Annotated in this window: 59 protein-coding genes and 4 tRNA genes (1 of these 63 only partly in view); 53 read left to right on the top strand and 10 right to left on the bottom strand. The window is 60.6% G+C overall.

The genetic code is table 11. The annotated features are described in order from the left end of the window. Window positions 1-328 precede the first annotated feature (328 nt). The 47 genes from QD172_RS15835 (at window position 329) to rplQ (ending at window position 36,211) form a co-directional block, all read left to right on the top strand. A complete protein-coding gene (locus tag QD172_RS15835) occupies window positions 329-3,271 on the top strand; it encodes a DUF2339 domain-containing protein (RefSeq protein WP_279856262.1) in 2,943 nt (980 codons plus the stop codon). A gap of 91 nt (window positions 3,272-3,362) precedes the next feature. Further along, window positions 3,363-4,343, top strand: a complete 981-nt coding sequence (locus tag QD172_RS15840) for a biotin--[acetyl-CoA-carboxylase] ligase (protein ID WP_077373336.1) — start codon at window positions 3,363-3,365, stop codon at window positions 4,341-4,343. After that, window positions 4,340-5,179 carry a type III pantothenate kinase gene (locus tag QD172_RS15845; protein ID WP_077373339.1) on the top strand — a complete coding sequence of 280 codons (840 nt, stop codon included), beginning with the start codon at window positions 4,340-4,342 and terminating at the stop codon, window positions 5,177-5,179. The genes QD172_RS15840 and QD172_RS15845 overlap by 4 nt, the downstream gene beginning before the upstream one ends. 111 nt (window positions 5,180-5,290) lie before the next feature. Further along, window positions 5,291-5,374: transfer RNA gene (locus tag QD172_RS15850), tRNA-Tyr, on the top strand. A gap of 46 nt (window positions 5,375-5,420) precedes the next feature. Then, window positions 5,421-5,494, top strand: a tRNA-Gly gene (locus QD172_RS15855). A 35-nt stretch (window positions 5,495-5,529) separates the two neighbouring features. Continuing rightward, window positions 5,530-5,604 (top strand) — tRNA-Thr (locus tag QD172_RS15860). A gap of 163 nt (window positions 5,605-5,767) precedes the next feature. Then, window positions 5,768-5,843 (top strand) — tRNA-Trp (locus QD172_RS15865). A 77-nt stretch (window positions 5,844-5,920) separates the two neighbouring features. Then, on the top strand, window positions 5,921-6,289 hold the full coding sequence (gene secE, locus QD172_RS15870; RefSeq protein ID WP_043334897.1) for a preprotein translocase subunit SecE: 369 nt from the start codon (window positions 5,921-5,923) through the stop codon (window positions 6,287-6,289). A 10-nt stretch (window positions 6,290-6,299) separates the two neighbouring features. After that, window positions 6,300-6,833, top strand: coding sequence for a transcription termination/antitermination protein NusG (gene nusG, locus QD172_RS15875; protein WP_065392619.1), 534 nt, complete (start codon window positions 6,300-6,302; stop codon window positions 6,831-6,833). Between the two features lie 117 nt (window positions 6,834-6,950). After that, the gene (rplK, locus tag QD172_RS15880) at window positions 6,951-7,382 is read left to right on the top strand and encodes a 50S ribosomal protein L11 (protein WP_043334893.1); all 432 of its coding nucleotides are present in this window, start codon (window positions 6,951-6,953) and stop codon (window positions 7,380-7,382) included. A 2-nt stretch (window positions 7,383-7,384) separates the two neighbouring features. Beyond that, window positions 7,385-8,077 carry a 50S ribosomal protein L1 gene (rplA, locus tag QD172_RS15885; protein WP_279856304.1) on the top strand — a complete coding sequence of 231 codons (693 nt, stop codon included), beginning with the start codon at window positions 7,385-7,387 and terminating at the stop codon, window positions 8,075-8,077. Between the two features lie 261 nt (window positions 8,078-8,338). Continuing rightward, entirely contained in the window at window positions 8,339-8,848 is a 510-nt protein-coding gene (gene rplJ, locus QD172_RS15890; RefSeq protein WP_065392618.1) for a 50S ribosomal protein L10, read from the top strand. 92 nt (window positions 8,849-8,940) lie between these two features. After that, window positions 8,941-9,309, top strand: coding sequence for a 50S ribosomal protein L7/L12 (gene rplL / locus QD172_RS15895; protein WP_043334886.1), 369 nt, complete (start codon window positions 8,941-8,943; stop codon window positions 9,307-9,309). 206 nt (window positions 9,310-9,515) lie between these two features. Further along, window positions 9,516-13,592, top strand: coding sequence for a DNA-directed RNA polymerase subunit beta (gene rpoB / locus QD172_RS15900; protein ID WP_077373342.1), 4,077 nt, complete (start codon window positions 9,516-9,518; stop codon window positions 13,590-13,592). Between the two features lie 88 nt (window positions 13,593-13,680). Further along, window positions 13,681-17,922, top strand: a complete 4,242-nt coding sequence (gene rpoC, locus QD172_RS15905; RefSeq protein WP_077373345.1) for a DNA-directed RNA polymerase subunit beta' — start codon at window positions 13,681-13,683, stop codon at window positions 17,920-17,922. Window positions 17,923-18,059: 137 nt separating this feature from the next. Next, window positions 18,060-18,434: a 30S ribosomal protein S12 gene (gene rpsL / locus QD172_RS15910; protein WP_077373348.1), complete on the top strand. Its 375-nt coding sequence runs from the start codon at window positions 18,060-18,062 to the stop codon at window positions 18,432-18,434. Window positions 18,435-18,535: 101 nt separating this feature from the next. Continuing rightward, on the top strand, window positions 18,536-19,006 hold the full coding sequence (rpsG, locus tag QD172_RS15915) for a 30S ribosomal protein S7 (protein WP_043334878.1): 471 nt from the start codon (window positions 18,536-18,538) through the stop codon (window positions 19,004-19,006). An 18-nt stretch (window positions 19,007-19,024) separates the two neighbouring features. Then, window positions 19,025-21,142 (top strand): elongation factor G, encoded by a 2,118-nt coding sequence (gene fusA, locus QD172_RS15920; RefSeq protein WP_065392571.1) that lies wholly within the window; start codon window positions 19,025-19,027, stop codon window positions 21,140-21,142. A 29-nt stretch (window positions 21,143-21,171) separates the two neighbouring features. Then, complete coding sequence (gene tuf / locus QD172_RS15925; protein WP_065392570.1) at window positions 21,172-22,365, top strand: elongation factor Tu; 1,194 nt, start codon at window positions 21,172-21,174, stop codon at window positions 22,363-22,365. A gap of 147 nt (window positions 22,366-22,512) precedes the next feature. Continuing rightward, window positions 22,513-22,824: a 30S ribosomal protein S10 gene (rpsJ, locus tag QD172_RS15930; protein WP_024950650.1), complete on the top strand. Its 312-nt coding sequence runs from the start codon at window positions 22,513-22,515 to the stop codon at window positions 22,822-22,824. 146 nt (window positions 22,825-22,970) lie between these two features. Then, window positions 22,971-23,609, top strand: a complete 639-nt coding sequence (gene rplC, locus QD172_RS15935; RefSeq protein ID WP_065392569.1) for a 50S ribosomal protein L3 — start codon at window positions 22,971-22,973, stop codon at window positions 23,607-23,609. A 13-nt stretch (window positions 23,610-23,622) separates the two neighbouring features. Next, window positions 23,623-24,228 carry a 50S ribosomal protein L4 gene (rplD, locus tag QD172_RS15940; protein WP_065392568.1) on the top strand — a complete coding sequence of 202 codons (606 nt, stop codon included), beginning with the start codon at window positions 23,623-23,625 and terminating at the stop codon, window positions 24,226-24,228. Then, window positions 24,225-24,521 carry a 50S ribosomal protein L23 gene (gene rplW / locus QD172_RS15945; protein ID WP_065392567.1) on the top strand — a complete coding sequence of 99 codons (297 nt, stop codon included), beginning with the start codon at window positions 24,225-24,227 and terminating at the stop codon, window positions 24,519-24,521. The genes rplD and rplW overlap by 4 nt, the downstream gene beginning before the upstream one ends. Before the next feature lie 16 nt (window positions 24,522-24,537). Next, on the top strand, window positions 24,538-25,365 hold the full coding sequence (gene rplB / locus QD172_RS15950) for a 50S ribosomal protein L2 (RefSeq protein WP_043334862.1): 828 nt from the start codon (window positions 24,538-24,540) through the stop codon (window positions 25,363-25,365). A gap of 22 nt (window positions 25,366-25,387) precedes the next feature. After that, window positions 25,388-25,663, top strand: coding sequence for a 30S ribosomal protein S19 (gene rpsS / locus QD172_RS15955; protein WP_024950655.1), 276 nt, complete (start codon window positions 25,388-25,390; stop codon window positions 25,661-25,663). A 19-nt stretch (window positions 25,664-25,682) separates the two neighbouring features. Then, the gene (gene rplV, locus QD172_RS15960; RefSeq protein WP_043334859.1) at window positions 25,683-26,015 is read left to right on the top strand and encodes a 50S ribosomal protein L22; all 333 of its coding nucleotides are present in this window, start codon (window positions 25,683-25,685) and stop codon (window positions 26,013-26,015) included. A gap of 10 nt (window positions 26,016-26,025) precedes the next feature. Then, complete coding sequence (gene rpsC, locus QD172_RS15965) at window positions 26,026-26,718, top strand: 30S ribosomal protein S3 (RefSeq protein ID WP_043334856.1); 693 nt, start codon at window positions 26,026-26,028, stop codon at window positions 26,716-26,718. 11 nt (window positions 26,719-26,729) lie between these two features. Then, window positions 26,730-27,143 (top strand): 50S ribosomal protein L16, encoded by a 414-nt coding sequence (gene rplP, locus QD172_RS15970; protein ID WP_043334854.1) that lies wholly within the window; start codon window positions 26,730-26,732, stop codon window positions 27,141-27,143. Further along, window positions 27,143-27,334 (top strand): 50S ribosomal protein L29, encoded by a 192-nt coding sequence (gene rpmC, locus QD172_RS15975; RefSeq protein WP_024950659.1) that lies wholly within the window; start codon window positions 27,143-27,145, stop codon window positions 27,332-27,334. Before rplP ends, rpmC begins: the two co-directional genes overlap by 1 nt. A gap of 1 nt (window position 27,335) precedes the next feature. Next, entirely contained in the window at window positions 27,336-27,596 is a 261-nt protein-coding gene (rpsQ, locus tag QD172_RS15980) for a 30S ribosomal protein S17 (RefSeq protein WP_043334852.1), read from the top strand. A 50-nt stretch (window positions 27,597-27,646) separates the two neighbouring features. Beyond that, a complete protein-coding gene (gene rplN / locus QD172_RS15985) occupies window positions 27,647-28,018 on the top strand; it encodes a 50S ribosomal protein L14 (RefSeq protein WP_043334850.1) in 372 nt (123 codons plus the stop codon). A 15-nt stretch (window positions 28,019-28,033) separates the two neighbouring features. Continuing rightward, complete coding sequence (gene rplX / locus QD172_RS15990; protein WP_043334846.1) at window positions 28,034-28,351, top strand: 50S ribosomal protein L24; 318 nt, start codon at window positions 28,034-28,036, stop codon at window positions 28,349-28,351. 17 nt (window positions 28,352-28,368) lie between these two features. Continuing rightward, window positions 28,369-28,908, top strand: coding sequence for a 50S ribosomal protein L5 (gene rplE, locus QD172_RS15995; protein WP_065392566.1), 540 nt, complete (start codon window positions 28,369-28,371; stop codon window positions 28,906-28,908). Window positions 28,909-28,917: 9 nt separating this feature from the next. After that, window positions 28,918-29,223, top strand: a complete 306-nt coding sequence (gene rpsN / locus QD172_RS16000; protein ID WP_043334842.1) for a 30S ribosomal protein S14 — start codon at window positions 28,918-28,920, stop codon at window positions 29,221-29,223. A 32-nt stretch (window positions 29,224-29,255) separates the two neighbouring features. After that, window positions 29,256-29,648: a 30S ribosomal protein S8 gene (gene rpsH / locus QD172_RS16005; protein ID WP_065392565.1), complete on the top strand. Its 393-nt coding sequence runs from the start codon at window positions 29,256-29,258 to the stop codon at window positions 29,646-29,648. Between the two features lie 9 nt (window positions 29,649-29,657). Beyond that, window positions 29,658-30,188 (top strand): 50S ribosomal protein L6, encoded by a 531-nt coding sequence (gene rplF, locus QD172_RS16010; RefSeq protein ID WP_065392564.1) that lies wholly within the window; start codon window positions 29,658-29,660, stop codon window positions 30,186-30,188. 9 nt (window positions 30,189-30,197) lie between these two features. Then, window positions 30,198-30,548, top strand: a complete 351-nt coding sequence (gene rplR, locus QD172_RS16015; RefSeq protein ID WP_024950667.1) for a 50S ribosomal protein L18 — start codon at window positions 30,198-30,200, stop codon at window positions 30,546-30,548. A gap of 11 nt (window positions 30,549-30,559) precedes the next feature. After that, the gene (rpsE, locus tag QD172_RS16020; protein ID WP_054556902.1) at window positions 30,560-31,060 is read left to right on the top strand and encodes a 30S ribosomal protein S5; all 501 of its coding nucleotides are present in this window, start codon (window positions 30,560-30,562) and stop codon (window positions 31,058-31,060) included. A 6-nt stretch (window positions 31,061-31,066) separates the two neighbouring features. After that, window positions 31,067-31,249 carry a 50S ribosomal protein L30 gene (gene rpmD, locus QD172_RS16025; protein WP_024950669.1) on the top strand — a complete coding sequence of 61 codons (183 nt, stop codon included), beginning with the start codon at window positions 31,067-31,069 and terminating at the stop codon, window positions 31,247-31,249. Window positions 31,250-31,252: 3 nt separating this feature from the next. Next, window positions 31,253-31,687: a 50S ribosomal protein L15 gene (gene rplO, locus QD172_RS16030; protein ID WP_065392563.1), complete on the top strand. Its 435-nt coding sequence runs from the start codon at window positions 31,253-31,255 to the stop codon at window positions 31,685-31,687. After that, a complete protein-coding gene (secY, locus tag QD172_RS16035; protein ID WP_065392562.1) occupies window positions 31,688-33,022 on the top strand; it encodes a preprotein translocase subunit SecY in 1,335 nt (444 codons plus the stop codon). A 34-nt stretch (window positions 33,023-33,056) separates the two neighbouring features. Beyond that, window positions 33,057-33,170: a 50S ribosomal protein L36 gene (rpmJ, locus tag QD172_RS16040; RefSeq protein WP_077373351.1), complete on the top strand. Its 114-nt coding sequence runs from the start codon at window positions 33,057-33,059 to the stop codon at window positions 33,168-33,170. 131 nt (window positions 33,171-33,301) lie between these two features. Beyond that, window positions 33,302-33,658: a 30S ribosomal protein S13 gene (gene rpsM / locus QD172_RS16045; protein WP_024950672.1), complete on the top strand. Its 357-nt coding sequence runs from the start codon at window positions 33,302-33,304 to the stop codon at window positions 33,656-33,658. Between the two features lie 30 nt (window positions 33,659-33,688). After that, window positions 33,689-34,072: a 30S ribosomal protein S11 gene (gene rpsK / locus QD172_RS16050; RefSeq protein WP_043334827.1), complete on the top strand. Its 384-nt coding sequence runs from the start codon at window positions 33,689-33,691 to the stop codon at window positions 34,070-34,072. A gap of 12 nt (window positions 34,073-34,084) precedes the next feature. Next, complete coding sequence (gene rpsD / locus QD172_RS16055; RefSeq protein ID WP_065392561.1) at window positions 34,085-34,705, top strand: 30S ribosomal protein S4; 621 nt, start codon at window positions 34,085-34,087, stop codon at window positions 34,703-34,705. A 74-nt stretch (window positions 34,706-34,779) separates the two neighbouring features. Then, a complete protein-coding gene (rpoA, locus tag QD172_RS16060) occupies window positions 34,780-35,778 on the top strand; it encodes a DNA-directed RNA polymerase subunit alpha (RefSeq protein ID WP_065392560.1) in 999 nt (332 codons plus the stop codon). Window positions 35,779-35,824: 46 nt separating this feature from the next. Further along, window positions 35,825-36,211, top strand: coding sequence for a 50S ribosomal protein L17 (gene rplQ / locus QD172_RS16065; protein WP_065392559.1), 387 nt, complete (start codon window positions 35,825-35,827; stop codon window positions 36,209-36,211). Between the two features lie 189 nt (window positions 36,212-36,400). Here the strand turns inward: rplQ and uvrA are convergent, their stop codons facing one another. Continuing rightward, window positions 36,401-39,331, bottom strand: coding sequence for an excinuclease ABC subunit UvrA (uvrA, locus tag QD172_RS16070; protein ID WP_077373354.1), 2,931 nt, complete (start codon window positions 39,329-39,331; stop codon window positions 36,401-36,403). A gap of 205 nt (window positions 39,332-39,536) precedes the next feature. Here uvrA and QD172_RS16075 point away from each other — a divergent pair, with 205 nt between their 5' ends. The 5 genes from QD172_RS16075 (at window position 39,537) to QD172_RS16095 (ending at window position 46,264) form a co-directional block, all read left to right on the top strand. Beyond that, entirely contained in the window at window positions 39,537-40,952 is a 1,416-nt protein-coding gene (locus QD172_RS16075; protein WP_136939720.1) for an MFS transporter, read from the top strand. 87 nt (window positions 40,953-41,039) lie between these two features. Beyond that, window positions 41,040-41,669, top strand: a complete 630-nt coding sequence (ssb, locus tag QD172_RS16080) for a single-stranded DNA-binding protein (protein ID WP_279856267.1) — start codon at window positions 41,040-41,042, stop codon at window positions 41,667-41,669. Window positions 41,670-42,032: 363 nt separating this feature from the next. Then, on the top strand, window positions 42,033-44,537 hold the full coding sequence (locus QD172_RS16085; RefSeq protein ID WP_271303382.1) for a bifunctional diguanylate cyclase/phosphodiesterase: 2,505 nt from the start codon (window positions 42,033-42,035) through the stop codon (window positions 44,535-44,537). A 62-nt stretch (window positions 44,538-44,599) separates the two neighbouring features. Continuing rightward, the gene (locus QD172_RS16090; protein WP_279856268.1) at window positions 44,600-45,484 is read left to right on the top strand and encodes a sugar nucleotide-binding protein; all 885 of its coding nucleotides are present in this window, start codon (window positions 44,600-44,602) and stop codon (window positions 45,482-45,484) included. 60 nt (window positions 45,485-45,544) lie between these two features. Then, on the top strand, window positions 45,545-46,264 hold the full coding sequence (locus QD172_RS16095; protein ID WP_077373500.1) for a lysophospholipid acyltransferase family protein: 720 nt from the start codon (window positions 45,545-45,547) through the stop codon (window positions 46,262-46,264). A gap of 129 nt (window positions 46,265-46,393) precedes the next feature. Here QD172_RS16095 and fabB read toward each other — a convergent pair whose 3' ends face one another. Beyond that, window positions 46,394-47,611 (bottom strand): beta-ketoacyl-ACP synthase I, encoded by a 1,218-nt coding sequence (gene fabB, locus QD172_RS16100; RefSeq protein WP_077373369.1) that lies wholly within the window; start codon window positions 47,609-47,611, stop codon window positions 46,394-46,396. Between the two features lie 13 nt (window positions 47,612-47,624). Further along, window positions 47,625-48,140, bottom strand: coding sequence for a 3-hydroxyacyl-[acyl-carrier-protein] dehydratase FabA (fabA, locus tag QD172_RS16105; RefSeq protein WP_077373372.1), 516 nt, complete (start codon window positions 48,138-48,140; stop codon window positions 47,625-47,627). Between the two features lie 305 nt (window positions 48,141-48,445). Here fabA and QD172_RS16110 point away from each other — a divergent pair, with 305 nt between their 5' ends. Then, complete coding sequence (locus QD172_RS16110; protein ID WP_176503960.1) at window positions 48,446-50,284, top strand: GGDEF domain-containing phosphodiesterase; 1,839 nt, start codon at window positions 48,446-48,448, stop codon at window positions 50,282-50,284. A gap of 21 nt (window positions 50,285-50,305) precedes the next feature. On the opposite strand, the gene QD172_RS16115 is transcribed toward QD172_RS16110, so the two are convergent. The 7 genes from QD172_RS16115 to phrB form a co-directional block, all read right to left on the bottom strand. Next, window positions 50,306-50,830 (bottom strand): DUF2878 domain-containing protein, encoded by a 525-nt coding sequence (locus tag QD172_RS16115; RefSeq protein WP_084207749.1) that lies wholly within the window; start codon window positions 50,828-50,830, stop codon window positions 50,306-50,308. A 2-nt stretch (window positions 50,831-50,832) separates the two neighbouring features. After that, a complete protein-coding gene (locus QD172_RS16120) occupies window positions 50,833-52,116 on the bottom strand; it encodes a cyclopropane-fatty-acyl-phospholipid synthase family protein (RefSeq protein ID WP_077373381.1) in 1,284 nt (427 codons plus the stop codon). Window positions 52,117-52,126: 10 nt separating this feature from the next. Next, complete coding sequence (locus QD172_RS16125; RefSeq protein ID WP_077373383.1) at window positions 52,127-52,957, bottom strand: DUF1365 domain-containing protein; 831 nt, start codon at window positions 52,955-52,957, stop codon at window positions 52,127-52,129. After that, a complete protein-coding gene (locus QD172_RS16130; RefSeq protein WP_136939715.1) occupies window positions 52,954-54,300 on the bottom strand; it encodes an FAD-dependent oxidoreductase in 1,347 nt (448 codons plus the stop codon). Before QD172_RS16130 ends, QD172_RS16125 begins: the two co-directional genes overlap by 4 nt. Window positions 54,301-54,374: 74 nt before the next feature. Further along, the gene (locus QD172_RS16135; protein ID WP_084207751.1) at window positions 54,375-55,175 is read right to left on the bottom strand and encodes an SDR family NAD(P)-dependent oxidoreductase; all 801 of its coding nucleotides are present in this window, start codon (window positions 55,173-55,175) and stop codon (window positions 54,375-54,377) included. Between the two features lie 87 nt (window positions 55,176-55,262). Continuing rightward, a complete protein-coding gene (locus QD172_RS16140; RefSeq protein WP_279856273.1) occupies window positions 55,263-55,838 on the bottom strand; it encodes a nuclear transport factor 2 family protein in 576 nt (191 codons plus the stop codon). Further along, on the bottom strand, window positions 55,835-56,076 hold the 3' portion of the coding sequence (gene phrB / locus QD172_RS16145) for a deoxyribodipyrimidine photo-lyase (RefSeq protein WP_279856274.1). The gene runs 1,309 nt beyond the window's last position; the window shows 242 of its 1,551 coding nt (coding positions 1,310-1,551); its start codon lies off the right edge, out of view — the gene reads right to left on this strand; its stop codon occupies window positions 55,835-55,837. The genes QD172_RS16140 and phrB overlap by 4 nt, the downstream gene beginning before the upstream one ends.

Below are 56,076 nucleotides of genomic sequence, written 5' to 3' on the forward strand. Positions count from 1 at the left end.
CCGCTCCACGACCGTCATGAAAAGCTCGTCAGGCACTTATACTGAACCGCCCCTGCAGCCTTGCTGCAGGGGCGGTTCTCTTTGTGCGTAGGAAAAAGTGGTGCGCAGGAAAGTGATATGCAGAACGGGATGGCGTGCACCCCGCTGAGTCATCCATACGAGAGTTCTGTCCCTGTCGCCTCGACGTGAAGCCCGATTCCTCCTGGAGTCGGGCTTTTTCGTGGGTTGACCTTGATTGTGCAAAGACGGTGCTTTGCCCCTCGTGGCATGAGCCGACGATCAAAATGCCGTAGTCTCTAGGCATATCTCTTTGATGACAGGGAAGGCAATGGACGAGTTGATCGTGGTCGGTGCCGTGTTTGCGGTTCTGGTCATCGGTGGGGCGCTGACGGGTTGGCTCAGTCTGCTCAAGATCAAGGGACTGGAGCAGCGTGTTCTCAAGCTAGAAGCACAGCTGCGAGAGGTCGGGCCACAGCTTATACACAGCACCTCCAGGCGTCAGGGTGTGGATAAGTCGAATGATGGCTCTACCACGACTGACGATGCCGAGGGGGACTTGTCACCTGATGGGAAGAGGGCTGCAGCGAGCCGAAGTCCTATTGACGAGGCATCCTCTCATCAGGCGGATGCGGATGCGGGTGCCGCTCCCTTGAAGCTGCTCGAGTCGCTATGGACACGCTTGCTGCATGGCGCGTCTGGCAGGCCCAGGGGGGAGGGGCGTGAGACCGGCAGCACGGAGCGCGCCGGTGGCACCCCCATGGCGCGGAGCTTCGCGGTAATGCGCGAGCACTGGATGATACTTGTCGGTGCCCTGTCTCTGGTCATGGCGGGCGTGATGCTGGTGGGTTACTCCCTTGAGCAGGGGCTGCTGGGGCCGGGCATGCGACTGGCGCTGGGGCTGGGCTTCGGCATCGGCATGATCGTGCTGGCTGAATGGCTACGATGGCGCACGACGCAATCTCCCAGCTTGACCGGAGCCGTGAGTGGTGCGGGAAGTCTGGTCACCGCAGCAAGTCTGTTGGCCGGTCACTACCTGCTGTCGTTGGCTTCTCCACTCGTCACCTTCGTGCTGTTGGCTCTGCTGAGTCTGTGGACGCTGGAGCGTGCCCGCCATCATGGCCCATGGCTGGCCGCGCTGGGCATGCTAGGTGGTTACGCCCTCCCGCTTGCCTTGCCCCTTCAGGCACAGTTGGGAGGAGCCGCCAGCCTGATGCTGCTGGGGCATCTAGGGGTCATCGCCCTGGCATGCCGCCTTCTGCACCGGAAGATCGGACTGAACTGGCTGTATTGGGGGGGATTGTGCGGTGCCTTGCTATGGTGGATGGCGCTGCTCCCCCTGGAGGCGGGAACTGTTGACCTGCGACCTGTCTCAGGCGAGCTGGAGCGCGGACTTGCGGGTCTCTGGTTGTGCCTGTTGGCTATTGCGTACCTCCATACCTGGCGAGACGAGTCTGGACGATCCGAAGGCCGGGTGGTGGCAGATGGCGCGCAGGGTGGCGTGAGTGCCACGGGGGAGGCCATGACCTGGTGGCCATGGCGTGCCACCCCGCGGGTGCAGCGTCATTGGATCGCGGGTCTGCTGCTGGGGGCCGTCAATGCCATGAGCCTGTTGCTGCCCCATGTTGGGGGGCTGGAGGCTGCCAATGACATCGCGCCCGGTGACTGGTTGCCGAGTGTCCTGCTGCTGTGGGTCACGGGATGGACCGCACGACACATGGCGGCTAGCTGGTCGATGATGGTGGGGGCGGTAGCGTTCTGGTTGTTGGCATGGGGATGGAGCCCACTGACGGCGAGCGGGATCTGGGTGATGACAGGGCCGATGGCGCTGTGTGTCGGGTTGGTTGGCCTTGCCTGCTGGAAACCGCAGGCCTCGCAGGCACCTGCCAAGCAGGCGCACATGCTGTCTGCCTGCTGGAAACCGCAAGCCTCGCAGGCACCTGCCAAGCAGGCGCACATGCTGTCTGCCTGCTGGTGGGCCATGGCGACTCTGGTACCGCTGGTCGCGTGGGGGCTGGCCGTCTGGAACGGCACCATCCCTGTCGGGGCGGGGGGTGGAGCGGCCCCATGGCTGAACACCGCCATGCCACCCTTGATCTGGGGGCTGGTATGTTGGGTTGGCGCCAACCGTTTCCATTCGCGAGAAGGAGTGCGTCTGGCTGCCGGCCTGTGGCTGCCCGCTCAATTCGGGATTGCGCTGGCGCTGGTGATCGCGCTTGATGGACCATCGCTGACATTGGCGTTGGCATTGCAACTGCTTGGGTTGACGGGGTGTGAGTGGCGTTGGTGGCGACTCCAGGCTGATGAGGATGGCGCCGGACGCTCCCTGTTTGCCGAGTTGGCGCGCCTGCTTGCCTGGGGGTTGGCCCTGCGTCTGGCCTGGGGTGTCGTCACTGGCACGTATGACGACATCAGTCACTGGCCGTTGCAGGTCTTTCTGCCGGTGCTTGTCTGTGTCGCCCTCAGCAGTCATGGCATGCGTCACCGCAAGTCTATCCAGCGCTGGCTGGAAGGGGGTGTGGTTCAGCTTGCGCTCGCCACGACAGTGCTGGAGATTCGTTATCTGCTGACAGACGGTCAGCCTTTCTCCGGCCCTCTTTCACTGGCGGAACTCTCCCTGCAGGTGTTGGCGCTCGCTGGTGTGGCGGCGGGCTATGCCTGGCGCGGGCGTGGTTCGGCGACAAATGTTGCGCTATACCGCCTGCTGGCCTCCGTCGTGGGCGGCCTGGCAGGAATCATCTGGCTTGCCGGCATCGTTCTGGCATTCAATCCGCTGTGGCAGGACGGTGATGTCGGTCGCTGGCCATTGTTGAACTGGCTATTGCCCGCTTATGCGCTGCCGGCGCTGGGAGCCGCCCTGGTATGGCGTCTTTCGCAGCATGCTGCCTTGCTGCGTCGTCTCTGCGAGGTGGTGGGTCTGCTGGCTGTCGGGCTATGGATTGGGCTCAGCTTGCGCCATGTCTGGCATGGTGGGGCGCTCGGGCTCTGGCTCGGGGTCGAGCAGGCGGAGCTTTATGCCTATAGTCTCGCCTTGCTGGCCGTTGCGGCGAGTCTTGTGATCGGCGGTGCCAGAATGGGGCAACCGCACTGGCAGCGCGTCGGACAGGGGCTGTTGGTCGTGACGATTCTCAAGGTCGGACTCTGGGACACGGCGACTCTGGATGGCCTGTGGCGAGTGGGGTCATGGCTCGGGCTTGGAACCGTGCTGATGCTGCTGTCAGCGTTGTTCAAGCGCCTGGCAGGGGCCGGTACGCGAAGGGAGGAGCAGGAATGAGTGAAAAGCCCCCGAACTTTGGTCGTTGTTCTTGGCTCGCAAGCCCATGAATCCGATAGAATGTGCCCTTTTGCACAGGGACGCTCCCCGCATGACCATCCGTGATCTCATTCGCCTGCTCGGAGATGGTGACTACCACTCCGGAGAGGCCCTGGGCGAAGAGCTCGGGGTGTCGCGTACGGCGGTCTGGAAGCAGCTCAAGAAACTTGAGGCGCTTGATATCCCGCTTGAGGCTGTGAAGGGGTTGGGCTATCGACTGGCCAACCCTATCGAGTTGCTTGATGGGCAGCGGATCATCGAAGCGCTGCCACGCGAGACTCGCAAGCATCTGAAGCGCCTGTTCATCGAGGAATCGCTGGATTCCACCAATACCTTCATCCGTGAGCGCTTTCGCCAGGGAGCGGGTCATGCAGAGGTCTGCCTGGCTGAGGTGCAGTCTGCCGGGCGGGGTCGTCGTGGTCGCGAGTGGCAGACGCCATGGGGCCGCAGCCTGGTCTTCTCACTTGGTTGGCGCTTCGAGTCAGGTGCCGCGTCACTGGAAGGCTTGAGCCTGGCGATCGGCGTGGCAGTCGCCGAGGTGCTGGAGGCGGATGGGTTGCCTGCGCGCCTGAAGTGGCCGAATGATGTCCTGCTTCAGATACAGAAGGACCAGCCGAAGATTGCCGGCATTCTGGTCGAGGTGACAGGTGATGTCTCCGGGCCTTGTGATGTCGTGATCGGTATCGGGTTGAACATCGAGTTGCCGGCGAGTCATCGCGAGGATATCGGGCAATCGGTCGCGGCGGTACGTGACATCATCCCGGGCGCTTCACGCAACGCTTATGCGGCTCGCCTGATGGAGTCGCTGCTGGCCCTGTTGCCTGAGTTCGAAGCTGAAGGGTTCTCTGCCTGGCAGCAGCGCTGGAATGAGCGCAATGCGTTCAAGGGGCGCGATGTGGTGATTCTGCGAGGCGACAAGCGGGAGGAAGCCATCGCTGAAGGTGTGGATATCAACGGAAATCTCGAGGTGCGCATGAATGGCGAAACCATCACACTCGCCGGTGGCGAGATCAGTCTGCGCGCTGTCTCATGATTCTGGATCTTGATATCGGCAACACCTTGTCCAAGTGGCGTCTCAAGGACACTGTCTCCAGCGAGATCCGCTCACGCGGCGCAGTATGGACACGTGAAGAGTGGCGTCCAGGGGAGGATATTCCCGATCTGGACGTCGTCACGGCAGTGCGCATTTCCAGCGTGGCGCGCAAGCAGGTATTGGATGAGACCGTCGAGCTGCTGCGCAAGCAGGTCGGGGCAGTGCATGTGGCACGCTCGACACGTGAGGCGCTGGGGGTCACCTGCGGGTATGAAGAGCCGCAGCGATTGGGGGTGGATCGCTGGCTTGGCGCGCTTGCCGGGCATCATCTGACCGGCGGATGTTGCAGTGTGGACTGTGGAAGCGCCATTACCGTGGACTTCGTGTTGCCGGGCGGGAAGCATCTCGGGGGCTATATCATTCCCGGGCTACGCCTGATGAAGGAGAGCCTCAAGCTGGGGACGCGCAACGTGGCCATCGACCCGGACAGTGAGGTGGACAGCCTGCTGGCGCCGGGACGCAATACGGTGGAGGCGGTCAATCACGGGATCTACATGGCGGCGGTCAGTGCCGTCAATCGGTTGTATGCCGAGGTGTGTGATCGTGAGGGGGTCGCGCTGCCGCTGTTGCTGACCGGAGGGGATGCACGCGTGGTAGCGAGAGGCCTGCGGGTTCCTCATGCATTATGGCCGGACATGGTCTATGCCGGTCTCGAGGCGCTTTTCCCGCTGACAGCGGCGGAGCGTGCCGGACGCCTGTCAGGCGCGCCGGAGCAGCCGCGCGTTGCTGATCTGGAAAAACTTCGCTCAGGGCTTGCACTTACCCAGATGCTTTGACATACTACGCCCCGTTCTGAGGAGATACATTCCCTCAAGCGCTTGAAGTCAAAAGAAATCAAGCACTTGACAGCGTATCCCAAGCGACGTAAGATTTGTCGCCATAGAAGAGGTGGGGTTCCCGAGTGGCCAAAGGGAGCAGACTGTAAATCTGCCGCGAAAGCTTCGAAGGTTCGAATCCTTCCCCCACCACCAGATTAGCTCATGATGGCATGTTCATCTGGGCAGCAAGAGTTGGAAAGCGGGCATAGTTTAATGGTAGAACCTCAGCCTTCCAAGCTGATGACGCGGGTTCGATTCCCGCTGCCCGCTCCAGTTCATCTCGTCTGACGAGATTGCGCAAAGGTTTTGCTCGTGTAGCTCAGGGGTAGAGCACACCCTTGGTAAGGGTGAGGTCGGCGGTTCAAATCCGCCCACGAGCTCCATACAACGGAAAGGCGAGTCGCAGTTTGGCTCGTCTTTTTCGTTTCCGACGACCTCCCAGGTCGCGGTCAAAGATAAGGCTTGTCAGTATGGGTTGTCTCAGCTATGATGGCGCCCGCTGTTAATTCAGCCTTGTTTTTAGTCTCTGGAACACGCAAGTGTTACAGGCCAGTAGCTCAATTGGCAGAGCAGCGGTCTCCAAAACCGCAGGTTGGGGGTTCGATTCCCTCCTGGCCTGCCATCCTTCCCCAGGATGGTATTCGACTTCTTACCGATTCTCGATTCTAGCGATCGCTGCACCCTTGAGGAGTCTCTTTGATGAAACAGAACGCCGAGGTGCAGGAAGCGCGCCACGACGGATTCAAGTGGTCGGTCGTTGTCATTCTTCTTGTGCTGGCTGTTGCCGGCAACGCCTATTTTGCTGACCAAGCGCTGCTTTATCGCGTGCTTGGCGTCGTCGTGCTTGGCGTTGCAGCGGCTGCTCTGGCCATCACGACCAACAAGGGTCGTGATGTCGTCGAGCTGGCAAGCAGTGCGCGCCGCGAGATCCAGCGCGTCGTTTGGCCGACCCGACAGGAAACTGTCCAGACAACTGCCATCGTGCTGGGTGCCGTGCTTATCGTGGGCCTGTTGCTATGGCTCATCGATACCACCCTCGGCTGGCTGATGTCCGGCATCGTCAGTTAACGGAGTTTCCATGTCCAAGCGTTGGTATGTCATACACGCCTATTCCGGTTTCGAAAAGCAGGTCATGCGCTCCCTGAATGAGCGTGTGAAGCTGTATGCCATGGAAGAACACTTCGGTGAGATCCTGGTGCCTGTGGAAGAAATCGTCGAGATGCGTGACGGCAAGCGCCGCAAGAGTGAGCGCAAGTTCTATCCAGGCTACGTGCTGGTCGAGATGGACATGAATGATCAGTCCTGGCACCTGGTGAATGAAACCCCGCGCGTCATGGGGTTCATCGGTGGCACGCCGGAGAAGCCGGCTGCGATCACCCAGAAAGAAGCCGACGCCATGTTGCGTCGCGTTCAGGACGGTACTGACAAGCCGCGTCCGAAGACTCTCTTCGAGCCGGGCGAGACAGTGCGCGTCACCGACGGTCCTTTCGCCGATTTCAATGGCGTCGTCGAAGAAGTGAATTACGAAAAGAGCCGTCTGCAGGTCAGCGTGCTGATCTTTGGGCGTGCCACGCCAGTGGAGCTCGAGTTCTCGCAGGTCGAGAAGGACTGATCTCTGGATCACCTTTCCTGTCTGGATACGAGCATCACGGCAACACGACGGGTCGCCTGAGGCGGCCCGGTTTCACGGGGAGCCGCAAGGCGCTACCACCCAAAATGGAGTCCTATCATGGCCAAGAAAGTACAGGCTTACATCAAGCTGCAGGTCGCAGCCGGTAAAGCTAACCCGAGCCCGCCCGTGGGTCCTGCCCTCGGTCAGCACGGTGTCAACATCATGGAGTTCTGTAAAGCGTTCAACGCCGCTACCCAGAACGTCGAGCCGGGCCTCCCGACTCCTGTGGTCATCACCGTGTATTCCGACCGCAGCTTCACCTTCGTCACCAAGACGCCGCCTGCCGCCGTCCTGCTGCTGAAGGCTGCTGGTCTGAAGTCCGGTTCTGGCGAGCCGAACAAGAAGAAGGTCGGTACCGTGACTCGCGCTCAGCTCGAAGAGATCGCGACCACCAAGGAACCGGATCTGACAGCTTCCAATCTGGACGCTGCTGTTCGCACCATCGCCGGTACTGCCCGTAGCATGGGCCTGAACGTGGAGGGTCTTTGATCATGGCCAAGATTTCAAAGCGCGCCCAGGCGATCAGCGCAAAAGTCGAATCCGGCAAGGTCTACAGCGTCGAAGAAGCTGTCGCCCTGCTGTCCGAGCTGTCCACCGTCAAGTTCAAGGAGACTGTTGAAGTCTCTCTGAACCTGGGTGTCGATCCGCGTAAATCCGACCAGGTCGTTCGCGGCGCTACCGTCATGCCGAACGGCACCGGTAACGACGTGCGTGTCGCTGTCTTCACCCAGGGCGCCAACGCTGAAGCAGCGAAGGAAGCCGGTGCAGACGTCGTCGGCATGGACGATCTTGCTGAGCAGGTCAAGAAAGGCGTGATGGACTTCGACGTCGTCATCGCTTCTCCGGACGCCATGCGCGTCGTCGGTCAGCTGGGTCAGATCCTCGGCCCGCGCGGCCTGATGCCGAACCCGAAAGTCGGTACCGTGACGCCGGACGTCGCGACTGCCGTGAAGAATGCCAAGGCAGGTCAGGTGCGTTTCCGTACTGACAAGAACGGCATCATTCACGCCGGTATCGGCAAGATCGACTTCAGTGCAGACGCGATTCAGGGTAACATCGACGCCCTGGTCGCCGAAGTGAAGAAGCTGAAGCCGAGCACTTCCAAAGGTATCTACCTGAAGAAGATCACCCTGTCCAGCACCATGGGCCCGGGTCTGACCGTCGATCACGCCAAGTACGCGTAAGGCAGTCACAGAATGTTTCACTTTGCGGTCCCCGTGCTCAGCCGCGGGGCGCCGTCAAAGACCGCAGGTGCCAGCCTTGTCGCTTCGGTGGCAGGGCTGGCTTAATCGCGACGTGATGCCTGCATCGCGCGCAGCCTGCGCAGATGGTGTCCCAGCCTCGCTGGTGGCAGCCATCCTCCAAGACTCTCCCGCGCAGTTCAGGTGAGAGAGATGGTAAACCACTGGGGAATTCGTTCCCCGGCACGAAATGGAGTCAACACCGTGGCTTTAGGTCTCGAAGACAAGAAGGCAATTGTTGCTGAGGTCAGCGAAACCGCCAAGGGTGCTCTCTCCGTAGTCGCTGCCGACTCTCGTGGTGTAACTGTTGGCGCAATGACCGAATTGCGCAAGCAGTGCCGCGAAGCGGGCGTCCAGCTGCGTGTTGTTCGCAACACCCTGGCTCGCCGTGCGCTGTCCGGTACCTCTTATGAGGTGCTGAACGAGTCCTTCGTCGGCCCGACCCTGCTTGCATTCTCCATGGAACACCCGGGCGCTGGCGCTCGTCTGTTCAAGGAATTTGCCAAGAAGGTCGAGGCATTCGAAGTCAAGGCACTGGCCTACGAAGGCGAGTTCATCCCGGCGGCCAACATCGACCGTCTGGCATCTCTGCCGACCCGCGACGAAGCACTGTCCAAGCTGCTGTCTGTCATGAAGGAAGCTTCTGCAGGCAAGCTGGTCCGTACTATCGCAGCACTGCGCGATCAGAAGCAGGAAGCCGAAGCCGCCGCGTAAGCGTCGCTTCTTCCTCCTGGCTGTCTCGTGCAGCCTGAATCGATTTCCGTTTGACCGAGCATCTTTGCTCCGCAAAGTTTAGGATTGCTAAAATGGCACTGACCAAAGAAGACATCATCAACGCCGTCGCTGACATGACCGTCATGGAAGTGGCTGAGCTGATCGAAGCAATGGAAGAGAAGTTCGGCGTTTCTGCCGCTGCCGCCGTCGTTGCTGGCCCGGCCGCTGCAGGTGAAGCCGCTGAAGAACAGACCGAGTTCGACATCGTTCTGACTGCTGCTGGTGACAAGAAAGTCAACGTCATCAAGGCTGTTCGCGAACTGACTGGCCTGGGCCTGAAAGAAGCCAAGGCAGCTGTTGACGGCGCTCCGGCCACCCTGAAAGAAGGCGTGAGCAAGGAAGACGCTGAAGAAGCGAAGAAGAAGCTGGAAGAAGCTGGCGCGTCCGTGGAACTCAAGTAACTCGTGTTCCAGGCTACGCACGCTGCGTAAGCTTCCTGGCTGGTGGCGGACTCCGCCACCAGCCTTTTTCTGTTGCAAGACGAATTATGACGGCGAGCCAGCCCGCAAGGGAGGCTTGCCGTCCGCGCCTGATGGACATCGCCGCGCCATCAGGTATGAGCCGACCACGCATCGGTCACCCAAGGTGAACAAGCTGGGGAATACAGATGGCTTACTCATACACTGAGAAAAAACGCATCCGCAAGGATTTTGGCAAACTGCCCCAAGTGATGGATGTGCCTTACCTGCTGGCCATCCAGCTTGATTCCTACCACGACTTTCTCCAGCAGGACAGGGCGCCAGAACAGCGCCTGGAAGTCGGCCTTCACGCTGCCTTCAAGTCCGTGTTCCCGATTGCCAGTTTCTCTGGCAACGCAGCGCTCGAGTATGTCAGCTACCGTTTCGGTACGCCGGCGTTCGACGTAAAGGAATGTCAGCTGCGCGGAGTGACCTACTCTGCACCGCTGCGCGTGAAAGTGCGCCTGATGATCTACGACAAGGAATCGTCCAACAAGGCGATCAAGGACATCAAGGAGCAGGAAGTCTACATGGGGGAAATCCCCCTGATGACAGAGAACGGTACCTTCGTCATCAATGGTACTGAACGTGTCATCGTGTCTCAGCTGCATCGCTCGCCGGGTGTGTTCTTCGATCACGACAAGGGCAAGAGCCACTCGTCCGGCAAGTTGCTGTACTCCGCACGTGTGATTCCTTACCGCGGTTCCTGGCTGGACTTCGAGTTTGACCCGAAGGACAACGTCTACGTCCGTATCGACCGTCGTCGCAAGCTGCCGGCCTCCGTGCTGCTGCGTGCCATGGGCATGACCAGCGAAGAGATCCTCGGTACCTTCTTCGATACCACCATGTACCACATCGAGCGCAGCGGCTTCTCCGTTGAGCTGGTGCCGTCACGCCTGCGTGGCGAGACTGCCGCCTTCGACATCAAGGATGCCGATGGCAGCGTGATCGTGGAAGAAGGTCGTCGCATCACCCAGAAGCACGTCCGTCAGATGGAAAACTCCGGCCTCGAGCGTCTCGAAGTGCCGATGGAGTACCTCTACGGCAAGGTGCTGGCCAAGGATCAGATCGATCCGGCCACCGGTGAGCTGGTGTGCGAATGCAACAGCGAGATCACCCCGGAACTGCTGGAGAAGATGGCTCAGGCCAAGATCACCCAGTTCGAGGTCATCTACACCAACGATCTGGATTGCGGTCCGTTCGTGTCTGACACATTGAAGCTGGATACCACGCGTAACCAGCTCGAGGCACTGGTCGAGATCTACCGCATGATGCGTCCGGGCGAGCCGCCCACCAAGGACGCGGCAGAATCACTGTTCCAGAACCTGTTCTTCAGCGAAGACCGCTACGACCTGTCGGGCGTGGGTCGCATGAAGTTCAACCGTCGCCTGCGTCGCGAAAGCGATACCGGCAGCGGCGTGCTCGATCAGGACGATATCCTGACCGTCATGCAGGAACTGATCAGCATCCGTAACGGCAATGGCGATGTCGATGACATCGACCACCTGGGCAACCGTCGTATTCGCTCTGTGGGCGAAATGGCGGAAAACCAGTTCCGTGTCGGTCTGGTCCGTGTCGAGCGTGCGGTCAAGGAGCGTCTCTCCATGGCCGAGAGCGAAGGCCTGATGCCGCAGGATCTCATCAACGCCAAGCCGGTTGCGGCGGCGGTGAAGGAATTCTTCGGTTCCAGCCAGCTCTCCCAGTTCATGGATCAGAACAACCCGCTGTCCGAAGTGACGCACAAGCGCCGTGTCTCCGCGCTTGGTCCGGGTGGTCTGACCCGTGAGCGCGCCGGCTTCGAAGTTCGTGACGTTCACGCCACGCACTACGGCCGTCTGTGCCCGATCGAGACGCCGGAAGGCCCGAACATCGGTCTGATCAACTCCCTGGCGACCTACTCCAAGACCAACAGCTATGGCTTCCTCGAGACGCCGTACCGCAAGGTCGTGGATTGTCAGGTCACCGACGACGTCGTCGATCTGTCCGCGATCGAGGAAGGCGATTTCATCATCGCCCAGGCCTCCGCGACCGTCGACGAGAACAACCGTCTGGTCGACGACCTGGTTCAGGTGCGTCACCGTGGCGAGACTACCTTCATGGCGCCGGAAAAGGTCACCATGATGGACGTGTCTCCGCGTCAGGTCGTCTCCGTCGCTGCGGCATTGATCCCGTTCCTCGAGCACGATGATGCCAACCGCGCCCTGATGGGTGCGAACATGCAGCGTCAGGCCGTTCCGACCCTGAAGGCTGACAAGCCGCTGGTCGGTACCGGCATGGAGCGCTTCGTGGCGCGTGACTCCGGCGTCTGCGCCGTGGCACGTCGTGGCGGTGTCATCGACTCCGTCGATGCCAAGCGTATCGTCGTGCGTGTGCGGGAAGAAGAGATCATCGGCGGTGAAGCCGGCGTTGATATCTACAACCTGACCAAGTACGTCCGCTCGAACCAGAACACCTGTCAGAACCAGCGTCCGATCGTGCGCCCGGGCGACGAAGTCGCCATCGGCGATATCCTGGCCGACGGCCCGTCCGTCGACATGGGGGATCTGGCACTGGGGCAGAACATGCGTCTGGCGTTCATGCCCTGGAACGGCTTCAACTTCGAGGACTCCATCCTGTTCTCGGAGCGTGTGGTGCAGGAAGATCGCTTCACCACCATCCACATCCAGGAACTGACCTGTGTCGCGCGTGACACCAAGCTCGGGCCGGAAGAAATCACGTCCGATATCCCGAACGTCGGCGAGTCCGCACTCTCCAAGCTGGATGAGTCCGGTGTCGTCTACATCGGTGCCGAGCTGAATCCGGGCGACATCCTGGTCGGCAAGGTCACGCCGAAGGGCGAGACCCAGCTGACGCCGGAAGAGAAGCTGCTGCGTGCCATCTTCGGCGAGAAGGCGTCCGACGTGAAGGACACCTCTCTGCGTGCCCCGACCGGCATGAAGGCCACCGTCATCGACGTTCAGGTCTTCACCCGTGACGGCGTCGAGAAGGATCAGCGTGCGCTCTCCATCGAGCAGATGCAGTTGGCCGAGGTCCGCAAGGACCTGCAGGAAACCTACCGCATCGCGGAAGAGGCGACCTTCGAGCGTCTGCAGCGCAACCTGGTCGGTCAGGCGGTCAACGGTGGTCCGAAGCTCAAGAAGGGCGACGTGCTGACCGATGACTACCTCGAGGCCCTGCCGCGTCAGGAGTGGTTCAAGCTGCGTCTGCAGGATGAATCTCTCAATGAGCTGCTGGCCCAGGCCGATGAGCAGCTCGAGATCCGTCGTCGCGAGATGGACGAGCGCTTCGAAGACAAGAAGCGCAAGCTCACCCAGGGCGATGATCTGGCACCGGGCGTGCTCAAGATCGTCAAGGTATACGTCGCCGTGAAGCGCCGTATCCAGCCGGGTGACAAGATGGCCGGTCGTCACGGTAACAAGGGTGTCATCTCCGCGATCATGCCGGTGGAAGACATGCCGTTCGATGGTTACGGCGAGCCGGTAGATGTCGTGCTGAACCCGCTGGGTGTTCCGTCGCGCATGAACGTCGGTCAGATCCTCGAGACCCACCTCGGCATGGCCGCGCGTGGTCTGGGCGTGAAGATCGAGCACATGCTGCGCGAAGAGCGTGCCGAGCAGGTCAAGCAGATCCGCGAGTTCCTCGACAAGGTGTACAACACCGTCGGTGGCCGCCAGGAAGACCTCTCCGTGCTCAGTGATGACGAGATCATCACCATGGCGCACAACCTGAAGAAGGGCGTGCCGATGGCGACGCCGGTCTTCGATGGCGCCAAGGAACACGAGATCAAGCAGTTGCTCACGCTGGCCGGTATCCCCGATTCCGGACAGATGGACCTCTACGATGGCCGCACCGGCGAGAAGTTCGATCGCAAGGTGACCGTCGGTTACATGTACATGCTCAAGCTCAACCACTTGGTGGATGACAAGATGCATGCGCGTTCGACCGGCTCCTACTCCCTCGTCACGCAGCAGCCGCTGGGTGGTAAGGCGCAGTTTGGTGGTCAGCGCTTCGGTGAGATGGAGGTCTGGGCCCTCGAGGCGTACGGCGCTGCCTACACCCTCCAGGAGATGCTCACGGTCAAGTCCGATGACGTGGAAGGCCGTACCAAGATGTACAAGAGCATCGTAGATGGCGATCACACCATGCAGGCGGGCATGCCCGAATCCTTCAACGTGCTGGTGAAGGAAATCCGCTCGCTGGGTATCGACATGGAGCTGGAAGGCTGACGCCGAAAAGCCACAAGTATTGACGGTCCGCAAAGCCTGGTGTCAGCAGCCAGGCTTTGCCCATGACAACTCCGCAACGGAGCGACCCATGAAAGATTTGGTGAAAGTTCTCAAATCGCAGGCGCAGTCCGAAGAATTCGACGCCATCAAGATTACCCTGGCGTCTCCGGACATGATTCGCTCGTGGTCTTTTGGTGAAGTGAAGAAGCCTGAAACCATCAACTACCGGACATTCAAGCCGGAACGTGATGGTCTTTTCTGTGCCAAGATCTTTGGCCCGGTGAAGGACTACGAGTGCCTGTGTGGCAAGTACAAGCGGATGAAGCATCGCGGCATCATCTGTGAGAAGTGTGGCGTTGAAGTGACCAAGGCGGCAGTGCGTCGTGAGCGTATGGCTCACATCGAACTGGCCAGCCCGGTCGCGCACATCTGGTTCCTGAAGTCGCTGCCGTCCCGTATCGGCATGCTGCTCGACATGACTCTGCGTGATATCGAGCGTGTGCTGTACTTCGAAAGCTTCGTGGTCATCGATCCGGGCATGACGACCCTCGAGAAGGGTCATCTGCTCAATGATGAGCAGTACTTCGAGGCGCTGGAAGAATTCGGCGATGACTTCGATGCCCGCATGGGTGCCGAGGCCATCAAGGCGCTGCTCGAGGACATCGAGCTGGAAGAAGAGGTCGAGCGCCTGCGCGAAGAGATTCCGCAGACCAACTCCGAGACCAAGATCAAGAAGCTGTCCAAGCGCCTCAAGCTGCTGGAAGCCTTCTACTATTCCGGCAACAAGCCGGGCTGGATGATCATGGAAGTGCTGCCAGTGCTGCCGCCGGACCTGCGTCCGCTGGTACCGCTGGACGGCGGCCGCTTCGCGACCTCGGATCTGAACGATCTGTATCGCCGCGTGATCAACCGCAACAACCGCCTCAAGCGTCTGCTCGACCTCAATGCGCCGGACATCATCGTGCGCAACGAGAAGCGCATGCTTCAGGAATCCGTGGATGCTCTGCTCGACAACGGTCGTCGCGGTCGCGCCATCACCGGTTCCAACAAGCGTCCGCTGAAGTCACTGGCCGACATGATCAAGGGCAAGCAGGGTCGTTTCCGTCAGAACCTGCTGGGCAAGCGTGTCGACTACTCCGGTCGTTCCGTCATCACCGTCGGCCCGACCCTGCGTCTGCACCAGTGTGGTCTGCCGAAGAAGATGGCGCTTGAGCTGTTCAAGCCGTTCATCTACGCCAAGCTGCAGGCCTCCGGTCACGCCAGCACCATCAAGGCCGCCAAGAAGATGGTCGAGCGTGAAGCCCCGGAAGTCTGGGATTTCCTCGCCGACGTCATCCGCGAGCACCCGGTGCTGCTGAACCGTGCCCCGACTCTGCACCGTCTGGGTATCCAGGCGTTCGAGCCGCTGCTGATCGAAGGCAAGGCCATCCAGCTGCACCCGCTGGTCTGCGCGGCGTACAACGCCGACTTCGATGGTGACCAGATGGCCGTTCACGTACCGCTGACGCTGGAAGCCCAGCTGGAAGCGCGTGCGTTGATGATGTCGACCAACAACGTGCTGTCGCCGGCCAACGGCGAGCCGATCATCGTGCCGTCCCAGGACGTCGTGCTGGGTCTGTACTACATGACCCGCGAGAAGATCGGTGCCAAGGGTGAGGGCATGGCCTTCGCGAACCTGGGTGAAGTCGAGCGTGCCTTCGGCACGCACAGCGCTCACCTGCACGCGATGGTCAAGGTCCGTCTGACCGAGACGCTCAAGGATGAAGAATCCGGCGAGCTGTACGAGAAGACGTCCCTGCACGACACCACCATCGGTCGCGCACTGCTGTTCCGCATTCTGCCGAAGGGCATGCCGTTCGAGCTGATCAACCAGGTGATGAAGAAGAAAGCCATCTCCGGTCTGATCAACGAGGCGTACCGTCGTGTCGGTCTGAAGGACACCGTCATCTTCGCTGACCAGCTGATGTACACCGGCTTCCGTCTCGCGACCTGGTCCGGCGCCTCCATCGGCGTCAACGACTTCGTCATTCCGGACGCGAAGAAGGTCATCATCGACGCGGCCGAAGACGAAGTGAAAGAGATCGAAGACCAGTTCTCCTCCGGTCTCGTGACCGCGGGCGAGAAGTACAACAAGGTCATCGATATCTGGGCGCGTGCCAACGACCGTGTCGCCAAGGAGATGATGGCGGGTATCTCGAAAGAGACCGTCGTCAACTGGAAGGGCGAAGTGGTCAACGGCGAAGACGGCAAGCCGATGGAGCAGGAGTCGTTCAACAGCGTCTTCATCATGGCTGACTCCGGTGCTCGTGGTTCCGCGGCCCAGATTCGTCAGCTGGCCGGCATGCGTGGCCTGATGGCCAAGCCGGATGGCTCGATCATCGAGACGCCGATCACCGCCAACTTCCGTGAAGGTCTGAACGTACTCCAGTACTTCATCTCCACCCACGGTGCCCGTAAGGGTCTGGCGGATACGGCACTGAAGACCGCCAACTCCGGTTACCTGACGCGTCGTCTGGTCGATGTTGCCCAGGATCTGGTCATCACCGAAGCGGATTGTGGCACTCAGGAAGGTCTGATCCTGCACCCGGTCATCGAAGGCGGTGACATCATCGTCCCGCTGTCTCAGCGTGTGCTGGGTCGTGTCGTGGCACAGGATGTCGTCGATCCGGTCTCTGATGAGGTCCTGATCGCACGCGGCACCCTGCTGGATGAAGCCTGGTGTGCACAGCTCGATACCATGGGCGTCGATGAGATCATCGTGCGTACCACCATCGGCTGTGAAACCGTGCACGGTGTCTGCTCGGCCTGTTATGGCCGTGATCTGGCGCGTGGCCATCAGGTCAACGTCGGTGAAGCCATCGGTGTCATCGCGGCACAGTCCATCGGTGAGCCGGGTACCCAGCTGACCATGCGTACCTTCCACATCGGTGGTGCCGCCTCGCGTGCTTCTGCCGTGGATAGCGTCCAGGTCAAGCACGGCGGCCACGTGCGTCTGCACAACATCAAGTCGGTCGAGCGCGCGGATGGCAAGCTGATCGTCGTCTCGCGTTCCAGTGCGCTGGCTGTCGCTGACGATCACGGTCGTGAGCGTGAGTTCTACAAGCTGCCGTATGGTGCCGAGCTGTCCGTACGTGACGGTGACAAGGTCGAATCCGGTCAGTCCGTCGCCAAGTGGGATCCGCACACTCACCCGATCGTCGCCGAAGTGGCGGGTCAGGTGCAGTTCACGGACATGGAAGATGGTCAGACCATCAACCGTACCACCGACGAGATGACAGGCCTGTCCTCCATCGAAGTCATCGAGAGCGCCTCACGTCCGTCCGCGGCACGTGACAAGCGTCCGATGATCATGCTGGTGGATTCCAGTGGCAAGCACGTGACACTGCCGGGCTCCAACACGCCGGTCCAGTACCTGCTGCCGGGCAATGCCGTCGTGTCCGCCGAGAATGGCGCAGCCGTCGGTGTGGGTGACGTCATCGCACGTATCCCGATGGAAGCGTCCGGAAACAAGGACATCACCGGTGGTCTGCCGCGCGTTGCCGACCTGTTCGAAGCACGTCGTCCGAAGGAACCGGCCATCCTGGCCGAGATCTCCGGTACCGTGACCTTCGGCAAGGAAACCAAGGGCAAGCGTCGCCTGACCATCACGCCGGCCGAAGGTGACCCGTTCGAGCTGTTGATCCCGAAATGGCGCCAGATCAGCGTCTTCGAAGGGGAAACGGTCGAGAAGGGTGAGGTCATCTCCGATGGCCCGAGCAATCCGCACGATATCCTGCGTCTGCTCGGCGTCGCGGAAATGACCAAGTACATCACCACCGAAGTCCAGGAGGTCTATCGCCTCCAGGGTGTCGGCATCAACGACAAGCACATCGAAGTCATCGTGCGTCAGATGCTGCGCAAGGTGGAGATCACCGATTCCGGCGATTCCAGCTTCATCACAGGCGACCAGGTGGAATACGCCCGTGTCGTCGAAGAGAACATGCGTCTCGAGGCCGAAGGCAAGTTCCCGGCCAAGTTCGACCGCATCCTGCTCGGTATCACCAAGGCGAGCCTGGCGACAGAATCGTTCATCTCGGCGGCCTCCTTCCAGGAGACCACACGAGTTCTGACCGAAGCCTCTGTCACCGGCAAGCGCGATTATCTCCGTGGTCTGAAGGAGAACGTCGTGGTGGGTCGCCTGATCCCGGCGGGTACTGGCCTGGCTTATCACGATGAGCGTCGCCGCCGTCGTGATGGCCTGCCGCTCGCACCGGCCCCGTCGGCACAGGACGTCGAGCAGGAGCTGGGTGCCCAGCTGACCGCTCTCGACGCGGACGACGACGACCTCTGAGGTCTTGAGCCCCGCCGTCGCTGACGGCGGGGTTGACGCCCTTGTGGCCCAAGCCCTAGAATATGCAGCCTTTAACAGTAGGGCAGGTGCATCCTGTCCGATTGTTGGAAGGCAGTACAACCCATTGGAGCAAGCAAATGGCAACCGTAAACCAGCTCGTGCGCAAGCCGCGCAAGCGTCAGGCGTCCAAGAGTGACGTCCCTGCGCTGCAGGCATGCCCGCAGAAGCGTGGCGTGTGTACTCGCGTATACACCACTACCCCGAAGAAGCCGAACTCCGCACTCCGTAAGGTCTGCCGTGTTCGCCTGACCAACGGCTTCGAAGTCTCTTCCTACATCGGCGGTGAAGGTCACAACCTTCAGGAACACTCTGTTGTTCTGATCCGTGGCGGTCGTGTGAAGGATTTGCCGGGTGTCCGTTACCACACCGTTCGTGGTGCACTGGATACCTCTGGCGTGCAGAACCGTAAGCAGGGCCGTTCCAAGTACGGCGCCAAGCGTCCGAAGGCGTAATTCAAAGTTTAATATCGGTCTGATAAGAGTAAGGTCGGGTGTCGCGTCCATCGCGAGGCATCCCGGGTTTACCTGAAGGACCCTTCTACTGAGGGCTTATCATGCCTAGAAGACGTGTAGCAGCTAAGCGCGAAATCCTGCCGGATCCGAAGTTCGGAAGCGAGCGCCTGGCCAAGTTCATGAACCACCTGATGATCAGCGGCAAGAAGTCTGCAGCCGAGCGCATCGTTTACGGTGCCCTCGACCGTGTTGCCGAACGCTCCAATGATGAGCCGCTGGATCTCTTCGACAAGGCGTTGGAAGCCATCCAGCCGATGGTTGAGGTGAAGTCCCGTCGTGTCGGTGGTGCTACCTACCAGGTGCCGGTCGAAGTTCGTCCGTCCCGTCGCCAGGCACTGGCCATGCGTTGGCTGGTGGACGCTGCGCGCAAGCGCGGCGAAAAGACCATGGTGCAGCGCCTCTCTGGCGAGATCCTGGATGCCGCTGAAGGCAAGGGTTCTGCTGTGAAGAAGCGTGAAGACGTGCACCGCATGGCAGAAGCCAACAAGGCCTTCTCCCACTACCGCTTCTAAACAACGGGGATACTCACCGTGGCACGCAAGACTCCACTTAAGCGTTACCGCAACATCGGTATCTGTGCCCACGTCGACGCCGGTAAGACTACCACTACCGAGCGCGTCCTGTTCTACACCGGCCTGTCCCACAAGGTCGGCGAAGTCCACGATGGTGCTGCCACCATGGACTGGATGGAGCAGGAACAGGAACGTGGCATCACGATCACCTCTGCGGCGACCACCTGCTTCTGGCAGGGCATGAACAAGCAGTTCGACGAGCACCGTATCAACATCATCGATACTCCGGGGCACGTTGACTTCACTGTTGAAGTCGAGCGTTCACTGCGTGTTCTCGATGGCGCGGTCGTGGTGCTGTGTGGTTCTTCCGGTGTCCAGCCGCAGACAGAGACTGTCTGGCGTCAGGCCAACCGTTACGAAGTTCCGCGCATGATCTTCGTCAACAAGATGGACCGCGCTGGCGCGGACTTCTTCATGGTCGTCGAACAGGTGCGCAAGCGCCTGGGCGCGAACGCCGTGCCGATCCAGATCAACTGGGGCGCGGAAGACGAGTTCAAGGGCGTCATCGACCTGATCAAGATGAAGGCGATCGTCTGGGACGAAGACAATCACGGCATGAACTATGAGCTGATCGACATTCCGGCTGAGCTGCAAGACACAGCTGCCGAATGGCGTGAGCACATGCTCGAGTCTGCTGCTGAAGCGTCCGAAGAACTGATGGACAAGTACCTTGAAGAAGGCGACCTGACCGAGGAAGAAGTCAAGGCTGCGCTGCGTCAGCGTACCCTGGCCAACGAAATCTGCCTCGTGACCTGTGGTTCTGCCTTCAAGAACAAGGGTGTCCAGGCGGTTCTGGATGCGGTCATCGAATACATGCCGTCTCCGCTTGAAGTCAAGGCCATCGAAGGTGAGCTTGACGACAAGGACGGTACCATCGAGACCCGCGAAGCTGACGACAAGGCTCCGTTCGCGGCGCTGGCGTTCAAGATCGCGACCGACCCGTTCGTGGGTACCCTGACCTTCATCCGCGTCTACTCTGGCGTGCTGAAGTCTGGCGATGGCGTCTTCAACTCCGTCAAGAGCAAGAAGGAGCGTGTCGGTCGTATCGTCCAGATGCACTCCAACTCTCGTGAGGAGATCAAGGAAGTCTATGCTGGCGATATCGCCGCATGTATCGGTCTGAAAGACGTGACCACCGGGGATACCCTGTGTGATCCGGACAACAAGATCGTGCTTGAGCGCATGGAATTCCCTGAGCCGGTCATCTCCGTCGCTGTCGAGCCGAAGTCCAAGGCCGACCAGGAAAAGATGGGTGTCGCACTGGGCAAGCTGGCCCAGGAAGATCCGTCCTTCCGCGTCGAGACCGACGAAGAGTCTGGTCAGACCATCATCTCCGGTATGGGTGAGCTTCACCTGGACATCCTCGTTGACCGCATGCGTCGCGAGTTCAATGTCGAGGCGAACATCGGCAAGCCGCAGGTGGCTTACCGTGAGACCATCCGCACCAAGGTCGAGCAGGAAGGCAAGTTCGTTCGTCAGTCCGGTGGTCGTGGTCAGTTCGGTCACGTCTGGCTTCGCATTGAGCCTCTGACTGCAGAGGACAAGGGCGACGACGAAGAAATGACCTTCAAGTTCGAGTCCGAGATCGTCGGTGGTGCGGTTCCGAAGGAATACGTGCCGGCCGTCGAGAAGGGTGCCGCTGAGCAGCTCAAGAATGGTGTCATCGCCGGTTATCCGATGATCGACGTCAAGGTCACGCTGTTCGATGGTTCCTACCACGACGTCGACTCCAACGAGACCGCGTTCAAGGTTGCCTCTTCCATGGCGATCAAGGCTGGTGCCCCGAAAGCGGGTGCAGTGCTGCTTGAGCCGCTCATGAAAGTCGAAGTCGTCACGCCTGAAGATTTCATGGGTGACGTCATGGGCGACCTGAACCGTCGTCGTGGCCTCGTTCAGGGCATGGATGATTCTTCCACTGGCAAGATCATCAATGCACTGGTGCCGCTGGGTGAGATGTTCGGTTATGCGACCGACCTGCGCTCACAGACCCAGGGCCGCGCAAGCTACTCCATGGAGTTTGCGAAATACGACGAAGCGCCGAACAGCATCGTCGAAGCCGTCATCAACCAGAAGTAACCGATTAGCTAACGAAAGAGGTTATAGCAGTGGCTAAGGAAAAATTTGAGCGTTCGAAGCCGCACGTCAACGTCGGCACCATTGGTCACGTCGATCACGGCAAGACCACTCTGACTGCGGCACTGACTCGTGTCTCTGCAGAAGTTTTCGGTGGTGACGCGCGTGCGTTTGACTCCATCGATAACGCCCCGGAAGAGCGTGAGCGTGGTATCACCATCTCCACCGCTCACGTGGAATATCAGTCCGAAGTGCGTCACTACGCGCACGTCGACTGCCCGGGTCACGCTGACTACGTCAAGAACATGATCACCGGTGCTGCCCAGATGGACGGCGCTATCCTGGTCTGTTCCGCAGCTGACGGCCCCATGCCGCAGACTCGCGAGCACATCCTGCTGTCCCGTCAGGTCGGCGTTCCGTTCATCGTTGTCTTCCTGAACAAGGCTGACATGGTCGATGACGAAGAACTGCTCGAGCTGGTCGAGATGGAAGTGCGCGAACTCCTGAGCGAGTACGACTTCCCGGGTGACGACACTCCGATCGTCATCGGTTCTGCTCTGATGGCTCTGGAAGGCAAGGACGACAACGGCATGGGTACTACCGCCGTTGCCAACCTGATCAAGGCCCTGGATGCGTACATCCCGGAGCCGGAGCGTGCTATCGACCAGCCGTTCCTGATGCCGATCGAAGACGTCTTCTCCATCTCTGGCCGTGGTACCGTCGTGACTGGCCGCATCGAGCGTGGTCTGGTCAAGACTGGCGAAGAGATCGAGATCATCGGCGTGCGTGACACCACCAAGACTACCGTTACCGGTGTCGAGATGTTCCGCAAGCTGTTGGACGAAGGTCGTGCTGGTGAGAACGTCGGCGCTCTGCTGCGTGGCACCAAGCGTGATGATGTCGAGCGTGGCCAGGTTCTGGCCAAGCCGGGCTCCATCAAGCCGCACACCAAGTTCGAAGCAGAAGTCTACGTTCTGTCCAAGGAAGAAGGCGGTCGTCACACTCCGTTCTTCAAGGGCTATCGTCCGCAGTTCTACTTCCGTACCACTGACATCACTGGTACCTGTGAGCTGCCGGAAGGCGTCGAGATGGTCATGCCGGGCGACAACGTCCAGATGGTCGTGTCTCTGATCGCTCCGATCGCCATGGAAGATGGTCTGCGCTTCGCTATCCGTGAAGGCGGTCGTACCGTCGGCGCTGGCGTCGTGGCCAAGATTGTCGAGTAAGGTTCTCCTTACCTGACACAGAAGGGGGCCCTGTTGGGCCCCCTTTTCTCGCATGTTTGACACCTGATGTCAGTCTGCCTATAATGCGCATCCTTTGAATGCGTGGGTGACGGCCTACGCCGTCGACATCCATTGGAGTTTTGGGCAATGCAAAACCAGAAGATTCGCATCCGGTTGAAAGCATTCGACCACCGTCTGATCGACCAGTCCTCTGCAGAGATCGTTGAAACTGCAAAGCGTACCGGTGCTCAGGTTCGTGGCCCGATCCCGCTGCCGACCCGTCGCGAGCGTTACACCATCCTGGTATCTCCGCACGTCAACAAGGACGCGCGTGACCAGTATGAGATTCGTACCCACAAGCGCGTTCTCGACATCGTCGAGCCGACAGAGAAGACTGTCGACGCGCTGATGAAGCTTGACCTGGCCGCCGGTGTGGACGTCCAGATCAAGGTTGACTGATACCTCACTAGTCACTGCGGCCCAGCGCTCTCAATGATGGAGCAGCAGCCGCCACGCCGGGATGGCGTCATACAATGTGCTAGTGGAATGCTCTGGAAAGGGCAGCCATAGCGGGTGACAGCCCCGTACACTAAAGGAGACTGAACATGTCTATCGGTTTAGTCGGTAAGAAGGCCGGGATGACCCGCGTCTTCACCGAAGCTGGCGCATCCGTGCCGGTTACCGTGATTGAAGTTGAGCCGAACCGCATCGTGACCATCAAGTCCGTCGAGACTGATGGCTACAATGCGATTCAGGTGACAACTGGTTCCCGCAAGGCCAAGCACCTCACCAAGGCAACTGCTGGTCAGTATGCCAAGGCGGGTGTTGAGGCTGGTCGTTCCCTGATGGAGTTCCGCCTGGAAGAAGGCGATGAAGCTCCTGCAGTGGGCGGCGAACTCACCGTATCCCTCTTTGAAGCTGGTCAGAAGATTGACGTGACTGGCACCTCCAAGGGTAAAGGTTTCCAGGGCGCAGTTAAGCGCTGGAACTTCCGCACCCAAGACGCTACCCACGGTAACTCACTGTCGCACCGCGCGCCGGGTTCCATCGGTAACTGTCAGACCCCGGGCCGCGTCTTCAAAGGTAAGAAGATGGCTGGCCAGATGGGCAACGTCCGTTCCACCGTCCAGAGCCTGGAAGTGGTCCGCGTCGACGCTGAGCGCAATCTTCTGTTGGTCAAGGGTGCCGTTCCAGGTGCTCCGGGCGGCGAAGTGATCGTGCGTTCCGCTGTGAAAGCTCGCTGAGGGGAATTAACCGATGAATCTTAATCTTGCAGGTGCAGGCGGCGCAGTAGACGTCTCCGATGCTACCTTTGGTAAGGACTTCAACGAGGCTCTGGTTCACCAGGTCGTCACCGCCTATCTGGCTGGTGCGCGTCAGGGTACCGTGGCTCAGAAGACCCGTTCTGACGTGTCCGGCGGTGGCAAGAAGCCGTGGCGTCAGAAAGGTACTGGCCGCGCTCGTGCCGGTACCATCCGTTCCCCGCTGTGGCGTTCTGGCGGTGTGACCTTTGCAGCACGTCCTCAGGACCACTCGCACAAGGTCAATCGCAAGATGTATCGCGCTGCCATGCGTTCCATCCTGTCCGAGCTGGTCCGTCAGGATCGCCTGGTCGCGGTCGACGCAATCACTGTCGATGCTCCGAAGACCAAGCTGCTGATCGCCAAGCTCCAGGAACTGGGCCTTGAGAAAGCGCTGATCGTCACAGAAGAGCAGGACGTCAATCTGTACCTGGCTGCGCGCAACATCCCGTATGTTGACGTCGTCAATGTCGCTGGCGCTGACCCGGTCAGCCTCGTCGGTTACGACAAGGTGCTGATGACTGTCGCTGCCCTGCGCAAGTTCGAGGAGAACCTGGGATGAATCAGGAACGCGTATTCAAGGTCCTGCTTGGTCCTCACATGACCGAGAAGGCCGCGGTCGCTGCCGAGAACAACCAGTACGTGTTCAAGGTTGCCAGCGACGCGACAAAGCCCGAAATCAAGAAAGCCGTCGAAGAGCTGTTTGGCAAGAAAGTCGATCGTGTTCAGGTTCTGAACATGAAAGGCAAGACCAAGCGCACCGCTCGCGGTGTTGGTCGTCGCGCTGGTTATCGCAAGGCCTATGTAACTCTGGCCGCCGGCGAGACCATCGAAGACTTCTCTGGCGCCGAGTAAGGCAGGAGTACGGAACATGGCAATTGTTAAGACAAAACCTACCTCCGCCGGTCGCCGCCACCTGGTAAAAGTCGTCAATGACGAACTTTTCAAAGGTCGCGCGTACGCTCCGCTGCTTGAAAAGCAGTCAAAGTCCGGTGGTCGTAACAATAATGGTCGCATCACTACTCGCCACATCGGCGGTGGTCATCGTCACCATTACCGTCTGGTCGACTTCAAGCGTAACAAGGATGGCATTCCGGCCATCGTCGAGCGCCTGGAATACGATCCGAACCGTAGCGCGAACATCGCGCTGGTGAAGTACCTCGACGGCGAACGTCGCTACATCATTGCACCGAAAGGTGTCTCTGCTGGCGACCGTCTCGAGTCCGGTGTCAACGCACCGATCAAGAAAGGCAACGCTCTGCCGCTGCGCAATGTCCCGGTGGGCTCCACCGTTCACTGTGTAGAGCTGAAGCCGGGCAAGGGCGCTCAGATCGCTCGTAGTGCAGGTACCAGTGCCCAGGTCGTGGCACGTGACGGTAACTACACCACGCTGCGTCTGCGCTCTGGCGAGATGCGTAAGGTGCTGTCCGAATGCCGTGCAACACTCGGCGAAGTGGGCAACTCCGAGCACAGCCTCCGTCAACTGGGCAAGGCCGGTGCTAAGCGTTGGAGAGGCGTGCGCCCGACCGTTCGCGGTGTCGCGATGAACCCTGTCGATCACCCGCATGGTGGTGGTGAAGGTCGTACCTCTGGTGGCCGTCACCCGGTCAGCCCGTGGGGCGTCCCGACCAAGGGTCACAAGACTCGCAAGAACAAGCGCACCGATAAGCTTATCGTCCGTCGCCGCAAGGCCAAGTAACAGATATTGAGAGGTAACGGCTGTGCCACGTTCACTGAAGAAAGGTCCATTTATTGACCTTCATCTGCTGAAGAAGGTTGAGACAGCAGTGGAAAAGAACGACCGCAAACCGATCAAGACCTGGTCGCGTCGTTCCATGATCCTGCCGAACATGGTCGGGCTCACCATTGCCGTCCATAACGGTCGCCAGCATGTCCCGGTTCTCGTTTCTGAGGAAATGGTCGGTCACAAGCTCGGCGAGTTTGCTGCCACCCGCACATACCGCGGGCACGCTGCAGATAAAAAAGCCAAACGGTAAGCCAGAGAGGATTTAAGAGATGGAAGTAGCTGCTAAGCTGCGCGGCGCTCGTTTATCCGCCCAGAAGGCCCGTTTGGTGGCTGACCAGGTGCGCGGTAAGCCGGTCGCCGAGGCGCTGAATCTGCTCGCTTTCTCACCGAAGAAGGCCGCGAAGATTGTTCGCAAGGTTCTGCAGTCCGCGATCGCGAATGCGGAAGAAAACAACGGCATGGACATTGACGAGCTTCGCGTCTCGACTATCTGTGTCGACGAGGGCATGACGCTCAAGCGCATCCAGCCACGTGCCAAAGGCCGTGCGGATCGCATCTTGAAGCGCACTTGTCATATCACCGTCAAGGTAGCCGAGAAGTAGGAGACGACCAATGGGTCAGAAAGTTAATCCGACAGGTTTCCGACTGGGTATTGTCAAGGATCATACCTCTGTCTGGTACGCCGAAGGCGCTACCTATGCCGACAAACTGAACAACGATCTGCAGGTGCGTGGATTCCTGGAAGAGCGTCTGAAAAGCGCTTCCGTGAGCCGCATCAGCATCGAGCGTCCGGCAAACAACGCCCGTATTACCATTCACACTGCCCGTCCGGGTATCGTGATCGGTAAGAAAGGTGAAGATGTCGATCGCCTTCGTCGTGAAGTTTCCGAGATGATGGGCGTTCCCGTCCACATCAACATCGAGGAGATTCGCAAGCCGGAACTCGATGCCAAGCTGGTCGCTGCCAATGTGGCAGGTCAGCTCGAGCGTCGTGTCATGTTCCGTCGTGCGATGAAGCGTGCTGTGCAGAACGCAATGCGTCTGGGCGCCAAGGGCATCAAGATTCAGCTCTCCGGTCGTCTCGGCGGTGCCGAAATCGCCCGTACCGAATGGTACCGCGAAGGCCGCGTTCCGCTTCACACCCTGCGTGCTGACATTGATTACTCCACCTTCGAAGCTCACACCACCTACGGCATCATTGGTGTCAAGGTCTGGATCTTCAAAGGCGAGATCCTCGGTGGCATCGAAGAGGTGCGAGCCAAGGCGAAGCAGCCCGCGTCCGCACCCAAGAAGAAAGGCAAGTAAGGGGGTAATCGATGTTACAGCCCAAGCGTATGAAATTCCGCAAGATGCAGAAAGGTCGCAATCGTGGCCTGGCGCATCGCGGAAGCAAGGTAAGCTTTGGTGAGTTTGGCCTGAAAGCCACCGGCCGTGGTCGTATCACCGCTCGTCAGATCGAAGCTGGCCGTCGTGCCATCACTCGTCACGTCAAGCGTGGCGGTAAGATCTGGATCCGCGTCTTCCCAGACAAGCCGATTTCCAACAAGCCGTTGGAAGTTCGTATGGGTAAAGGTAAGGGTTCTGTCGAGTACTGGGTCGCACAGATCCAGCCCGGCAAGGTCCTTTACGAGATCGAAGGTGTATCCGAAGAGCTGGCCCGTGAAGCATTCAGTCTGGCCGCTATGAAGATGCCGATCTCCACCACCTTTGTTAAGCGGACGGTGATGTGATGAAAGCCCAAGAACTCCGTGAAAAGTCAGTCGAGGCGCTCCAGGAGCAGTTGTTCGAACTGCTGCGTGAGCAATTCAATCTGCGCATGCAGAAGGCTACCGGTCAGCTGAGCCAGGTTCACCTGCTCAAGCAGACTCGCCGCCAAATTGCTCAGGTTAAGACTGTGCTCAACCAGAAGTCAGGTGAGTAAAATGGCCGAAGAAACTAAAGCACGCACACTCACCGGCAAGGTGGTGAGTGACAAGATGGAAAAATCCATCGTTGTCATGGTCGAGCGCCGTGAGCGTCACCCGATCTATGGCAAGTACCTGAGACGCTCCACCAAGCTGCACGCCCATGATGAGGCGAATCAGGCTCGGATCGGTGACACCGTCTCTATCGCCGAGACTCGTCCGCTGTCCAAGAAGAAAGCCTGGACCCTGGTCGAGGTGGTTGAACAGGCCAAGGGTTGATCCCTAGGCCAGTTCCCACCAGGCAGTCAGATTAGGTTTGGAGAAAACCGATGATTCAGACTCAGACAATGCTGGATGTCGCCGACAACAGTGGCGCGCGCCGGGTGCAATGCATCAAGGTGCTGGGTGGTTCACACCGCCGTTACGCTCGTGTTGGAGACATCATCAAGGTCACCGTCAAAGAAGCTATCCCGCGTGGCAAGGTCAAGAAAGGCCAAGTCATGAAGGCAGTGGTCGTTCGTACCAAAGCCGGTGTCCGTCGTAATGACGGTTCCGTGATCCGCTTCGACGGTAATGCGGCCGTTCTGTTGAATAACACCAACGAACAGCCGATCGGTACCCGTATCTTCGGCCCGGTTACCCGTGAACTTCGCAGTGAGAAGTTCATGAAGATCATTTCCCTGGCGCCCGAAGTGCTGTAAGGAGCGGAAGCGGATATGCAAAAGATCAAACGTGACGATGAAGTCATCGTCATCGCCGGGAAGGACAAGGGCAAGCGCGGTACCATCAGCAAGGTGCTGAAAGGTGAGCGTCTGCTAGTGTCCGGTGTGAACATGATCAAGCGTCACACCAAGCCCAACCCGATGCTGGGCACCCAGGGGGGTATCGTCGAGCGCGAGGCTCCGATTCACGCGTCCAACGTGGCCATCTTCAACCAGGAGACCGGCAAGGCGGATCGTGTCGGTATCCAGGTTCAGGAAGACGGTACTAAGGTACGCATCTTTAAGTCGACTCAGAAGCTGATCGACGCCTAACGCGAGTCGGGTACAACATGGCGAACTTGAAAGAACGTTATCAGAACGAAGTGGCCGCCCAGCTTAAAGAGCAGTTCGGCTACGCCAACGTGATGCAGGTGCCGCGTATCACCAAGGTGACCCTGAACATGGGCATCGGTGAAGCCACCGCTGACAAGAAGCTGATCGACAACGCGTTTGCCGATCTCCAGATGCTGTCTGGTCAGAAGCCGATCATCACCAAGGCACGCAAGTCCATCGCTGGCTTCAAGGTCCGCGAAGGATGGCCGATCGGTGTCAAGGTGACCCTGCGCAGCGATCGTATGTGGGACTTCCTGGACCGTCTCGTGAACGTGGCTATCCCGCGCGTTCGTGACTTCCGCGGTCTGAACCCGAAGTCCTTCGATGGCCGTGGAAACTACTCCATGGGTGTGCGTGAGCAGATCATCTTCCCGGAGATCGAGTATGATAAGATCGACCGGATTCGTGGCCTGGACATCACCATCACCACTAGCGCCAACACCGATGATGAAGGTCGTGCGTTGCTGGGCGCGCTGAACTTCCCGTTCAAGAAATAAGGGTGGATCATGGCAAAGAAAAGCATGGTTGAGCGTGAGCTCAAGCGCACCAAGCTGGTCGCAAAGTACGCCGCCAAGCGCGACGCACTGAAGACCATCATCAATGACGTCAACGCTTCTGAAGAAGAGCGCTTCGACGCACAGCTGAAACTGCAGCAGCTGCCGCGTGATGCCAGCCCGGTCCGTCAGCGTAACCGCTGCCGTATCACTGGCCGTCCGCACGGCTACTACAACAAGTTCGGCCTGAGCCGCAACAAGCTGCGTGAAGCCGCTATGCGTGGTGACGTGCCTGGTCTGACCAAGTCCAGCTGGTAACACCACTGCAAGAATTCAGGAGCGCAACGTAAATGAGCATGCAAGACACTCTGGCGGATATGTTCACTCGTATCCGCAATGCGCAGATGGCCACCAAGGAGACGGTTACCATGCCGTCTTCCAAGCTCAAGGTTGAAGTGGCCCGCGTATTGAAGGAAGAGGGTTACATTTCCGAGTTTGCTGTCGCAGAAGGCGCGAAGCCGGAACTGACCGTGACCCTCAAGTACTTTGAAGGCAAGGCGGTTATCGAGAACATCAAGCGTGTTTCCAAGCCGTCCCTGCGCCAGTACAAAGGCAAGGGCGAGCTGCCGAAAGTCGCAGATGGCCTGGGTATTGCGATCGTTTCCACCTCCCGGGGCGTGATGACCGATCGTGCGGCCCGTCAAGCTGGTGTCGGCGGCGAAGTCCTCTGCACCGTATTCTAGGAGTTTGGAATGTCCCGCGTAGCCAAGTATCCGGTTAAATTGCCGAACGGCGTCGAGGCAAAACTCGATGGCGACAAGCTGACCGTGAAGGGCAGCAATGGCCAGCTGGAACTGACCGTCCACCAGGACGTGGTCATCAACCTGGAAGAAGGTCAGATGACCTTCGCCCCGGCTGAGACTGCCAAGAACTGGGCAATGGTTGGTACCACACGTGCTCTGGTCAACAACATGGTGTCTGGTGTTTCCGAAGGCTTCACCAAGTCTCTGGAAATCAATGGTGTGGGTTATCGTGCCCAGGCCAAAGGCCAGACAATCAACCTGACACTGGGCTTCTCACACCCGGTCGACTATGAACTGCCGGCAAGTGTTACGGCTGAAACGCCGAAGAACACTCAGATCGTCCTGAAATCTGCTGACAAGCAGGCTTTGGGTCAGGTCGCCGCAGAGATTCGCGCGTTCCGTCCGCCGGAGCCCTACAAGGGCAAAGGTATTCGGTACAGCGACGAAGTCGTCCGTCGTAAAGAAGCCAAGAAGAAGTAAGGCAGGGTTATGAACGCGAAGAAAGAATCTCGTCTCCGTCGTGCCCGCCGCGCTCGTGCGAAAATCCGCGAGCTGGGCGTGTTTCGCCTGTGCGTGAACCGCACCCCGCGTCACATCTACGCGCAGATCATCTCGCCGGATGGCGGCCAGGTCCTGGCCACCGCATCCACGCTCGACAAGAGCCTGCGCGAAGGTTCTACCGGTAACTCGGACTCCGCCGCCAAGGTGGGTGCTCTGATTGCCGAGCGCGCGAAGGAAGCGGGTATCAAGCAAGTGGCTTTCGATCGCTCCGGGTACAAGTACCACGGTCGCGTGAAGGCCCTGGCCGATGCCGCACGTGAAGGCGGCCTGGAATTCTAAAGGGTTTTACGATGGCGAATATCGAACAGAAGGGCGGTGACCTGCAAGAGAAGCTCGTGCAGATCAACCGCGTCGCCAAGGTAGTCAAGGGCGGCCGTATCTTCGGTTTCACCGCTCTGACTGTCGTTGGTGACGGCAATGGTCGTGTTGGCTTCGGTCGTGGCAAGGCGCGTGAAGTGCCGGTCGCGATCCAGAAGGCAATGGACCAAGCTCGTCGCAACATGATCAAGGTTGACCTGAAGGGCCACACCCTGCAGTACCCGGTGAAGGCTCGTCACGGCGCATCCAAGATCTACATGCAGCCAGCATCCGAAGGTACCGGCATCATTGCCGGCGGTGCGATGCGTTCCGTGCTCGAACTGGCAGGCGTCCATGACGTCCTGGCCAAGTGCTACGGTTCCACCAATCCGGTCAACGTGGTGCGCGCGACCATCAACGGTCTCGCTGCCATGAAATCTCCGGAAGACATCGCCGCCAAGCGTGGCCTGTCTGTCGACAAGATTGCGGGGTAAGGCACCATGGCAGCTAAGATCACGGTAACCCAGATCCGCAGCACCATCGGCGTCCTCGAAAAGCACAAGGCCACCATGAAAGGCCTTGGGCTGCGTCGCATCGGTCACACTGTCGAGCTGGAAGACACCCCCGCGGTACGCGGCATGATCAACAAGGTTCATTACCTTGTCCGTGTTGAGGGAGAGTAATCCATGAAATTGAATACCCTGAGTCCGGCCCCGGGCTCCAAGCACGCTGCAAAGCGTGTCGGTCGTGGTATCGGCTCCGGTCTTGGTAAGACCGGCGGTCGTGGCCACAAGGGCCAGAAGTCCCGTTCCGGTGGCAGCGTCAAGCCGGGCTTCGAAGGCGGTCAGATGCCTATGCAGCGTCGCCTGCCGAAGTTTGGTTTCACTTCCGCGAAATCTCTGGTTTCCGAAGAAGTGCGCCTGAGCGAGCTGGCACTGGTAGACGGTGATATCGTCGACCTCGAAACGCTGAAGAAGGCCAACGTGCTTCGTGATTCCACGAAGTTCGCGAAGGTCATGCTCTCCGGCGAACTGGACAAGGCAGTCACGGTCCGCGGCATCAAGGTCACCAAGGGTGCCCGTGCTGCGATCGAAGCTGCCGGTGGCAAGGTAGAGGACTAAATGGCTAAGTCAGGAAACGTACCGGCGATGCAGGGAAGTGGGTTGAGCGAACTCTGGGCGCGTTTGCGCTTCGTGTTCATCGCCATCGTGGTGTACCGAATCGGTGCACACATCCCCGTTCCCGGTATCAATCCTGACCAGCTTGCTGCCTTGTTCAGGGAAAACCAGGGCACCATCCTGAGCATGTTCAACATGTTCTCCGGTGGTGCACTGGAGCGAATGAGTATCTTCGCGTTGGGCATCATGCCCTACATATCCGCGTCGATCATCATGCAGCTCCTGACGGTGGTCTCGCCTCAGCTAGAGCAGTTGAAGAAGGAAGGTGAGGCCGGTCGTCGCAAGATCAGCCAGTACACGCGCTACGGCACGGTCGTACTGGCCCTGGTCCAATCGATCGGCATGGCAGTCGGACTGGTCGGAAACGGTGTCGCCTATTCCGCTGACTTCAGCTTCTACTTCACCGCCGTGAGTACGTTCGTGGCTGGTGCAGTGTTCCTGATGTGGCTGGGAGAGCAGATCACCGAGAAGGGTATCGGCAACGGGATCTCACTGATCATCTTTGCTGGTATTGTCGCCGGGCTGCCGAGTGCCATCGGCCAGTCTTTCGAACTGGCGCGCAATGATGGTGCCTGGAATGTGCTTCCGCTGCTGGCGCTGACGCTGCTCGCAGTCGTTACCGTTGCCTTTGTGGTGTTCATCGAACGCGGTCAACGCCGCATCACGGTGAACTATCCGCGCCGTCAGGTGGGCAACAAGATGTATGCCGGTCAGAGCAGCTACTTGCCGATGAAGGTCAACATGGCCGGGGTCATCCCGCCGATCTTCGCGTCAAGCATCCTGCTGTTCCCTGCATCGATGGGCCAATGGTTTGGCCAGAGTGAAAGCATGCAATGGTTGCAGACGGCTTCTCAGGCTCTCGGGCCGGGCCAGCCACTGTACATCTTGCTTTTCGCTGCCGCTGTAGTATTCTTCTGCTTCTTCTACACGGCGCTGGTCTTCAATCCCAAGGATGTTGCTGACAACCTCAAGAAGTCAGGAGCTTTCCTCCCGGGGATTCGCCCAGGCGAACAGACGGCCCGTTACATCGATAAGGTGATGACTCGCCTGACGCTGTTCGGCGCCCTCTACATCACCCTCGTCTCCCTGATGCCGCAATTCCTCGTTGTCGCCTGGCAGGTTCCGTTCTATTTCGGCGGTACCTCTCTGCTCATCGTGGTTGTGGTGGTCATGGACTTCATGGCCCAGGTGCAGTCGCATCTGATGTCAAATCAGTATGCGTCGGTGATGAAGAAGGCCAACCTCAAAGGCTATGGCAGCGGTGGCATGATGCGCTGATTGCGCAGCCCCTGTTAGCAAACTGGAGAGAACGATGAAAGTTCGAGCTTCCGTCAAGAAAATTTGCCGTAACTGCAAGATCATTCGGCGTCGTGGCGCAGTGCGGGTCATCTGCACTGAGCCGCGCCACAAGCAGCGTCAGGGTTAATCCCTCGACCCCGCTTAGCTGAATACAAGCTCGGGTGCTGGCATACCCCCTTGTTCCCAACGGGATCAAGGGGTATGCTATTGCGCCCTTTGTGGATGTAAAATCCGCCGCTAACCTTTCGGAGAAAACTGATGGCCCGTATTGCTGGCGTCAATATCCCGGACAACAAGCACGCGGCGATCTCGCTGACTTATATCTTCGGGATTGGCCGTACGCGTGCACAGCAGATCTGCGCCGCTCTCGGTTTAGAACCGAGCGTCAAGATCGCTGATCTGTCTGTTGAACAACTGGACCTGGTTCGTGCCGAGGTGGGTAAGTACACCGTCGAAGGCGACCTGCGTCGTGAGATCACGCTGAACATCAAGCGTCTCATGGACCTCGGTTGCTATCGTGGCCTGCGCCATCGTCGTGGTCTTCCGTTGCGCGGTCAGCGCACCAAGACCAACGCACGTACACGCAAAGGTCCGCGTAAACCGATTCGCAAGTAAACGAACTGGCGTTTAGACAGGAAACATCTAATGGCTAACCCGAGTAAGCGCAAGAAGGTTAAAAAGCAGGTAGTGGATGCCATCGCGCATATCCATGCCTCTTTTAACAACACTATCGTGACGATCACAGACCGCCAGGGCAATGCTCTCTCCTGGGCAACTGCCGGTGGTTCGGGTTTTCGTGGTTCTCGCAAGAGCACCCCGTTCGCTGCGCAAGTCGCAAGTGAACGTGCAGCGACCGCTGCAGCCGAATATGGTGTGAAGAACGTCGACGTGCTGGTCAAGGGCCCGGGTCCGGGTCGTGAGTCCGCCGTGCGTGCTCTCAATGCCGCAGGCTTCCGCGTGCAAAGCATCACCGACGTGACCCCCATCCCGCATAATGGGTGCCGTCCGCCGAAGAAACGCCGCGTTTAAGGAGACAGACTCATGGCTCGTTATATTGGACCGAAGTGCAAACTGTCTCGTCGTGAAGGCACCGACCTCTTCCTGAAGAGTGGCGTGACTCCGTTCGAGAAGAAGTGCAAATCCGAACAACCCCCGGGTGTTCATGGCCAGCGCCGTCAACGTCTTTCAGACTACGGCCTGCAGTTGCGTGAAAAGCAGAAGGTTCGTCGCATGTACGGCGTTCTGGAAAAGCAATTCCGCAATTACTACAAAGAAGCCGCTCGCGTGAAAGGCGCGACTGGTGAGGTTCTGCTCCAGCTCCTCGAGGCTCGCCTCGACAACGTCGTCTACCGCATGGGCTTCGGCTCCACGCGTTCCGAGGCACGTCAGCTGGTCAGCCACAAGGCGATCGCCGTGAACGGCCGTACCGTCAACGTCGCTTCCTTCAATGTGAAGGCCGGTGATGTGGTTACCGTTCGTGAGAAGGCCAAGAACCAGGCTCGCATCCAGCAGTCTCTGGCACTCGCTGCCAACCGCGGTGATGTCTCCTGGGTCGACGTCGACTCCAAGAAGATGGAAGGCACTTTCAAGGCTGTCCCCGAGCGTGGCGACCTGTCTGCCGATATCAACGAAAACCTGATCGTCGAGCTGTACTCCAAGTAATGTGATGCCGGGCTGATTCGTCGGCCCGGCTGGAGTACCCAGATTATCCGTTTGGCAGCCTTAAAGGTGTTCTTATGCAGCGCTCAGTGACAGAGTTTCTCCGTCCTCGCGATATCAAGGTCGAGGAAGTCAGCGCCCATCATGCGCGGATCGTCCTCGAGCCCTTCGAGCGTGGTTTCGGCCACACCCTGGGGAATGCTCTGCGTCGCATCCTGCTGTCTTCCATGCCCGGCTGTGCCGTCGTGGAAGCTGAGATCGAAGGCGTTCTGCACGAGTACAGCGCCATTGAAGGGGTACAGGAGGATGTCATCGAAATCCTGCTGAACCTCAAGGACGTGGCCATCAAGATGCATGGTCGCGACGAAGCTGTGCTGGCGCTGAACAAGAAGGGCCCGGGCATCGTGACTGCTGGCGACATCGCCGGTGACCATGATCTCGAAATCGTGAATCCGGATCACGTCATCGCTCACCTGAATGATGGTGGCGAGCTGAAGATGCAACTCAAGATCGCTCGTGGCCGCGGCTACGAACCGGCTGACGCGCGTCTCTCTGCAGATGACGAATCACGTGCCATTGGCCGTCTCCAGCTGGATGCGACCTTCACGCCGGTTCGCCGGGTCTCCTATGCTGTCGAGGCGGCGCGTGTTGAACAGCGCACCAACCTTGACAAGCTGGTGATTGACCTGGAAACCGACGGCACGCTGGATCCGGAAGAAGCGATCCGCCGCTCCGCAACCATCTTGCAGGAGCAGCTGGCCGCCTTCGTTGATCTGGAAGCAGACAAGGAACAGGAAGTCGAAGAAGAGGAAGATCAAATCGATCCGATCCTTCTCCGTCCCGTAGACGATCTTGAGCTGACCGTTCGCAGTGCGAACTGTCTCAAGGCCGAGAATATCTATTACATCGGTGATCTCATTCAGCGCACCGAAGTTGAGCTGCTGAAGACCCCGAATCTCGGCAAGAAGTCCTTGAATGAAATCAAGGACGTGCTGTCCGCGCGTGGTCTGTCCCTCGGCATGCGGTTGGAAAACTGGCCGCCCGCAAGCCTGAAGGACGACAAGGCTTCCGCTTAAGGAAGCCCGGTCGGCTCAAGCCCCAGACTGGTAAGGAATCACAACCATGCGTCATCGTAAGAGTGGTCGTCACCTGAACCGTACCAGCTCTCACCGTGAAGCCATGTTCAAGAACATGTGCATCTCTCTGGTAGAGCACGAAGTCATCAAGACTACCCTGCCGAAAGCCAAGGAACTGCGTCGTCATATCGAGCCGCTGATCACCCTGGCCAAGCAGGATTCCGTTGCGAACCGTCGTTTGGCGTTCTCTCGTACCGGTTCCAAGGAAGCGGTCGGCAAGCTCTTCAATGAGCTCGGCCCGCGCTACACCACCCGTCCGGGCGGTTACCTGCGCATCCTGAAGTGTGGCTATCGTGCCGGTGACAATGCCCCGATGGCATTCGTCGAGCTGGTCGATCGTCCGGCTGCCTCCGAGGCAGCGGGCGAAGAGTAAGCTTCGGCTTGCTTCGTCCACAAGAAAAGGCCAACCCTTCGGGGTTGGCCTTTTTTTATGCCTGATAGACAGGCCTGTCGGTTGGGCAGCCCATGCGGCCAAGCGTCATGGGCAAGCCCTGACTCGTCACGTCCCGCAAGGAAACGGTACGAGAGGAGTCAGGGGTGTCGCTGGGGCACCTGGCGAAGGTCAGTTGCTGGTTTCTGTCTTCTTCTTGCTGCCGGGCTTCCCGCCATTGGGCGGCTTGCTGTCCGCTGACGTGTCTTGAGCGCCTGTCTTGGCGTTGGAGGCTCTCTGGCGCTTCAGCAGCGGTGCCAGGAAGCGACCGGTATGCGAGACCTCCTGCGTTGCCAGTTGCTCCGGTGTCCCTTCGGCGATGATCTGGCCCCCGCCTGAGCCGCCTTCCGGACCCAGATCGATCAACCAGTCAGCGGTCTTGATCACATCCAGGTTGTGCTCGATGACGACGACGGTGTTGCCGTGATCGCGCAGGCGGTGCAGGACCACCAGCAGTTGTCGGATATCCTCGAAGTGCAGGCCGGTGGTCGGCTCATCGAGGATGTAGAGCGTCTTGCCGGTATCGCGCTTGGCCAGCTCGCGCGCCAGCTTGACGCGTTGGGCTTCCCCGCCGGAGAGCGTGGTCGCGCTCTGGCCGAGGCGGACATAGGACAGGCCGACATCCATCAGTGTCTGCAGTCGACGCGCGATGGCGGGTACCGGCGAGAAGAACTCCAGTGCCTCCTCGATGGTCATCTCCAGCACTTCATGGATGTTCTTGCCCTTGTACTGGACCTCGAGCGTCTCACGGTTGTAGCGCTTGCCCTTGCAGACATCGCAGGGCACGTACATGTCAGGCAGGAAGTGCATCTCGACCTTGATCAGGCCGTCGCCCTGACAGGCTTCGCAGCGCCCACCCTTGACGTTGAAGCTGAAGCGGCCCGGCTTGTAGCCGCGCGCGCGCGCTTCCTGGGTCCCGGAGAACAGCTCGCGGATCGGCGTGAAGATCCCGGTATAGGTGGCGGGGTTGGAGCGAGGTGTACGCCCGATGGGACTTTGATCGATGTCCACCATCTTGTCGAACAGATCCAGCCCCTCGATCTTGCCGTAGGGCGCCGGGGTCAGCGTGGTCGCACGATTGAGCTCACGGGCGGCCAGCGGCATCAGCGTGGCGTTGATCAGTGTCGACTTGCCTGAGCCGGAGACGCCGGTGATGCAGGTCAGCAGGCCTGTCGGCAGCGTCAGCGTCACGTTCTGCAGGTTGTTGCCGGTGGCACCTGTCAGGCGCAGCACCTTTTCGGGATTGGCGGGCAGGCGATAGGGCGGCACGGCGATCTCACGCTCGCCACTCAGGTACTGTCCGGTCAATGAGCCGGGCGTCGCCTCGATCTGCGCCGGGGTGCCCTGGGCGACGATCTCACCGCCGTGCACGCCAGCGCCTGGGCCGATATCGAGCACGTGGTCCGCGGCGCGGATGGCATCTTCATCATGCTCGACCACGATCACGGTGTTGCCCAGATCACGCAGGTGAATCAGTGTCTTGAGCAGGCGGTCATTGTCACGCTGGTGCAGGCCGATGGAGGGCTCATCGAGGATGTACATCACGCCGACCAGGCCGGCGCCGATCTGGCTGGCAAGACGGATGCGCTGTGCCTCACCCCCGGAAAGGGTATCGGCGCTGCGCTCCAGCGTCAGATAGTCGAGGCCGACATTGACGAGGAACTCGAGGCGCGCCTGGATCTCGTTGACGATCTTGGCAGCGATCTCGCCCTTACGCCCCGGCAGGCTCAGCTTGCCGAACTCTTCCCACGCTTCGCCGATCGGCTGGCGCACGACCTCGGCGAGGGTGCGATTGTCGACGTAGACATTGCGTGCCTCGCGGCGCAGACGCGAGCCATCGCAGCTCGGGCAGGGTTGAACGGCCAGATAGCGGGCGAGATCCTCGCGCACCATGTTGGATTCGGTCTCACGGTAGCGCCGCTCCATGTTGGGCAGTACGCCCTCGAAGGGATGTTCGCGCGTCACCTTGCGGCCGCGGTCATTGACGTAGCTGAACGCGATGTCCTCACGTCCGCTGCCATTGAGCACGGCATCACGCGCTTCATCACTGAGTGATTCCCAGGCGGCTTCCAGAGCGAAACCATAGTGCTCGGCGACGGCCTGCAGCTGGCTGAAGTAATAGACGCTGCGACGGTCCCAGCCCTTGATCACGCCTTCGGCCAGCGACAGCTCCGGATGGCTGATCAGCTTCTCCGGGTCGAAGTATTGCTTCACCCCGAGACCGTCACAGGTCGGGCAGGCGCCAGCCGGGTTGTTGAAGGAGAACAGGCGTGGCTCCAGCTCGGCCAGGGCATAGCCACACACCGGGCAGGCGAAGCGCGAGGAGAACACCAGGTCTTCCTGTTCGCCGTCCATGAAGTGCAGCCGTGCGCTGCCATCGGCCAGGTTCAGTGCGGTCTCGAAGGACTCGGCCAGACGCTGCTTGAGGTCCTCGCGCACCTTGAAGCGATCGACGACGACGTCGATATCATGCTTCTTGTTCTTCTCCAGCGGCTTGAGGTCATCCAGCTCGACGATGAGGCCATCGATACGCGCGCGGACGAAGCCCTGGGCGCGCAGCTCGGAAAGCAGTTGCAGGTGCTCGCCCTTGCGCCCGCTGACTACCGGTGCCAGCAGCATCAGCTTGCTGCCCTCGGGCAGGGCCAGCGCCTGATCGACCATCTGCGAGATGGTCTGGGCTTCCAGGTCGATGTCGTGGTCCGGGCAGCGCGGCGTCCCGGCGCGAGCGTACAGAAGGCGCAGGTAGTCGTAGATCTCGGTAATGGTACCGACGGTGGAGCGGGGGTTGTGCGATGTCGATTTCTGCTCGATGGAAATCGCCGGTGACAGACCCTCGATGTGGTCGATGTCCGGTTTTTCCATCATCGACAGAAACTGGCGAGCATAGGTGGACAGTGATTCGACGTAGCGCCGCTGTCCCTCGGCATAGAGTGTGTCAAAGGCAAGTGACGACTTGCCGGAACCGGAGAGCCCGGTCACCACGATCAGCTTGTCACGCGGCAGTTCGACATCGATGTTCTTGAGGTTGTGGGTGCGCGCACCCCTGACCTGAATCCTGTCCATTGCCACCTCGGGCTGCGTCGATAAAAGCAACGATTATAAGGCGCGGGCGAAACGCCCGGCAAAGGCTGCATGCTTTCAAAGCCGACAGGCGAGCCTTAGAATGTGCAGTCCATCGGTGATCAGCACCCATGGAGTCTACTCTCTGGCGACCCGCGTGGTCGGCCTCCCTTTCTTGACTGTCCTGCTCCGGAGCCCGCCGCCATCCATGAAGACCTCTCGACTGCTAGCGCCGGAACGTCGCGCCATCGTCGGCCTTGCCAGCCTGTATGCCACCCGCATGCTCGGGCTGTTCATGGTGTTGCCGGTGCTGGCGCTCTACACCCGTGATCTGGCTGGCGCGACGCCGACGCTGGTCGGCGTCGCGTTGGGCGGGTATGGCCTGACCCAGGCACTGCTGCAGATCCCCTTCGGCTGGTTGTCCGATCGCCTCGGGCGCAAGGCCGTGATCGGCTTCGGACTCGGGCTATTCATCCTTGGCTCGTTGGTCGCGGCAAATGCCGACAGCATCGAGATGATCATCCTTGGTCGTTGCCTGCAGGGCAGCGGTGCCGTGGCAGGTGCGATCATGGCGCTGCTGGCCGATCAGACGCGAGAGGAGGTGCGCACGATGGCGATGGCCTCCATCGGCATGTCGATCGGCGTCGCCTTCGCGCTGGCGATGGTCGCGGGACCCCTGGCCGCGGATGCGTTCGGACTTTCGGGCGTCTTCTGGCTGACGGCCATCATGGCCGTGGCGAGCGTGTTCGTACTCTGGAAACTGGTGCCTGCTGCACCCAGGCGTCAGCATCAAGATGTGGGGCTTGATCGTCGCCAGCTCAAGGGCATTCTTGCGAATTCCGCATTGTTGCGCATGGATGTGTCGATCTTTGCGCTGCACATGATCCTCACGGCCTGTTTCGTGGCCATTCCGCAGCAGCTGGTCAACTTCGGCATCGCGCCCGCCCATCATGGCTGGGTCTATCTGCCCTTGATGGGCCTGGCGTTTGTCGCCATGCTTCCGCTGGTCATCGTGGCCGAGAAGTACCGCCGCATGAAGCCGGTCTTCCTGGGCGCCGTGGCGACCATCGCGACAAGCCTGTTGCTGCTGGGGGTGGATGGCATCGAGCACGCAGGTCTCGTGCCCTTCCTTGGCCTGCTGTGGCTGTTCTTCGTGGCCTTCAATCTGCTGGAAGCCACCTTGCCGTCGATGATCTCCAAGCTGGCGCCGGCCGGTGCCAAGGGCACCGCGATGGGGGTGTATTCGACCAGCCAGTTCCTCGGTGCCTTCGTGGGGGGTGTCGGCGGCGGCTGGCTGACGGGCCATTTCGGGCTGAGTGGCGTCTTCTTCGGCATGGGGTTGCTGGCGCTGCTGTGGCTGGCTGTGGTCTGGAACATGCAGCCGCCGCGACATCTTGGCAGTGAAGTGGTCGGCCTGTCGCCAGAAGCCGCGAGGCTTCCGGCCGTCGAGTTGCAGACGCGCCTGCTGGCCATTGCCGGCGTGGAAGAAGCTCTGGTCGTGCGTGAGGAACAGGTCGCCTATCTGAAGGTCACACGCGATACACTGGATGACAAGGCGCTGGCGACTTTCACTCGCCAGCGTGATGGCGAAACTCCGGCAGGTGCCGAGGCACCTGCCAGCTGAACCCTGACACTGGCAGATCACTGTCAGTGCACTCGATACCTTCGCCGGTGCCTGATGTGCACCGGTCTATTTTCAGGAGTAATCTTCATGGCTCGCGGCGTAAACAAGGTCATTCTGATCGGTAATCTCGGTCAGGATCCGGAAGTCCGTTTCACTCCGTCCGGTAGTGCGGTGTGCAACCTCAACCTCGCCACCACGGATACCTGGAATGACCGTCAGAGCGGTCAGCGTCAGGAACGTACCGAATGGCACCGTGTGGTGATGTTCAACAAGCTGGCGGAAATCGCTCAGCAATACGTCAAGAAAGGCTCTCGCCTCTATATCGAAGGTCGTCTGCAGACGCGCAAGTGGCAGGATCAGAACGGCAACGACCGCTACAGCACCGAAATCGTCGCCAATGACATGCAGATGCTGGATACCCGTGGTGAAGGCGGCGGCGGTGGCGGCTTCAGTGGCGGCGGTCGTCCCCAGCAGGCACCTCAGCAAGGTGGTCAGTATGGTGGCCAGCAGCAGGCCGCGGCAGCTCCGCAGCAGGGTGGCCAGTTCGGCGGCCAGCCGCCGGCACCGCAGCAGGGTGGCAACTTCGGTGGTCAGCCGCCGGCCCCGCACACTCCGCCTCCGGCTCAGCAGCCTCCTCAACAGAACTCGCAGAACAACAATTTCGGCGCGCCGCCGGCTGGCAGCTTTGACGATTTCGATGATGAGATTCCGTTCTGATCATCAGCTCCATGGTCATCCATATTGTCTCGAACCCCCGCTCTGCGGGGGTTTTTCGTTTCTGGAGGCAAAGGAAACCTCTCGAGGTATCGAGGGTACTGCGTGAGAGGGCGGGGAGGTTTTCAGGCATTCCCCCTCCATCTGCCAGGATATCGGCCGATACATCCAAAGTCGCTCTGCGAGCGTAAGGGGGGAAGCCCCGAGTCCGATGATCGGGCCATCACGCTGTCGTCTCGCTTGAGGACACTGAGCGTGGAGAAAAAAATCAGGCAGTTCCGTACCTTGCAGGTAAACTATCGTTTCAAGTGTATGTCCACTTTCAGCTCGTTCCCCTTGGCAGGCCCCCGATGATTGAGGTCATTCATGCATGGTAGCTATTCCCCCTCACTGGTATTGCTTTCCATTCTGGTAGCGGTACTGGCATCTCATGCTGCCTTGCAGCTGATTCGGCAGGTCGCGCTGTCGGTGTCGCGTGCCAGTCGCCTGGGGTGGTTGCTGGGTGGGGCTCTGGCGATGGGCCTGGGCATCTGGTCAATGCATTTCATCGGCATGCTGGCCTATGACATCGGTACGTCGGTCACCTATGAGTGGGGCTTGACGCTACTCTCGATGATGGTGGCCGTGCTCTCTTCCGGACTGGCGCTGTGGGCCAACACGCTGTCGCGCTTGACGCTGCCATGGCTGTTTGGCAGCGGGGCGGTGATGGGGGGCGGGATCGCTTCGATGCACTATCTCGGCATGGCGGCGATGCAGATGCCGATGGCGTATCGCTACGATGCCCCGTTGTTGGGACTGTCGATTCTGGTGGCCGTCATCGCCTCGACGGCTGCGCTGTGGCTTGGAGGGCTCTTTCTGCATCAGCGCCGGCCGCGTCGCAGTTATCAGGCCCTTGCTGCGTTGCTGATGGGGGGAGCGATCGCAGGGATGCACTATCTGGGCATGGCGGCGATGGAAGTGGTGCCTGACTCGGTGATGCCGGCTCCCCCGCTTCGTTCGGGGGGAGGGCAGCATGTCTGGCTGGCAGTGATACTCGGGGTTGCCTCACTGGCCGTGCTGGGACTGACGTTGCTGGCGCTGAAGGCAGAAAGTCGTGTGCGGCGCAGTCGACACTATCGGGCGCGGTTGAGCGGTCTGCTGGAGTACCGCACCCGGGAATTGCGTCACGAACGGGATCAGGTGACCGTGATGCTGGATTCCATCGATGAAGGGGTGATCAGCCTTGATCGGGAGGGAATGATCCGCCACATCAATCCCATCGCGGCAGAATTGTGTGGCTGGGATCCCGCGCTGGCCCGGGGCCGCCCCTGGGCGCGCATTCTGCAATTGCGCCATGAGGGCTCCCTCCACATGATGGATACCCACCTGGATGTCGTGCTCAGCCGCGGGGAGGTCGTGCACATGGCGAACCAGACCCTGCTGGTCGCCAGGGATGGCAGTGAGTGTGCGATAGAGCTCAAGGCGTCTCCGGTACGCGCTCGCAATGATGAGGTGGAAGGCGCCGTGCTGGTCTTCCGTGACATCAGTTATCGCCAGGCGATGATTCGTCGGCTCGATTTCCAGGCCCATCATGACAGCCTGACGGGGCTGCAGAACCGCAGTGCCTTCGATGATGCTCTGGGGGCCTCGCTGGAAGACGGCGATCTGCATCAATTGCTGTATCTGGATCTCGACTTCTTCAAGGTCATCAACGACACCTGCGGTCATGCAGCGGGGGATACCGTGCTGCGCGAGATTGCGCATCTGATGCGCGAGCAGATCCGGGATTCTGATGTGCTCGCCCGTCTGGGAGGCGATGAATTCGCGGTCATCCTCTATCGATGCAATCGTGAACAGGCACTGGAGCGCGCCTCGAGACTCTGCTCGACCATCGCGGATTATCGTTATCTCGAGGATGGGCGTCAGTTCCAGCTGGGTGTCAGCATCGGCCTGGCGTCCATCACGGGGAGTGCACCGGCCACGGAAGTGCTGCGTCAGGCCGACGCGGCCTGTTACATGGCCAAGCAGAATGGTCGCAACCAGGTGCATGCCTATCACGAGGAAGATGCCGGGCTCGAGCGTGCCCAGCGCGAGCTCCAATGGTTGCCTCTGTTGCAGGAAGCGCTGGAGAAACGCTTCTTCACGCTCTATATCCAGCCGATTGAATCGTTGTGCCGCCCATCCAGTGGGCCTTACTACGAAGTATTGCTGCGCTACGTCAACGCCGAGGGCGAGCATATGACCCCGGCCCACTTCATGGGCACTGCCGAGCGCTTCGGGCTGATGCCTGCCATTGATGTCTGGGTCGTCACTGAAGCGCTGCAGGTACTGAAATCCAATGACGGGCGCATTGAAGAAGACGCCATCCTGGCCATCAATCTCTCGGGGCAAAGCCTGAGTGACATGCCATTGCGCGATCAGCTGATCACCATGATCGAGGAGAGTGGCGTGGCGCCTGAGCGATTGTGCTTCGAGATCACCGAGACGGCCGCCATCAGCAATCTGGCGCAAGCACGCGAATTCATTCGTGGCATTCGTCGCCTTGGCTGCAGCTTCTCGCTGGACGATTTCGGCAGCGGAATGTCCTCTTTCGCCTATCTCAAGGAGTTGCCCGTCAATCAGCTCAAGATCGATGGCGCCTTCGTGCGCAATCTGACCCGTGACAGCCTGGACGCTGCCATCGTCTCGGCCATCTGCCGCATCTGTGCCCAGATGGGCATCGTCACCATCGCCGAATACGTGGAGCGACGTGACTTGCTGCCGGCACTTGAGCAGATCGGTGTCGATCTCGTTCAGGGCTATGGTATCGGTCGCCCCCAGCCGCTGGGAGGGGTGTTGCTCACTTCTGGTCCCCGGCGCGACAACGGGCCTGCAGCCAGCCTGCAAGGTTGATAGAATGTCGCCTTTGCATCGGCACGCTTCGTGCCGATGCGTCTGTTTGCCGGAGTGTGCCTGTGAAACTCTTGCTGCTGGATGCCGGGCATTGCCTGAGCCTCGGCCTGGCCCGAGTGGCCAACACCCGTACGGATCTCGAGCTTCAAGTGCTCGATGCCGTGCGTATCGACGCCAGTGATATTCGCTCGCATCGCGCGGATGTGGTGATCGTGCCTCCCTTCGTCAGTCCTGCGGACTCGGCACCGGCAGACGTCACGGCGCATGCCGAGCATGTGGAAGCCGTGCTGGCGGCCTGTGTCGAGACAGACACGCCGCTGGTGTGGTGCGTGGCGGACCAGATGTTCGAGCAGGGCGGGGAAGGCTTGCTCGATGAGGAAGAGGTGCCGTCTCCCATCGATACGGCATTGCGTCGGGTCATCGCCACGGGCGACCGTATCCGCGCCGAATTGCCGAGCCATCTGATCGTGCGTCTCGGGCCGTTGTTCGGCCCCGATGGCCGTGATGCCTGGCTGCCGACGCTGATCGAGTCGTTGCTCGCGGGTCAGGAAGTCCGCGCTGCGGAAGACGTCATCCTGTGCCCGACCAGTGTCGACGCCGTGGCCATGGCGCTGGTCGGCATGCTGCAACAGCAACGTTGCGGTGCGGGTTCCTGGGGCGCCTATCATCTGGCGGGTACCGAGCCTATCAGCAGTTACGCCTTCATCAGCGTGGTGCGGACTCAGCTGATCACTCGGCTCGAGGGGATCGGGGAGGAGGTATCACCCGGCCCGATCAAGGCGTTGACGCTCAACTCGGGAACTCCGCTGCGCCGAGTGCTCAACTGTCGACGAGTGCTGGAGACCTTCGGGGTGCATCAGAAACCCTGGCGGCTGGAGCTGTCCCGTCTGCTGGACGATTGGGTGGCACAGCGCACCCCGGTGACCTCACCTCAAGAGGATGTCTGACGTGCGGAGATCTTTACTGTGAATGCACTGCGTAGTGTGTTGTTTTACTTCGGTTATTTCATGGCGTTGCTGCTCAGTGCCCTGGTGCTGGTACCCGTGGCAGCCTGCTTGCCGCTCAAGGCACGTTATCGCGTTCTGCATAGTTACAACCACCTTGTGCTCTGGTGGTTCCGTCTCACCTGTGGCGTCAGGGTAGAGGTCAGCGGACGTGAGCAGCTGCCCGAAGGGGCATGCGTTCTGCTCTCCAACCACCAGAGTGAGTGGGAAACCATCTATCTGCAGGTGGTCAAGCGGCCGCTGTGCACCGTGCTCAAGCAGGAGTTGCTCAAGATTCCCGTCTTCGGTTGGGGGCTCAAGCTGCTTGAGCCGATTCCGCTGGACCGCAAGCAGCCCGCCAAGGCGCTCAAGCAGGTGTTGAGCGTGGGAACGCAGCGGCTCAAGGATGGCTTCACGGTGCTGATCTTCCCGGAAGGGACGCGCCTGGCACCGGGGACGCGCAAGAAATTCAACAAGTCAGGTGCCGCGATTGCCTGTCGTGCTGGAGTGCCGGTCGTCCCGGTGGCCCACAATGCAGGCGAGATCTGGCCCAATGACAGCTGGATCAAGCGTTCTGGCACCCTGCATGTCGTCTTCGGGCCTGCGATCGAGACCACCGGCCGCAAGCCGGATGCGGTGATCGCGGATGTCGAGGGGTGGGTGGAAGACACCTTGCAGCGGATATCCCGCACTCCACGTCCGCCACTCGAGGAAAAGGCACCGGCAGACAGCGTGGGCGTCTGAGCGCTCCGATTGGAGGAAGTCGGGCGGTGAAGTGATGTGAAAGCCAGCCGATAGCTCGCTACCAGCAAAAAGGCCGCCCCATGGGGCGGCCTTTTCGTGTCATGCATCACCGGTCAGAGATTCATGATCTCAGTCCTGGAAGCGCTCCAGGATCAGACAGGCGTTGGTGCCACCGAAGCCGAAGCTGTTGGAGAGCACACGCTCGATCTTCACGCCATCACGGCGAGTGGTGACGATATCGAGGCCGTCGGCGCGTTCATCCAGTTCGCTGACGTTGGCGGAGGCGGCAATGAAGTCGTTCTCCATCATCAGCAGCGAGTAGATGGCTTCCTGCACGCCAGTGGCGCCCAGAGAGTGGCCGGTCAGCGACTTGGTGGAGCTCATCGCCGGGCTGTCCGCACCGAAGACTTCCTGGATGGCCTTGAGTTCGGCGACATCCCCCACTGGCGTCGAGGTGCCGTGAGTGTTGATGTAGTCGATCTTGCCGTTCACGGTTGCCATCGCCTGACGCATGCAGCGTGCGGCGCCTTCACCGGACGGTGCCACCATGTCGTGGCCGTCTGACGTTGCGCCGTAGCCTGTCACTTCGGCGTAGATCTTGGCGCCACGTGCCTTGGCGTGCTCCAGCTCTTCCAGGACCAGCATGCCGCCACCGCCAGCGATGACGAAGCCGTCACGGGTGGTGTCGTACGGACGAGACGCGGTTTCCGGCGAGTCGTTGTAACTGGTGGAGAGCGCGCCCATGGCATCGAACAGGCAGGACAGTGTCCAGTGTTCTTCTTCACCGCCGCCAGCGAAGACCACGTCCTGCTTGTTCAGCTGGATCTGCTCGACAGCGCTGCCGATGCAGTGAGCCGATGTCGCACAGGCCGAGGAGATCGAGTAGTTGATGCCCTTGATCTTGAACGGCGTGGCCAGACACGCGGAGACGGTGGAGCCCATGGTGCGGGTGACGCGGTACGGTCCGACGCGGCGCAGGCCCTTGGCGCGCATGATGTCAGCGGCCTCGACCTGGTTGGCGGAAGATGCGCCACCGGAACCGGCGATCAGGCCGGTACGCTCGTTGGAGACCTGCTCCGGGCTTAGGCCGGAATCAGCGATCGCCTGCTCCATGGAGATGTAGGCATACGCCGCGGCATCTCCCATGAAACGCAGTTGCTTGCGATCGATATGGTCTTCGAGGTTGATGTCGACTACGCCCGCGACCTGGCTGCGGAAGCCAAGCTCGGCGTATTCCTCTTTGCGGCGGATACCGGAACGCCCCTCTTGGAGGGATTCCAGGACCTGCTGGCGATCATTGCCCAGGCAGGAAACAATGCCCAGCCCGGTGACTACCACTCTACGCATGGGAGCCTCCCGTTCAGAAGTTCGCAGTGGAGGTGAACAGACCGACGCGCAGGTCGTTGGCCTGATAGATGTCGCGGCCATCAACGGTGACTGTGCCATCGGCGATGCCGAGGATCAGCTTGCGAGTGATGACCCGCTTGATGTTGATGGTGTAGGTCACCTTCTTGGCGGTCGGCAGGACCTGACCGGAGAATTTCACTTCTCCGCAGCCCAGCGCACGACCGCGGCCCGGGTTGCCAAGCCAGCCGAGGTGGAATCCGACCAGTTGCCACATGGCATCGAGGCCCAGGCAGCCCGGCATGACCGGATCGCCCGGGAAGTGGCAGTCGAAGAACCACAGGTCCGGAGTGATATCGAGCTCAGCGATCAACTGCCCCTTGCCGTGGCTACCGCCTTCCTCACTGATGTGAGTGATGCGATCCAGCATCAGCATGTTGGGAGCAGGCAGTTGCGCATTGCCCGGGCCGAAGAGTTCGCCCTGGCCGCAGGCCAGCAGCTCGTCGCGAGTAAAGGAGTGTTGCTTGGTCACTGAGTCATTCCGAGTAGCGGGATGGTTATGCCGTACGGGGCGTAACAACGCCCGAATGGGGCTAGTCTAATGGCTGGCCCCACTGAATGCACGTGGGGGGCAGACTAAAGGGCACCATGGGGCGGTGCAAATATCTGCTTCAGCTTTTGGCGTGCCAGTCGATAAGACGATGGGTGTCAGCGGGCTGGCATGACATTTCCGTGGAGAATGGGCAGCATTGGTGCGCGGGCCAGCCTGGCTGTGAAGTGGCCATTTGCATGATGAAACCGTGTAGTGGATATCGTCATCTCGACCGAGGGTCCGGTATGTGGCCGAATGCTTCCTTCAATCGCCCCCTCATCTGGGGGGGAGTCATTGCCCTGTGCCTGATGCCGTGGCTGCCAGGCCTCGAACTGCGACTGTGCGCGCTGATACCGGTCACTCTGGCAGGCGCGGACATCCTGCGGTTGATGCGCCGACTGCATCTGCGGCGCGAGTTGCTGGAGGCGGCCGTGCACCTCAGCAGCGATGGACTCCTGATCAGTGATAGTCAGAACAAGGTATTGGCGGTGAATGCCGCCTTCAGTCGGATCACCGGCTACGCGCCGGAGGAGATCATCGGGCGCAACCCCTCCCTGCTGTCCTCGGGCCGCCATGACGAGGACTTCTATCGCCGCTATTGGCAGGCCCTGGCGGTGCATGGCTATTGGGAGGGCGAGGTCTGGAACCGGCGCAAGCAGGGCGATGAGTACCCTGAGTGGCTGAGGGCGCGACGCATGGAGCGCGCAGGAGAGGTGTTCCACATCGCGCTGTTCTCGGATATCTCGCGCCACAAGGCGCGGGAGGAAGACCTGCAGCGCATCGGGCTGGAGGACACTCTGACCGGCCTGCCCAATCGACGTCGTCTGAGTGACCTGATGGTGAGTCGTCTGGGCAGCTTGCGGGCCGGGGAAGCCCTGGACCTGGCGCTGATCGACATCGACGCCCTCAAGAGCATCAACGACTCGCTGGGCACCGAGGGGGGAGACCGTCTGCTCAAGCTGTTCGCGCGGCGCCTCACGGAGCTGGCACGCGGCGGTGTCGCAGGGCGCATCGGCGGTGACGAGTTCGTGATTCTGCGAACCACGGCGGGGGGAGACCACGGTGAGTGGATCGAAGAGCTGCGCTCGACGCTGACCCAGCCACTGGAAGTGGACGATCAGATTCTCCACCTGGCGCTCTCGATCGGCAGCTGTCGTGCACCGGAGGACGGGCGTGATCCCGAAGTGGTGATGCAGCGCCTGGAAAGCGCGCTCTACGCCGCCAAGCGCCACGGTCGCAATATCGACATGCGCTTCCAGCCGGCGCTGGACTCCGGTGCCGATCTCCAGTTGGGACTGGCCAACGATCTACGGGCAGCGCTCGAGAGCCATGGCCAGTTGCAGCTGCACTACCAGTGTCAGCATCAGGCCAGTACCGGCAAGGTGAGCAGTGTCGAGGCGCTGCTGCGCTGGCAGCATCCATTGCGTGGGCCGGTGTCACCTGCTGACTTCGTCCCGCTGGCCGAGCGCCATGGCCTGATGCTGCGACTGGGCAACTGGGTGCTGCGCGAGGCCGTGCAGCAGCAGGCGAACTGGCGACGTGCGGGACACCGCCTGTGCATCTGGGTGAATGTCTCGGCACTGCAGCTGATACAGGGCAATTTCGAGGCCTCGCTGGCCGCGCTGCTGCTGGAGTATGACGTGCCGGCGGACAGCATCGGCCTGGAATTGACCGAATCGGTGTTGCTGGATGAGCGCGCCGGTGACATCTCGCGCCGGCTGGCGACCCTGCGCAGCAGAGGCCACCAGATCGCGGTGGATGATTTCGGGACCGGCTATTCGTCGCTGTCCTATCTGAAGGATCTGCCAGTGGACAAGCTCAAGCTGGATCGGGCCTTCATTCGCAGCTTGCCGGGGGAGCGCTCCGATGCGGCCATCACCATGGCGGTATTGGCGATGGCCAAGGGGCTGGGCATGGAGATGATCGCGGAGGGTGTCGAGACGGCAGAGCAGCGTGAATACCTGGTATCGCACGGTTGTGGCTGGATTCAGGGCTTCTACTTCTCCCGTCCCGCGCCGGCGGCGGACGTCATCGAGCGTCTCAATGGCTATGAATCCGGCCAGTTGTCCATGGCCATGGCCTGAAGCCGCCTCGATGCACGGACATCATGTGCCTGGCTGGGCCAGCTTCCAGCGCGAGATGGCCAGGCATAGCCCGCCCCAGATGAGGGCCTGTGCCGGCAACAGCCAATCGGCGAGCGTGACGTCAGCGAGCTGAGCGCCGCCGTAATAGGACAGGGGCGCGCTTGTCGCCCCGCCGATGGCGGCGAGCCATGGGCGCTGCCATAGCCAGTGCAATGCATGATGTACGGTACTGGCGAACAGCGGCCACAGGCACCACATCCACACGGGCAGCGGCAGCCAGTGTGTCCAGTCCGGCGCGGTGGCTGGCAGCGAGTAGCCACCGGCCAGGGTCAGACCGCCGTCCACCACCATGCCCAGTGCCAGAAAGCCCCCCAGCCATCGCAGCTCTCGTGCGCGCCGGGCCTGTGGGACGACCCAGCCCAGATGCGCGGCCAGAATGAGCGGGGTGACCAGCAGTGCGACCCAGGCGCCCCCCAGCACGCAACTGAACCAGCCAAGCTGAAACAGCCCGGCATTCAGCAGTGGGGTGATGCGTGGGGAGCGCACGTTCAGGCGTTCCAGTCCTTGAGTCCCATCTGCACCGGGCGCGCGCCCGGGCCTCCCAGCAGCAGCTGACAGGTGCCGATGGTGCGCTCCCGAAAGCCCCCTTCACAGTAGGCCAGGTAGTAGCGCCACATCCGCACGAAGCGTTCGTCATACCCCTGTGCATAGACATCGTCGAGGCGTGCCTCGAAACGCTGCCCCCACGCCTTGAGCGTGGCCGCGTAATGCAGGCCGATATCCTCGAGTGTCAGCAGGTTCAGCTGGGTATCACGTTGCATGGCACCCAGTATGGCGCCATGTGAGGGCAGGAAGCCGCCCGGGAAGATGTAGCGCTTGATGAAATCCATCTCGCGGCTGGCGGCCGCGAAACGCTGATCACGGATCGTGATGGCCTGCAGGGCGATCAGGCCTTCGGGCTTGAGGAGTCGCTCGAGAGTCTTCAGGTAGGTCGGCAGATACTGATGCCCGACCGCCTCGATCATCTCCACCGAGACGATACGGTCGAAGCGGCCTTCGAGGGCACGATAATCCTGCTTGAGCAGCGTGATGCGATCTTCCAGTCCTTCCTCGGCGATGCGTGCCGCCGTATAGGCATGCTGCTCATCGGAGATGGTGGTGGTGGTCACGTGACAACCGCGCGTTCGGGCAGCATGGATGGCAAGGCCGCCCCAGCCGGTACCGATCTCCAGCAGGTGATGCTGTGGCCCCAGCTCCAGCAGGTCGAACAGTCGCTCCAGCTTGTGCGTCGAGGCTTCCTCGAGGTCTGCCTCGGGATGCGGAAAGACCGCCGCGGAGTACATGCGGTGCTCGCGATCGAGGAACAGCGCGAAGAGGTCGTTGCCAAGATCGTAGTGCGCCGAGATATTGCGCTTCGAGCCCGCCAGGGTATTGCGCGCCAGCGCGTAGGCGACACTCAGCGCCCACTTGGAAAGGCGCGAGGTCCCGCTGTCCACCGAGTCATTGACCTGTTCCAGATTGAAGGCGAACAGACGTACCAGCCCCACCAGATCATCCGTCTCCCACTGACCATCCATGTAGGCTTCCGCCGCCGCGACGGTGCCCCCCAGTGCCATGCGCCGCCAGGCGCGCGAATCGTGGATGCGCAGCGTGATGTCACGTGGCCCCCCTTGCCCCAGCACATGGCGCTCACGACCTTCCAGCACGGTCAGGCTGCCGCCCTCGAGTCTGTCGAGCATGCGCAGCAGCCGAGGGCGCAGCAGGCGAGTCAGGCGGTCATCGTGACGGGGGATTGCCACCGGACTGGGGGGAACGGGTTCAAACTGGCTCATGGTGATGTCCTCATGACGGATGCCGAGTCTCTGGCTGAGGGCGCGGATGATCGAAGATCGGCACGCGCTTGAGCGCCAGACGCAGCGCCTCGTAATGGATGCCTGCCACGGTCTTGAGCGTCATCCACGGGAAGCGCAGCAGCAGGCGGGTCATGGCGCGTGGAGTCGCGGGTTCCAGATGCAGGCTCAGGCTGGCATCGAAGAGTGATTCCCCGGGCTTGCGTGTCACTTCCTCGCCCAGTGGATGATTTTCCATGTGCAACAGGAGCTCATCGTTGCTGGGGTCATTGAAGCGCCAGTGATAGCGCATGCCCATCGGCATGAAGGGAGAGACATGCAGGCGCTTGTCGAAATGCGCCGAATGCATGCGCCGTCGCGAATCGGTGCGCGAGGCATACAGCACACGCTCGCCCCAGGGAATGTTGGTCACCTCACCGAGCACGGCGCCCAGCTGGCCCGTCGCGTGGTAGAGGTAATAGAGTCGGATCGGATTGAAGCCCACCCCGAAATGCCGCAGCTGGGTCAGCAGGAAGATGCGGCCTTGCGGCAGGGGCGCATGATCGCCCGCCATGGCGAGCTCGCGTCGACAAGCCTCATGGACACGCTCGATCAATGGGCCATCCGTCAGACCGTGCAGGGCTGCCGGGAGATGGTCGCGCTCGCGAAAGGCCAGCGGTGCCGCCCGACTGGCGCTTGCCAGACGCCGGCCTGCCATCAGGTCCGGCAGCTCATCCAGCGCCAGCCACGCCATCGCGACGCGATAGCGAAAGGCATGCTGGCGCGGCGCATGGCGACGATGGCGCAGCGTGCCGTAGCCGATACGGCTGGCGGGCGCCTTCAATCGTCTGCCTCGCGGGCACCCAGTGCCTCGGCGACGCGCAATGCACTCCACACGCCATCTTCATGGAAGCCGTTGCGCCACCAGGCACCACAGAAATGGGTGCGTCCCACCGGGCCACCGGGCCGCGGCGAGACACCGGAGATCTCCATGAAGCGCTGCTTGGCGGCCTCGGCCTCAAGCGTGAAGCGCGGGTGATCATAGGCGTAACGGCCCAGTACGAGGGCGGGGTCGATGGCATCGCTGTCGTTGAGCGTGATGCAGAAGGTCTCTCGAGGCGGATAGTCGCGCTCATCGAGGCGCTGCAGGATGTTCATGTCGTAGGTGACGCTGGCTCGCTGGGCGTCATCCCGCCCATCGAGACGGTAGTTCCAGCTCGCCCAGGCCTCACGGCGCCTGGGCAGCAGGGAGGTGTCGGTGTGCATCACCACGTCATTGCGCTGGGTCGTGATCGCCGAGAGCACGTCCTGCTCACGGGCGCTGGCGTCTTTCAGCAGAGCCAGTGCCTGAGGCGCATGACAGGCCAGCACCACCTGATCGAAGCGTTCGCAGCGCCCATCGACGTGCTCCAGTGTCACGCCGTCGACATCGCGCCGTATCTGGCGGATCTCGCTGTTGAGGTGAATGCGCTCGGCATAGCCCTCGGTCAGCGGGGCGATGTAGCTGCGTGACCCACCGATCAGCGTGAACCACTGGGGACGATCGTTGATCGACAGCAGGCCGTGATGGCGGAAGAAGCGCACGAAGAACTGCAGCGGGAAGCGCTCGATGTCCGCGATGCTGGCGGACCAGATCGCCGCGCCCATCGGCAGCAGATAATGCTCACGAAACACCTGCGAGTAGCCGTTGGCGTCGAGATAGCTGCCCAGGGTCGCGTCCTCGGCGAGCCTGCCGCTGTCCAGGTCCGCCGCGGCCTGCTGATTGAAGCGCAGGATGTCACGCAGCAGTCGATAGAAGCGCGGGCGCAACAGGTTGCGTTTCTGGGCGAACAACGACAGCAGCGTATGGCCGTTGTACTCGAAGTCCTCGGCGGTGGTGTGTACCGAGAAGCTCATCTCGGTGGGCTGATAGGCGACATCGAGACGCTCCAGCAGGCGCTGGAAGTGGGGATAGGTGCGGTCGTTGAAGACGATGAATCCGGTATCGATGGCCCATTCGCTGCCATCGGCGGTCTGCACGTCCATGGTCGCAGTGTGGCCGCCGAGACGCTCGGCCGACTCGAAGACATGCACCTCGTGGTGACGACTGAGGTAGTAGGCCGCTGCCATGCCGCTGATGCCGCTGCCGATGACGGCGATCCGCTGGCGGGGAAGAGGAGCTGTTGCCTGTGACGTCGTTGTATTCATGCCACTCCAGAGAAGGAAGACCTGCGATCAAGAAACATGCTGTTCGTGGCAGGCATCCGCCTGCCTGATGTCGGTCAATCTCGCGTCATGCGCAGTCCGATCTGGCGGCGCAATGTCGGCGGTAGAATGCCCAGCAGCTTCACCAGCAGCGTGAAGCGCCTGGGGAAGTGGATATCGAGCCGGTGACGCGCCAGCCCTGACACGATCGCCTCGACGGCCTGATCGACCGTGACCTGCATCGGCATCGGGAAGTCATTGCGCTCGGTCAGCGGTGTCTTGACGAAGCCCGGATGAATCACGCTGACATCGATCCCCTGGGCATCCAGGTCCAGCCGCAGCGACTCGAGGAAGTAGCTCACTGCAGCCTTGGAAGCTCCGTAGGCTTCGGCGCGTGGCAGCGGCAGGTAGGCCGAGGCACTCGACACCGCCGCCAGCTGTGGCCGCTCTCCCCCCTGCGCGGCAGCCGTGCGAAGCAGGGGCAGCGCGCTCTCGATCACATCCACGGCTGCCTGGAAATTGGTGGCGAAGACTCGGTGAACCAGGTCGGCCTCGAAATCACGTGCATCCAGATATTCGCAGGTACCTGCGTTGAGGAGCATCAGGTCGAGTCCACCGAAGTCTTCCTCGATCTGTCGTGCAGCCGTGCGGATGGCATCACGGTCGGTGAGATCCAGCGTGATCACCAGTGCATCACCGGGGCCTTGTTCGGCGTCGGCCGCGATGGCCTTCAGCTTGTCGGTGGAGCGTGCGCTCAGCACGACACGATGCCCATCGGCCAGCAGGCGACGCGCCAGTCCTTCACCGATCCCGGAGCTGGCACCGGTCAACCAGATGCGCTTGCGTGTCGTGGCTGGGGGCCTGGCTTGACTGGGCATTCTCTCTCCTTGGCGTGTTCGCCTGTCGCGATGAGCGCACCGCTTGACTGTCGGTGGGGGGTTGTCATCTGCGTGCCTGGGGGCACATCAGTCCATGCGTCGCTTGAGCAGCCTGATCACCTTGCCCAGCAACGGCACCTGCTCGTAGAGCAGCTCGCCGGCATCGAAGAAGTCACGGTGCCGACATACCTTGCCGTGTCGGAATTCGAGGCGTGAGGCACCTTCCACCACGATATCGCTGCCGCCGTTCAGGCGCGGATGGCGATAGGTCATCGTCCAGCTCAACCATGCCAGTCCCTGCTCCGCGCTCTCCCACGTGTCCGGTGCCTCAAGCGACGTGGCCGCCGGCTCTGGCCGAGTCGGGCCCAGCGGATGATGAAACACGAAATCAATCGATGAGACATTCGTGTACAACCCTGAGAAATACTGGTTGAGCGCTTCGAGGCCCTGAACTTCGTGCAGAGGATCGCGAAAAACGACATCGTCACTATAGACTGATTTCAGCAGCTCTGTAGAGGTTTTGTCCAGCTTTTCGTAAAGGCGACAGACCCGAACCAGCGCCGGGCTCATCTCGGGGGGCAGCGATTGCATGGCTGTGCTCCTGACGTCGAGACAATGAAAAAGCGGCCCGCTGGAGATCAGCAGGCCGCCTGGCAGGGTCATTCGCTTCTGGTGAGCGCCTTGAAGGCATCGAGGGCTCGCTGGCGGGCGGCCTTGTGGTCGACGATCGGGCGCGGGTAGCCACAGGCATGGCAGTCGTCAGCCGTGGGCTGGTGACGACGCTTGGCGGGAAGGTCGGCCAGCTCAGGCACGAAGCTTGCGATGAAGTCGCCGTCCTTGTCGAAGCGTTGCCCCTGGGTGGTGGGGTTGAAGATGCGGAAATAGGGCGCGGCATCGGTGC

This window comes from Cobetia sp. 10Alg 146 (genome assembly GCF_029846385.1).
GTDB lineage: Bacteria > Pseudomonadota > Gammaproteobacteria > Pseudomonadales > Halomonadaceae > Cobetia > Cobetia marina.

Excerpts from the sequence above, each read along its gene's own strand:
- QD172_RS15835 (WP_279856262.1), top strand. The coding sequence starts at position 329 with ATGGACGAGTTGATCGTGGTCGGTGCCGTGTTTGCGGTTCTGGTCATC.
- QD172_RS15840 (WP_077373336.1), top strand. The coding sequence starts at position 3,363 with ATGACCATCCGTGATCTCATTCGCCTGCTCGGAGATGGTGACTACCAC.
- QD172_RS15845 (WP_077373339.1), top strand. The coding sequence starts at position 4,340 with ATGATTCTGGATCTTGATATCGGCAACACCTTGTCCAAGTGGCGTCTC.
- secE (WP_043334897.1), top strand. The coding sequence starts at position 5,921 with ATGAAACAGAACGCCGAGGTGCAGGAAGCGCGCCACGACGGATTCAAG.
- nusG (WP_065392619.1), top strand. The coding sequence starts at position 6,300 with ATGTCCAAGCGTTGGTATGTCATACACGCCTATTCCGGTTTCGAAAAG.
- rplK (WP_043334893.1), top strand. The coding sequence starts at position 6,951 with ATGGCCAAGAAAGTACAGGCTTACATCAAGCTGCAGGTCGCAGCCGGT.
- rplA (WP_279856304.1), top strand. The coding sequence starts at position 7,385 with ATGGCCAAGATTTCAAAGCGCGCCCAGGCGATCAGCGCAAAAGTCGAA.
- rplL (WP_043334886.1), top strand. The coding sequence starts at position 8,941 with ATGGCACTGACCAAAGAAGACATCATCAACGCCGTCGCTGACATGACC.
- rpoB (WP_077373342.1), top strand. The coding sequence starts at position 9,516 with ATGGCTTACTCATACACTGAGAAAAAACGCATCCGCAAGGATTTTGGC.
- rpoC (WP_077373345.1), top strand. The coding sequence starts at position 13,681 with ATGAAAGATTTGGTGAAAGTTCTCAAATCGCAGGCGCAGTCCGAAGAA.
- rpsL (WP_077373348.1), top strand. The coding sequence starts at position 18,060 with ATGGCAACCGTAAACCAGCTCGTGCGCAAGCCGCGCAAGCGTCAGGCG.
- rpsG (WP_043334878.1), top strand. The coding sequence starts at position 18,536 with ATGCCTAGAAGACGTGTAGCAGCTAAGCGCGAAATCCTGCCGGATCCG.
- rpsJ (WP_024950650.1), top strand. The coding sequence starts at position 22,513 with ATGCAAAACCAGAAGATTCGCATCCGGTTGAAAGCATTCGACCACCGT.
- rplC (WP_065392569.1), top strand. The coding sequence starts at position 22,971 with ATGTCTATCGGTTTAGTCGGTAAGAAGGCCGGGATGACCCGCGTCTTC.
- rplD (WP_065392568.1), top strand. The coding sequence starts at position 23,623 with ATGAATCTTAATCTTGCAGGTGCAGGCGGCGCAGTAGACGTCTCCGAT.
- rplW (WP_065392567.1), top strand. The coding sequence starts at position 24,225 with ATGAATCAGGAACGCGTATTCAAGGTCCTGCTTGGTCCTCACATGACC.
- rplB (WP_043334862.1), top strand. The coding sequence starts at position 24,538 with ATGGCAATTGTTAAGACAAAACCTACCTCCGCCGGTCGCCGCCACCTG.
- rplV (WP_043334859.1), top strand. The coding sequence starts at position 25,683 with ATGGAAGTAGCTGCTAAGCTGCGCGGCGCTCGTTTATCCGCCCAGAAG.
- rpsC (WP_043334856.1), top strand. The coding sequence starts at position 26,026 with ATGGGTCAGAAAGTTAATCCGACAGGTTTCCGACTGGGTATTGTCAAG.
- rplP (WP_043334854.1), top strand. The coding sequence starts at position 26,730 with ATGTTACAGCCCAAGCGTATGAAATTCCGCAAGATGCAGAAAGGTCGC.
- rpmC (WP_024950659.1), top strand. The coding sequence starts at position 27,143 with ATGAAAGCCCAAGAACTCCGTGAAAAGTCAGTCGAGGCGCTCCAGGAG.
- rpsQ (WP_043334852.1), top strand. The coding sequence starts at position 27,336 with ATGGCCGAAGAAACTAAAGCACGCACACTCACCGGCAAGGTGGTGAGT.
- rplN (WP_043334850.1), top strand. The coding sequence starts at position 27,647 with ATGATTCAGACTCAGACAATGCTGGATGTCGCCGACAACAGTGGCGCG.
- rplX (WP_043334846.1), top strand. The coding sequence starts at position 28,034 with ATGCAAAAGATCAAACGTGACGATGAAGTCATCGTCATCGCCGGGAAG.
- rplE (WP_065392566.1), top strand. The coding sequence starts at position 28,369 with ATGGCGAACTTGAAAGAACGTTATCAGAACGAAGTGGCCGCCCAGCTT.
- rpsN (WP_043334842.1), top strand. The coding sequence starts at position 28,918 with ATGGCAAAGAAAAGCATGGTTGAGCGTGAGCTCAAGCGCACCAAGCTG.
- rpsH (WP_065392565.1), top strand. The coding sequence starts at position 29,256 with ATGAGCATGCAAGACACTCTGGCGGATATGTTCACTCGTATCCGCAAT.
- rplF (WP_065392564.1), top strand. The coding sequence starts at position 29,658 with ATGTCCCGCGTAGCCAAGTATCCGGTTAAATTGCCGAACGGCGTCGAG.
- rplR (WP_024950667.1), top strand. The coding sequence starts at position 30,198 with ATGAACGCGAAGAAAGAATCTCGTCTCCGTCGTGCCCGCCGCGCTCGT.
- rpsE (WP_054556902.1), top strand. The coding sequence starts at position 30,560 with ATGGCGAATATCGAACAGAAGGGCGGTGACCTGCAAGAGAAGCTCGTG.
- rpmD (WP_024950669.1), top strand. The coding sequence starts at position 31,067 with ATGGCAGCTAAGATCACGGTAACCCAGATCCGCAGCACCATCGGCGTC.
- rplO (WP_065392563.1), top strand. The coding sequence starts at position 31,253 with ATGAAATTGAATACCCTGAGTCCGGCCCCGGGCTCCAAGCACGCTGCA.
- secY (WP_065392562.1), top strand. The coding sequence starts at position 31,688 with ATGGCTAAGTCAGGAAACGTACCGGCGATGCAGGGAAGTGGGTTGAGC.
- rpmJ (WP_077373351.1), top strand. The coding sequence starts at position 33,057 with ATGAAAGTTCGAGCTTCCGTCAAGAAAATTTGCCGTAACTGCAAGATC.
- rpsM (WP_024950672.1), top strand. The coding sequence starts at position 33,302 with ATGGCCCGTATTGCTGGCGTCAATATCCCGGACAACAAGCACGCGGCG.
- rpsK (WP_043334827.1), top strand. The coding sequence starts at position 33,689 with ATGGCTAACCCGAGTAAGCGCAAGAAGGTTAAAAAGCAGGTAGTGGAT.
- rpsD (WP_065392561.1), top strand. The coding sequence starts at position 34,085 with ATGGCTCGTTATATTGGACCGAAGTGCAAACTGTCTCGTCGTGAAGGC.
- rpoA (WP_065392560.1), top strand. The coding sequence starts at position 34,780 with ATGCAGCGCTCAGTGACAGAGTTTCTCCGTCCTCGCGATATCAAGGTC.
- rplQ (WP_065392559.1), top strand. The coding sequence starts at position 35,825 with ATGCGTCATCGTAAGAGTGGTCGTCACCTGAACCGTACCAGCTCTCAC.
- uvrA (WP_077373354.1), bottom strand. The coding sequence starts at position 39,331 with ATGGACAGGATTCAGGTCAGGGGTGCGCGCACCCACAACCTCAAGAAC.
- QD172_RS16075 (WP_136939720.1), top strand. The coding sequence starts at position 39,537 with ATGAAGACCTCTCGACTGCTAGCGCCGGAACGTCGCGCCATCGTCGGC.
- ssb (WP_279856267.1), top strand. The coding sequence starts at position 41,040 with ATGGCTCGCGGCGTAAACAAGGTCATTCTGATCGGTAATCTCGGTCAG.
- QD172_RS16085 (WP_271303382.1), top strand. The coding sequence starts at position 42,033 with ATGCATGGTAGCTATTCCCCCTCACTGGTATTGCTTTCCATTCTGGTA.
- QD172_RS16095 (WP_077373500.1), top strand. The coding sequence starts at position 45,545 with ATGGCGTTGCTGCTCAGTGCCCTGGTGCTGGTACCCGTGGCAGCCTGC.
- fabB (WP_077373369.1), bottom strand. The coding sequence starts at position 47,611 with ATGCGTAGAGTGGTAGTCACCGGGCTGGGCATTGTTTCCTGCCTGGGC.
- QD172_RS16110 (WP_176503960.1), top strand. The coding sequence starts at position 48,446 with ATGTGGCCGAATGCTTCCTTCAATCGCCCCCTCATCTGGGGGGGAGTC.
- QD172_RS16120 (WP_077373381.1), bottom strand. The coding sequence starts at position 52,116 with ATGAGCCAGTTTGAACCCGTTCCCCCCAGTCCGGTGGCAATCCCCCGT.
- QD172_RS16130 (WP_136939715.1), bottom strand. The coding sequence starts at position 54,300 with ATGAATACAACGACGTCACAGGCAACAGCTCCTCTTCCCCGCCAGCGG.
- QD172_RS16135 (WP_084207751.1), bottom strand. The coding sequence starts at position 55,175 with ATGCCCAGTCAAGCCAGGCCCCCAGCCACGACACGCAAGCGCATCTGG.
- QD172_RS16140 (WP_279856273.1), bottom strand. The coding sequence starts at position 55,838 with ATGACCCTGCCAGGCGGCCTGCTGATCTCCAGCGGGCCGCTTTTTCAT.